The following is a 54,553-nucleotide window of genomic DNA, read 5'->3' as shown; positions in this document are numbered from 1 at the left end:
GCGAGCGCGAGGCCCTTCTTCTCTCCGTCGGTGAGCGCCTTGGCATCCGAGATGAACTGGTCGCGGGTGTATTCGGTGCCGGGCAGATCGAGGCCCGCGTCCTGGAACGCCTCGACGTTGTAGAAGAGCACGATCGGCTCGGCGTCGTAGGGGATGGCGCGGATCGTTCCGTCGACCGTCATGCCGCTGAGCATCGAGGCGTCGATGTTGTCGATGTCGAAGCCGCTCTTCTCGATCAGGTCGTCGAGCGGCATCAGCAGATCGCCGAGTTCCTGGGCTCGGGCGGCCTGGGTGGTGAGCAGGCACGGCGGGTTCGAGCCGCTCAATCGCGTCTTCACCTTGGTCCAGTAGTCCGAGAAGCTCGGGCCTTCGACCGTGATGTCGAGGTCGGGGTCCTCGGCCTGGGCGCCCGAGATGAAGTCGGCCCACTGAGCCTGGTCGCCTTCGCTGGCGGCCCACGTGTAGAGCACGAGCGGGCCGCCGGCGTCGCCGCCTCCGCTGCCGGATCCGCTGGCGCAGCCGGCGAGGGTGATCGCGGTGAGGCCCGCGACTCCGGTCAGGACGAGCCGCTTCGCGCGTCGGGATGAGAGTGCATTCATTCTGTCTGCCTCCTTCATTGGATGCTGATTCGATGCGATGGGTGAGGGGGTGTTGCTCGGGTGTTCTGGTACTGCTCGGGTGTTCGGGTACTGCTCGGGTCACTCGGAGAAGTCGATGGCGATGACGTCGATCAGGGCGCCGCTGGGCTGGGGGGCGACGATGCGCAGTTCGCCGAGGTCGTCACCCGCCGTGGATGCCTCGTGCACCTCGAAGCTCGCGTCGTGCTGCAGCTCGAGGTCGTCCGCGAGGCGATGCACGCGGGTGATCCTGCGCACCGGAAGCCCGCGCACGATGATCTCCTCGACGGGCAGTGCGGTCAGGTGCAGGTAGAGGCGTCCGGTGCGTGCGGTGGTCGGTCCGTGGAAGTCGATGCCCTCGGTGGGCTCGACGCCGATGACGGATTCGGCGTGCGCCTGCATCCATCCCGCGAACTCCCCCAGCCGCTCCTGCTCGACCGCCGGCAGCGTGCCGTCGGGGCCAGGACCCACGTTGAGCAGCAGGTTTCCGCCGCGGGCGACGACGTCGATGAGCGTGACGAGCAGCGACCTCGCGGACTTCTCGTTGTCTGGGCCCTTGCGCCACGCCCAGTGGTCGCCGATCGTGAGGCACAGCTCCCAGGGACCCGACGGCGGGCTGAGCGGGAAGCCCTGCTCGGGGGTGCGGTAGTCGCCCTGGCCGGGAAGGCGGTCGTTGATGACGACGTCCGGCTGCAGCTCTTTGATCAGGCGGCGCAGCCCCGGCGAGGTCCACTCGACGGCCGAGCGCTCCCAGTCGCCGTCGAACCACAGCAGGTCGATCTGACCGTAGTTCGAGAGCAGCTCGGTGAGCTGAGCGCGCACGTAGTCGAGGTAGCGCGACCACTCCTCCGGCGATGAGCGACGGTGGCGGTCAGTGGCGTCCGGGGTGTCCGCGAACTCCGCGAGGCCCGCGGCGGGCCAGTGCTCGAGCTTGTACGGCAGGTCCTCGTCACGGAACGCGGGGTAGTCCGGGTGGTTCCAATCGGGAAGGCTGTAGTAGATGCCCACCTTCAGACCCTCGGCCCGGACGGCCTCGACGAACTCGCGGGTGATGTCGCGCCCGAAGGGGCCGTGCTCGACGCCGAAGTCCGACTGCTCGGTGAAGAACATGTTGTATCCGGCATGGTGACGCGCGGTGAAGACGACGTAGGTGGCGCCGGCCTCCCGCACCCGGCGGGCGAGATCGGCGGCATCCCACTCGGTCGGGTCGAACGTGGGCGCCGTGGCCTGGTACTCGGCGACCGTCACGGCATCCTCGACCGCATCCACTCCGGGAATGATCGAGCGCCCGACCAGCGGCCAGGAGATCTCGATCCCCTGCTGCGACGCCTGATCCCAGTGCACGAAGATGCCGAAGCCCGCCCCGCTGAACCACTCCCCGCCGGGGATGCGTTCTGTGGGCCGTCGGAAGCCTGCGTCCGTCATCGAGTCTCTCCTTCGAGTTCAAGATTTCCTATAGGATACGTGATAGACGAAACCGTTCACAAGGGTGTGATGAAAGGTGCCGACCATGGCGATGTTCAAGACCGATCCCGTTCGTCCCGAGGCGTATCGACAGTTCCAGCGGCCTCTGCCCGAATGGTTCCGTGGCGCCGCGCTCGGGATCTTCGTGCACTGGGGCCCCTACTCCGTGCCCGCCTGGGCGGAGCCGACCGGCGAGCTCGGAGCGGTGCCGAGGGAGGAGTGGTACGCCCACAACCCCTACGCCGAGTGGTACGCGAACACGATGCGCATCGAAGGCTCCCCGGCTCAGATGCACCATGAGCGGGTGCACGGCGGCGCTCCCTACGACGACTTCCTCGACGCATGGAAGGCGGAGGACTTCGACGCCGAAGAGGTGCTCGCCGTGGTCGCCGCGACGGGCGCCGGCTACTTCATCCCCACCACCAAGCACCACGACGGCGTGACCCTGTGGGACGCCCCCGGGACGGACGGCCGCAACACCGTCGCACGTGGTCCGCGGCAGGACCTGATCGGAGCGTTCGCGGATGCCACGCGCGCGGCGGGACTGCGATTCGGCGTCTACTACTCGGGCGGACTCGACTGGCACTTCTCGGGGCTGCCTCCCATCGAGCACGATGACGACCCGGCTCCCGACGACCTCGCCTACGCCGAGTACGCCCACGATCATGTGATCGACCTGATCGACCGCTATCGCCCCGACATCCTCTGGGGCGACATCCGCTGGCCCGACGCAGGGATCGAGCCCGGCCCCAAGAGCCTCGCGCATGCGTTCCAGACGTTCTACGAGCGCGTGCCCGACGGGGTGGTCAACGACCGCTGGGGCGAATCGCACTGGGACTTCCGCACCAGCGAGTACGTGCACGGCACCGCGGTCGAGGTCGGCGAGGCCTGGGAGAACACGCGCGGCATCGGCCTGTCGTTCGGCCATAACCGCAACGAGACGAACGAGCATCTGCTCTCGGCGCACGAAGCCGTGCGCCTGCTCGTCGACGTCGTCTCGCGCGGCGGCAACCTGCTGCTGAACATCGGACTCGAGGCATCGGGCAGGATCCCCGAGCTGCAGCGGCAGACCCTCGAAGGGATCGGCGTCTGGAACCGGCATTACGGCCACGCCGTGCTCGGCGCGAGACCGGAAGGGCGGATGCCGGCATCCGACGAGCCCTGGATCCGCTGGACACGCACGGATGACGCGGTGCACGCCGTCGTCGATCAGACCGGTCCGGTGCGCCTGCCCGACCCCGATCGCATCCTCGACGAGGGCACGGCCCGCATCGGCGAGCGTGACATCGCGGCCGAACGCGTGGATGGTGGGATCCTGGTCGATGTGGAGGATGCCGTGACCCCCGTCGCGATCTCCTTCCGAACCCGGGACTGACGAGAGGCCTCTTCATGCGCATCGCCCTGCACTCCGAGATCCGCGATGGAGCGGTCGACGACTACCGCACCAACCATGCCCGCATCCCCGAAGCCCTCGCCGCGACGTTCGCGCGCATCGGCATCCACGACTGGACGATCTGGCGATCGGGACACCGCCTCTTCCACCTCGTCGACTGCGATGACTGGGATGCCGCCGTGGCTGCTCTCAAGGACGACCCGGCCGACCACGCCTGGCAGGCCGACATCGGCCGGTTCGTCGAGGTCTTCCGCGATGCCGATGGCGACGAGGGCACGGCGCCCCTCGAGCAGATCTGGGATCTGCGGGCTCAGGCCTCGTCCTGACCCCGAACCGTCATCTCGACAGGGTCGCCGAACGTTCGAATCGCGCAAGTGGTCGTGAATCGTGTCCGGACGCGGTCATTCAGGCGATTCGAACGTGCGCGGGCCGTGGCAGAGTAGCCCCGTGACACGGGCATGGGTGCGAGAGCTGGCCGGGTGGATGGCGGCCGCCGCCGTCTCGCTGATCACCGCAGCCACGGTGGCGGCGTCCGCCCGCGCCGAGCTGATGTTCCGCGACGGCGACTCACTGATCGTCGCGATGGTCGCCCGGTCTCTGCTCTCCGGAGAGCAGCTCGACTGGGCGATGTCGAGCGTGCTCTTCCTCCCCGAATCCGCCGGTTTCGCGGCTCTCGACGCCGCCCTCCCCCTCGGCGCGAACGGGCTCTTCGCGGTGAGCGCGGCCCTGAACCTGCTCGCCCTGTACGGGGCGATACGCCTGGTCGCGGGCCGGTCCCGCCCGGGTTCCGCTCCGGTGACCTGGTCGATCATCGCTCTCGCTGTCTTCGGCGCCCTGGCGATGACCGAGACGTCCGCGTCGCGCGACGCGCTCGAGCTGGCCTCATTGCAACTGACCACCACCTACTACTCCACGACGGTCGTCGCCGTGGTCCTCGCAGTCGGTGTCGTGCGGCGGATGCTCGATCGATCGCCCCGAAGCATCGGGCTCGCCGTCGCCCTCGGTGCCGTCGCCTTCGTCTCGACCCTCACCAACCCGCTCTTCGCCGTCTGGGCTACGGTGCCGCTGATACTCGTCTTCTCGGTGGCCGCGCTGCTCGACGCGGGCCGGCGGACCCGCATCCTCACCCCGTCGGTCGTCCTCGTCGGAGCGACCGGACTCGGCTTCCTCGCGCGTATTCCGTTCGCGGCATGGATCGCCAACACCGGAGCCGGATACGCGCAGCCCGAGCTCTGGCCGGAATCGATCGAGTACTACGGCGGGCTGCTCGCAGACCGTCTCTCAACCCCGCTCGGCATCCTCGCTCTGGTGATGACCCTGGCTCTCGTCGCGCTCGCAGTGGTCCGCACCGTCCGCGCCCCGGACGTCGGCTCGCGGCTGGTCGCCGCCGTGGCCTGGCTCATGCCGCTGCTGGTCGTCATCGGCGCCATCGCACTCGGCACCCACGCGGCGCGCTACCTCCAACCGGTCGTCTTCGCACCGCTGCTCATCCTCGTCGCCGCGCCCCGGGCGGTGACCTTGACTGTGCCCCTGCGCCGAGGGGCGGCCGTCACGGCCGGCGCGCTGCTCGTGGTCGGGGGCGCCCTCAGCATCCCCCGCCTCGCGGATGCCGTCCAGCAGCCCGACCCCGATCTCGCCTGCGTCACCGCCTGGGTCGACGCCTCCGGTCGCACCGGCGCAGGGCAGTTCTGGACCGTGCGGCTTCCGAAGCTGCACCTCGACGACCCGTCACAGCTGGTGCAGGTCGACCACCGGCTCAACGCCTACGCCTGGCTCGTGAATCGCACGGACTTCGCCGTCGGTGAGGTCTCGTTCCTCGTCGAGGATTCGCAGACGGTGCAGTGGGATCTCCCGGTGTCCGCCGTCCCTGACGAGGTCGTCGACTGCGGCCGGTACTCGATCCTCGACTTCGGCGACGCGACGCTGCCCCTCGGACCCGCACACAGCTGAGATCAGCGCGCGGGCGGTGCCGTCGTCGTTCCCTCGCGGAACCGACACGTGAGGTGCAGCGTGAGCCCGGGCTCGCCTCGCAGCATCCGGGCGACCTGCTCTCCCGCCGCGCGGCCCTTCTCGACGGCGGGCTGCACGCTGGTGGTGAGCACGAGGTCGCCGAGCCCGTCGGCGGCGATGCCGTCGAACCCCGCGACCGACAGATCTTCCGGAACGCGGAGCCCGAGCTCCTCCGCCGCGCGGATCACTCCGACGGCGATGAGGTCGCTCTGGGCGAGGATGGCGGTCGGTCGAGACTCGGCATCCGCCAGCAGCTGCCGTCCGGCGAGAAGCCCCTCATCGATCAGGCTGCCTCCGGCCGAGATCGCCGGAGCATCCGGGAAGATCTCGCGCATGCCGGCGAGGCGGTCGATCGTGACGTCGACGGTCGCGGAGTCGATGCGCTCCTGCGTGACCGGCCCCCGGTCGCGCGCGGTGTCGAGCGGCAGGGTGACGAGGGCGACGTCGCGGTGCCCCAGGTCGCGCAGGTGGCGGGCGACGTCGGCGGCCGCTGCGGCATTGTCGAGGGTGATCCTCGGGATCCCCTCTCCGGCATCCCCCTCGATCACGACGACCGGGAGACCGCGGCTGCGGACGATGTCGAGCGAGGCCTTGGTGCGACCGGAGCATCCGATGAGCACGACCGCATCGACGGGCGCGCTCGAGAGCGACGATCCGTCATCGCCCGGCTCATCGCGCATGAGCAGGATGCCGGCACTCAGATCGGCCATTCCATCGGTGAGGCCGTCCATCATCGCGGTGGTCACGGGGTCGAGGAACGCCGCCCGCAGGTGCCCTTCGAGCACGACAGCGACGATGCCGCTGCGTCCTCGTCGAAGAGATGCGGCACGGGGGTCGGGGCCGGCGTAGCCGAGCTCGGCAGCGACCGCGAGCACCCGCTCGCGCGTGGCCGGCGCGACGTTGGCCTTGCCGCTGAACACGACGGATGCGGTCGATGTCGCGACTCCCGCCGCGCGGGCGACATCGGCGATCGTCGCTCGGCGTGGGGTCTCATGACTCGTCATACTCCGAGGATAGCTCCCCCGGTTCCCTCGCATCGAATCGATTCGATATGCTGTGCATCATGGACACGGCTCTCTCCCGATCGCAGTACGTGCGCTGGCGCACGGCGATCTTCGCGATCTTCCTCGCCAGCGGTCTGTCGATCGCGACCTGGGCATCTCGTGTCCCCGACATCAAGCTCGCGCTCGAGGTCGACAAGGCTCAGGTCGGCATGCTGCTGCTCGGCGCGGGGATCGCGTCGATCATCGGAATCTCGACGAGCCCCGCGATCATGGCGCGCACCGGCGCACGCCTCGGCATGATGGTGTCGATCTTCACCTTCGCCTCGGGTGTCGCCCTGATCGGCATCGGAGCCAACGTGCTCGGCTCGTACGCCGTCGTGCTCATCGGCCTCGTGCTGTTCGGCCTGGGCAACGGATGCGTCGACGTCATGATGAACGTCGAGGCCACCGCGATCGAGCAGCACTCAGGAAAGACGATCCTCCCGCTGTTCCACGCCTTCTTCAGCTTCGGCACCGTCATCGGCGCAGGGCTCGGCGCACTCGCCGCACAGCTGCAGATCAACGTCTTCACCCACACGCTCGTCATCGCGGTGCTGATCGCGACAATCGGGGTCGTCAGCATCGCCAGCGTCCCCCGCCGCCAGGAGGCTCTCGATCCGAGCGCAGAGGCTGGCGAGAAGCCGCACTGGCGCGATCGGATGCATGTCGCGCTGTCGGCCTGGCGTGAGCCCCGCACATACGCGATCGGCGTGGTGATGCTCGGCATGTCGTTCGCCGAGGGCGGCGCCAACGACTGGCTCGCGCTGGGCGTCGCAGAGGATCACGGCGGCGGAACCGCGCTCGGCGCAGCCGCTCTCGCCACCTTCTCGGTCGCGATGACCGTCGTGCGCGTCTTCGGTGGGCCCCTCGTCGACCGTTTCGGCCGCGTGGCCGTGCTGCGCATCCTCGCGGTCGCGGCGGCATCCGGCATCCTGCTGTTCATCCTCGCACCCAGCCTCCCGCTCGTCTTCGTGGGTGCGGCGCTGTGGGGAATCGGCGCATCGCTCGGCTTCCCGCTCGGAATGTCGGCCGCGGCCGACGACCCCGCGAAAGCAGCCGCGCGCGTGAGCGCTGCCGCGACGATCGGCTACATCTCGTTCCTGGGCGGCCCGCCGGTGCTCGGCTTCATCAGCGAGCACATCGGCCTGCTGAACACGCTGTTCATCCTCGTCGGCCTCGTCGTGCTGTCTGGTCTGTTCTCGGGCGCAGCCCGGCCCCTGCGCCAGGACGAGATGTCGACGCCGCGCGTCGCCGCGACCTCGACCCGCGAGAACTCCTCCGTCCGCCCGACGAAGTAGGCTCGACGGGTGCGTCTCGTCATCGCCCGCTGCTCCGTGGATTACACCGGGCGGCTCAATGCTCATCTCCCGCTCGCCACACGTCTGCTCGTGCACAAGGGCGACGGGAGTCTGCTCGTGCACTCCGACGGCGGCAGCTACAAGCCGCTGAACTGGATGAGCCCGCCGTGCTCGCTCGCCTCCGAGGAACCCGGTGAAGAGGAGTCGATCGCGGGCGTCACCGAGGTCTGGCGCGTGACGCACAAGAAGACCGGCGACGCGCTGCGGGTGCAGATCTACGAGATCCTCCACGACACCACGCATGAGCTCGGCATCGACCCCGGCCTGCAGAAGGACGGCGTCGAGGCCGACCTGCAGCGACTTCTCGCCGAACAGGTCGAACGCATCTCCGACGGCGCGACACTGGTGCGCCGCGAGTACCCGACGGCGATCGGTCCGGTCGACCTCCTGGTGCGGGATGCCGACGGCGCGGCCATCGCGGTCGAGATCAAGCGCCGCGGCGACATCGACGGCGTCGAGCAGCTCACCCGCTACCTCGAGCTGCTGGGTCGTGACCCGCACCTCGCACCGGTGCAGGGCGTGTTCGCCGCACAGGAGATCAAACCGCAGGCTCGGGTGCTCGCCGAGGACCGCGGCATCCGCTGCCTCGTGCTCGACTACGACGACATGAAGGGCATCGAGTCCGGCATCCCCCGCCTCTTCTGAGGCGAGCTGCACAGATGTTCACCGCGGTCGGTCGCACCGTGCACTGCCCATAGGCTGGAAGACATGGCTTCCTCCCCTTACTCCTGCGTGCTCTGGGATGTCGACGGCACGATCGCCGACGCATCGGTCGGCATCCTCCGCCGTCTGAACGTCGCCCTCACCCACTTCGGGCACCCGGCGCCGACCCGCGAGGAGCTGGTGCACTGGATCGGGCCGCCGATGTTCGAGTCCTTCCAGGCGCAGGCGGGGATGACCCCCGAGCAGTCCGCCGAGGCCGTGAGCTTCTATCGCACTCTCGGCAAGGCCGATGGCTACACGACCGACGTCGTGGCCTACCCCGGCGTGCCCGAGATCATCCGCGATCTGCACGCCGCCGGTGTGCCTCAGGCGACCGCGAGCTCGAAGCCCGAGATCCAGGTCGACGCGATCATCGACTTCTTCGAGCTGCGCCCGTACTTCCTCACGACCGTCGGTGCGACGCCCGACGAATCGACCCTCGCGTCGAAGACCGACATCGTGGCCGAGGCCCTGCGCCGTCTGGCCGAGCGCGGCGCAGACGTGTCGCGCCCGGTGCTCATCGGAGACCGTCACCACGACGTCGAGGGCGGCAACGCGAACGGCGTGCCCGTGATCTTCGTCGAGTGGGGCTTCAGCGACACGCACGAAGGCGACGAGGCCGCGTTCCGCGCAGCATCCGCCGACGAGTTGCGCGCGCTTCTGTTGAGCTGACCGCTCAGGCCTGCCCCTCAGAAAGCACAGAACTCCCTGCCGGAGGTCGCAACGAGTTGCGGACCCCGGTCAGGGAGTTCTGTGATCGTCCGCTCAGAGCGGACGGATGTTCTCAGCCTGCAGGCCCTTGGGGCCCTGCGCCACGTCGAACTCGACTCGCTGGTTCTCTTCAAGAGAGCGGTAGCCGGATGACTCGATGGCGGAGTAGTGCGCGAAAACGTCAGCGCCGCCGTCGTCGGGGGAGATGAAGCCGAAGCCCTTCTCCGAGTTGAACCACTTAACCGTGCCCTGGGTGCTCATGTACTGCCTGTTCTGCTGGAAAGAAGCCGACGCAGGATGCCCCGACGTGCTCCACGCTAGTGGAGCACGCGCTGAGCGGAAGTCCCGAGGTCAGCCCGTAACCCAAATGTTGCACGAGCGGTAACCGTCGGTCACACAGGAGGCGCTCGTCTCGGCATCGAGAGGGGCCTGAAAAATGGTGTGGCCCTCACCGCGGGGGGAGCGATGAGGGCCGAAGACGACCGGAGGGTGCGTCAGATTCCAGCGTAACCCCTCCGCAACCCGTTTGTCCCCCATTTGGGGGACAAATCCGAAAAAAGTTGGAAAGTGCAGCGATCAGCGGCCCTCTCGAGCAGCCCGTTGGGGACAGAACCACTCGAGAGGGCCCAATCGCGTGCACGGATCGCCTTTGCCTCTGGGGAAGGCAGCCCGTCATCTGGGGTAGACGGAGACGATCAATCCCCTGTGCACGCACTCCCACACTAGGCGAGCACGCCCCGCGGCGCCATGGGGGTTGACCCCGGACGAGATCGGTGAGAATCTTCCGCCCGTTCGCGCCCGGCAACCGCGAGTAGCCTGATGACGTGACCATGCTGAACAAGGACATGACGCTGTGCATCTCGCTGTCCGCGCGTCCGAGCAACAACGGAACCCGCTTCCACAACTTCCTCTACGAGGAGTTGGGGCTGAACTGGATCTACAAGGCATTCGCCCCCACCGACCTCGACCAGGCGATCGCGGGCGTGCGCGGCCTCGGCATCCGCGGATGCGCCGTCTCGATGCCGTACAAAGAAGACGTCATCGCGCTCGTCGACCGGATGGATCCGTCGGCCACCGCGATCGACTCGGTCAACACGATCGTCAACGACGACGGCGTGCTCACGGCCTACAACACCGACTACAGCGCGATCGCCCAGCTGATCGAGCGCAATCGACTCGCCCCTTCTGCGTCTGTGCTGTTGCGCGGCTCCGGGGGAATGGCGAAGGCCACGGCCGCGGCTTTCCGTGACGCCGGGTTCTCGCGGGTCACGATCGCCGCGCGCAACAAGCAGCGCGGTCGCGGGCTCGCCGATCTCTACGGGTTCGACTGGACGGCGGATGCGGATGCCGTGACCGCCGACATCATCGTGAACATCACGCCGCTCGGAATGGCCGGAAGCGCAGACGAGCACACCGTGTCGTTCTCGGAGGCGCAGATCGCGGCGGCATCCGTCGTGTTCGACGTGGTGGCGCTCCCGGCCGAGACCCCGCTGATCGCCGCGGGACGCGCGGCCGGCAAGACGGTCATCACGGGAGCCGAGGTCGCGACCCTGCAGGCGCTCGAGCAGTTCGTGCTCTACACCGGCATCCGCCCGACCCCCGAGCAGGTCGCCGCTGCCGAGGAGTTCATGCGGGCGCAGTAGTCACCGCACCCGCACCTGTCGGGACCGGACCCCTCACGCGGCGACGGTCTGGAAGCTGCCGGTGGTGGCCGGCGCGGGCCTCCGTGCCGCGACCACCGCGATCACCATGACGACGAGGGCGGATGCCGTGATCGCGGCGCCGATCCAGATGGGTGAGGTGTAGCCGAGACCCGCGGCGATGCCGAGGCCGCCGGCCCAGGCGCCGAGCGCGTTGCCGATGTTGAACGCTCCGATGTTCGCGCCGGACGCGAGGGTCGGCGCTCCGCCGGCGTAGTGCATGATGCGGCTCTGCAGCCCCGGCACCGTGCCGAACCCAAACGCTCCCATCAGCACGAGAATGCCGATCGTGACGGGCTGCGACCACGCGAAGAAGCCGAACAGCACGAGTACGACGACGAGGGCGGCGATGAAGATCAGGAGCGTGCGGTCGATCGAGCGGTCGGCCAGACGTCCGCCGATCCAGTTGCCCGCCACGAGGCCCGCGCCGAACAGCACGAGCAGCCAGGGCACGGTCGTGTCGGCGAAGCCCGTGACACCCGTGAGCGTGTAGGCGATGTAGGTGAAGGCGCCGAACATGCCTCCGAACGCGAGGGCGGTGACGATGAGCGAGAGCCAGACCTGGCCGGAGCGGAAGGCGCGGAGCTCGCTCCGGAGGCTCACCTGCGGGCCGGTGGACTTCGGGGCGGTGACGAGCAGGGCGATGCCGGCGAAGGCGACCACGCCGATCGCGGAGATCACCCAGAACGTCGAGCGCCAGCCGAACTGCTGGCCGAGGAACGTGCCGAAGGGGACGCCGAAGACGTTCGCGGCGGTGAGGCCGGTGAACATGATGGCGATCGCCCGTGCCTTCTTCTCGGGGGCGACGAGCTCGGCCGCGACGACCGATCCGATGCCGAAGAACGCGCCGTGGCACAGGGCGGCGATGATGCGGCCGATCATGGCGACCGTGTAGTCGGGTGCGAGGGCCGTGAGGGCGTTGCCGGCGATGAACAGCACGATGAGTCCGAGCAGCACGGGCTTGCGCGGCAGTCGCGTCGTGGCGGCGGTGAGGCCGAGCGCGCCGACGACGACGGCCAGCGCATAGCCCGAGATGAGCCAGCCCGCCGTGGCCTCGGTGACTCCGAAGTCGGTGGCGACCTCAGGAAGAAGGCCCATGATCACGAACTCGGTGAGTCCGATCCCGAAGGCGCCGATGGCGAGTGCGATGAGTCCGAGTGGCATGGGTGTGCTCCGAAGTCCTCTGCTAAAGTAGTTGCAGACGCGGGATATTGCGTCACGAGGGATAATCATTGCACACGCAAGTATCCCGCGCAAGCAACTACTTCGGAGGTCACTGTGGGCATCTCAGACGACGCTGTCGAGATCCGGGCGCGCGGCTGGCGCACTCTCGCCGCTCTGCACGGCATCATCGAGGCCGATCTCGAGAAGGCGCTCGGAGCCTCGGTGGGTCTCTCTGTCGTCGAGTACACCGTGCTCGACGCGCTCAGCAGGCAGGACGGCTGGCACATGCGGATGCAACAGCTCGCCCGCGCGACGGCGCTGAGCCCGAGTGCGACGACGCGTCTCGTGACGCGTCTCGAGGACCGCGGGCTGCTGACCCGCATCCTCTGCGCCGACGACCGCCGAGGCATCTACACCGAGCTCACTCCGGCCGGCCTGGCGCTCTACGAGCAGGCGCACCCGATCCATGACGACACCCTCGAGCGCGCCCTCAGCGAGGCGGTGACGCAGCCCGAACTCGCGCCGGTCGTGCACGCACTGCAGGGTTCGACGGTCGATGCGTAGCCGCCGGGGATCCGGTCAGGATCCCGCCCGCGCCACGGTGACCTGGATGCTCTTCATCAGCGGCTGATCGCTCTGCGCGCTGAAGTCCTTGCGGCCGATCAGCACGTTCATCTCGGGCATGTAGCCGGCGGCGCTGCCGCGCGGAAGGTCGTACGGCACGGCGCGGAACGCCCTGAGCATCCGTGTCGATCCGTCCTTCGAGGTCGAGACGATGTCGACGAGGTCGCCCTCGACGAGCCCGCGGTCGCGCATGTCGTCCTCGTGCAGGAACACGAGCTCGCGGAGGTTCTTCACACCGCGGTAGCGGTCGTCGTTCGAGTAGATCGTGGTGTTCCACTGGTCGTGTGATCTCACGGTCTGCAGCACGAGTGTGTCGGCCGACTCGGGGATGACGTCGGGCAGCGGGGCGTGCGAGAACTCCGCGCGGCCCGACGGCGTCTCGAACACGCGCTCCCTGGCCGGCTGCGGGATGCGGAATCCGTGCCTGTCGCTCACGCGCTCGTTGAACCCCTCGAAGCCCGGCAGCACCTTCGCCATCACGTCACGGATCGTGTCGTAGTCGCCGACGTACCGGTCCCACGGGGTCTGCGTGTCAGGAAGCGTCGCCTTCGCCAGACCCGCAATGATCGCGGGTTCCGACTTCAGGTACGCGGATGCCGGTTGCTTGCGCCCCACCGAGAGGTGCACCATGCTCATCGCATCCTCGACCGTGACACCCTGCGGCCCCTGTGCCTGCTGGTCACGCTCGGTGCGCCCGAGGCAGGGCAGGATCAGGGCCTTCTCGCCGTGCACGAGGTGACTGCGGTTGAGCTTCGTGCTCACCTGCACCGTGAGTCGGCACTTCTCGAGACCCTGCGCGGTGAAAGGGGTGTCCGGGGCGGCGAGCACGAAGTTGCCGCCCATACCGACGAACACCTTGACCCGCTCGTCGTGCATCGCCTCGATCGTGCGCACGGTGTCGAGTCCAGGATGCCGCGGCGGATCGATGCGGCAGACCTCGGCGAGGCGATCGAGCCAGGCATCCGTCGGCCGGTGGTCGATGCCGCAGGTGCGGTTGCCCTGCACGTTGCTGTGCCCGCGGATCGGCGAGGGTCCGGCGCCCTTTCGGCCGATGTTGCCGCGCAGAAGTAGAAGGTTGACGATCTCGCGGACGGTGTCGACGCCGTGCTCGTGCTGGCTCACGCCGAGGCACCAGCTGATGATCGTGCGCTCCGACGCGAGGTACACCGCGGCCGCTGCGCGGATCTGCTCCTCGGTGAGTCCCGACTGGGTGACGAGATCGGGCCACGGCGTCGCCTCGACGAGCGCCCGATACGCATCGACGCCGTTCGTCAGCGACGAGAGGAACTCGGAGTCGAGCACGGAGGGGTCATCGGCCGCGGCCTCGAAGACGACCTTCGACATGCCGCGGATCAGCGCGAGGTCGCCACCGGGGCGCACCTGCAGGTTCATCGTGCTCGTGCCGGTCGCCTTGAAGCGTGCCATGTCGACGAAGTCGTGCGGCACGATCGTGCGGGTGGCCCCGGCCTCGACGAGCGGATTGACGTGCACCACCTGGGCACCGCGCTTCACGGCATCCGCCAACGCCGTGAGCATGCGCGGAGCGTTGGATGCCGCATTCACGCCCAGCACGAAGAGGGCGTCGCAGTCGTCCCAGTCGTGCATGTCTACCGTGCCCTTGCCCGTGGCGATCGAGGCCTTGAGTGCCCGGCCCGACGCCTCGTGACACATGTTCGAGCAGTCGGGCAGGTTGTTCGTGCCGTACTCCCGCACCATCAGCTGGTACAGGAATGTGGCCTCGTTGCTGAGCCGTCCGGACGTGTAGAAGGCGGCCTCGTCGGGGCTGTCGAGGCTCTGCAACTCGTCGCCGACCAGCGCGAACGCGTCGTCCCACGAGATCGGCACGTAGTGATCGGTGGCCGCGTCATAGGCCATCGGCTCTGTCAGGCGCCCCTGGTCTTCGAGATCGAAATCCGGCCAGGTGGCGAGCTCGGTCACCGTGTGCTCGGCGAAGAAACGACGGTCGACGCGCTTCCGCGTCATCTCCCACGTGACGTGCTTGATGCCGTTCTCGCAGATGTCGAGCTTCAGGTTGCCGAGGTCGTCGGGCCACGCGCAGCCCGGGCAGTCGTAGCCCGAGATCGGGTGGTTCATCTGGAGCATCGCGAGGGGCCCCGCGATCGGCTCGCGCTGATCCAGCACCACACGCCCCACCGACACCGCGGCTCCCCACCCCGCAGCGGGGTGACCGTACGGCTTGCGCGACCAGGCTCGATCGGTGCGCGGGCCGTATCCTCCCTGCCGCGGCTCGACCGGCATGAGACCGAATGCCGTGCCTGCGGTGCCCTGACTATCGAGCATGGCTCGCTCCCTCCGCAGCGGGTTCGGACGCGCCGATCCCCCCGCCGCCGACGCGCACCCGGTGCGCGTGCGTGTAGATGTTCATGGTTCGCCCGCGGACGAATCCGATGAGCGTCACCCCCGACTCGTCGGCGAGTTCAGCGGCCAGCGAGGAGGGAGCCGACACGGCGCTGAGCATCGGGATGCCGGCCATCGCCGCCTTCTGCACGAGCTCGAAGCTCGCGCGCCCCGACACCTGCAGGATCTGCCGCCGCAGGGGCAGCCGGTCGTTCAGCACCGCCCAGCCCACCACCTTGTCGACCGCGTTGTGTCGGCCCACGTCTTCGCGCAGCACGAGCATCTCGCCGGTGTCCGCGTCGAACAGCGCTGCCGCGTGCAGACCGCCGGTCTTGTCGAACGCCGCCTGCTCGGCACGCAGCCGGTCGGGGAACGATGCGATCTGCTCCGGGCCGACCTCGATGTCGTCGTCGACGACCGGATGCTGCGACACGGTGCGCACGGCGTCGATGCTCGCCTTGCCGCAGACCCCGCAGGAACTGGTCGTGTAGAAGCGCCGAGCGGCCTCGGGGTCGGGAAGCGGGACTCCCTGCGCGAGGCTGATGTCGAGCACGTTGTACGTGTTCTCCTGGCCGCCGGTGCCCGGACCGCCGCAGTGGATCGCGGAGTGGAAGTCGGATGTCCGCGCGATGATCCCCTCGGACACGAGGAACCCGGCCGCCAGCTCGACGTCGTGCCCCGGAGTCCGCATCGTGACCGCGAGCGGCGAGCCGCCGACCCTGATCTCGAGCGGCTCCTCGACGGCGAGCGTGTCGGCTCGCCGGACCGCACCCTCGCCGAGGGTGAGCTTCAGTACCGGTCGCCTCGTCGTGATCCGCCCCACACGAGCGAGCGTACTCCGCGGGGCTGCGATCGGGCGGGTGGCGGGATCGACCACTCGACGGGATCGGGCGGGTCACGAGATCGAACCGATCCGTGATCGCCGGCGCGATACCTGGGTAGCCTAGGCGCATGAGCGCGCCCCGCAACGCACGACGGACCCCCGCCGCCCTCGCCATGGCGGCGATCGTCGCCCTGGCATTGACCGCCTGCACCGGCGGTGGCGACGAGGGCACGACCACTGATGGAGCGCAGGGCTTCCCCGATGACGGCTGCACGCACATCGCGGTCGCGACGTCGTCGGAGAAGGTCAACATGCTCGACGAGCTGGCCAAGGCGTTCAAGGACTCGCCCGAGCACAAGGGGCTCGAGACCTGCGCGACGGTGCGTCCGACCAACGTCTCGTCCGGCAATGCGACGCGCTTCCTCACCTCCGGCGACGACTGGCCGAGCGATGACACGTCGCTCTGGCCCACCCTGTGGTCTCCGGCATCCACCGTCTGGACCGACCGCGTCGCGGCGGCCGCATCGCCCAGCCTCGTCGGCGAGCCGAAGTCGTTCACGCGCACGCCCGTGGTGTTCGGGATGCCCGAGCCCATGGCCACCGCCCTCGGCTGGCCGAACACCCCCATCAGCATCACCGACCTGGAGAACCTCTGCCAGGATCCCGACGGCTGGGGCAGTGTCGGCAAGGACATCTGGGGTGCGTTCAAGATCTCGAAGACGAACCCGAACACCTCGACCACGGGACTCTCGACGATCCTCATGCAGTCGTACGAGGCGACCGGCAAGGCCGAGGGACTCACCTCCGCCGACGTCGAGGCCTCAGCCGACTTCTCCCGGGTGTTCGAGGAGTGCGTCATCCACTACGGCGACACCACCGGCAACGTGCTCTCGACGCTCTACGACGAGACGCAGAACGGCTCGAACGGCTCGGCGTACGTCTCGGCCGTCGCGCTGGAAGAGACCTCGCTGCTCAACTACAACCAGGGCAACCCCGACTCGCACACCGTGCAGCCGGGCGAGACCCTGACCCCGCCGAAGACCAAGCTCGTCGCCGTCTACCCCGAGGGCGGATCGATGTGGTCGGACAACCCGATCACCGTTCTGGGCGCCGACTGGATCACCGCCGACCAGCGCACCGCCGGCGAGGCCTTCGCCGCGTTCGTGCAGACGACCGCGGCGCAGAAGATCCTTCCCGACTACGGCTTCCGCCCGCTCGACGAATCGGTGCCGCTGGGCGACCTGTTCACCGCGAAGTTCGGCGTCGACCCGGCGCAGCCCACCGTGACGCTTCCCAAGCCCGATGTCGACGTGATCTCGACCGCGATCGACCAGTGGACGCAGGTGCGCAAGCCCTCATCCGTGCTCGAGCTCATCGACATCTCAGGCTCCATGGACGACCCGATCGGCGACGGACGCTCTCGCCTCGACGGAGCGATCGAGGGCGCGCAGTCGACCCTGAACCACTTCCGCCCGACCGATGAGATCGGCGTCTGGGCGTTCACCACCGGCATCTCGTCCGACGAGGGCGAAGGCATCCAGGTGCTGCGTGACGTCGACGCCCTCGGGTCGGATGGCGAGAAGCTCGACTCCTCGCTCGACGACCTCCGGTACGCGCAGCGCAACGGCACCCCGCTCTACGACTCGATCCTGCTGGCCTACGAGGCGATGAGCGAACGAGCGGAGCCCGGGCGCATCAACGCGATCGTCGTCCTGTCGGACGGTGAGGACACCGATTCGAGCGTCTCGCTCGACTCGCTCATCGCGAAGATCGGCAAGAGCACCAAGGAGGGCGGTGACGACGCCCCCGTGCGTATATTCCCGATCGCGTATGGAGAGGGCGCCGACACCTCGGCGCTGCAGCGGATCGCGGACGTGACCGGAGGACAGCTGTTCGACGCCTCCGACGCGGAGCGCATCGACCTCGTGTTCGCATCCGTCATCAACAACTTCTGAGGATTCCGGTGCCGTCTCTCTCCGCGTCGAACAATCCCTGGATCGACGATGCCATTGCGGGCATATCCGGGCAGAACATCTATGTCGACCCCGACGTGTCCGGTGGACCGGCGCTGACGGACGCTCTCACGAGCGTCGCCCCGGGCGACGGCTCGATCGCAGTGGTGGTGCTGCCGGCGGATGCCGCGCGCGACACCCCGTACAACACCTACATCCTCGAGCAGCTCACCGCGGGCGCGAGTCAGCAGACCGTGATCGTCGCGATCGGCGATGACCTGCAGGCGGCATCGGCGACGATCGACGACGCGCTGCGCATCGCGAATGAGAACGAGTCCTCGGGCGGGAGCCTCAAGGATCAGCTCGTCGAGACGGTGCAGGAGATCTCGGCCGAGACACCGACCTCGTCGGGTGACGACACCCTCGTCGCCAACCCCGTGATCCCGTTCGTGATCGGCGGGGTCGTGCTCGTCGCGGCCGCGGTGACTGCTTTTGGCCTGATCGCTCGGCGGCGACGCCGTGCGGCGCCTGTGTCGACGGATCCGGTGCCCGCCGGCATCCGTCTGCGAGTGAACCGTCTGCGCGAACTCCGCGCCGACTACGCCGCGGTGCCGGGCAGCCCGGTGGCGGCCGAGACGGCGGCGGGGATCGACGCCCTCGCGTCGCACGTCGAGCAGCTGTTCATCCGTCTCGACGCCAAGGCCGGCGAGGATCAGAGCGTGCTGGCCGAAGCCGAGTACTCCGACAAGCTCGCTCGTCTGGTCGCCGCCCTCGACCGCGACTATCTGCTCGACCTGCTCACCCGACCCGACCTGTGGGATGCCCCCGACGAGCGCATCGCCGAGGTGCGCGAAGCTCTGTCGTCGGTGACCACCCAGATCGTCGACAACATCAAGCAGGTCAACGCCCGCAAGGGACTGCAGTTCCAGGTGTCGCTCGACTCGCTCATCGGTCGCAGCGAGCTGCGCGACTGGGAGCGCCAGTTCAAGCAGAGCTCCGGGGACTGACCGATGAAGACCATCGGAGTGCTCGGCGGCATGAGCTGGGAATCATCGCTCGAGTGGTACAGGCTCGCGAACGAGCGCGTCCGCCATCGGCTAGGCGGACACCACTCCGCACGCATCGTGCTGGACTCGGTGGACTTCGCCGAGATCGAGGCCATGCAGGCGCGCGGCGACTGGCACGCGGCCGGCACCCTGCTGGCTGATCGTGCACGTGCCCTGGAATCCGCAGGTGCCGAGCTGCTGGTGCTGTGCACGAACACGATGCACCTCGTCGCCGACCGGATCGAGGATGCCGTCGGCATCCCGTTCCTCCACATCGGCGACGTCGCCGCGCAGTCGGTCGCAGAGGCAGGGGTCCAGACCGTGGGCCTGCTCGGGACCGCGTTCACGATGGAGCAGAGCTTTTACCGCGATCGACTGACGTCCCACGGCATCCGCTCGATCGTGCCCGAAGCCGACGATCGCGCCGTCGTGCACTCGATCATCTACGACGAGCTCGTGCACGGGCAGATCGTCGAGGCCTCACGGCGACAGATGGTCGAGATCATCGTGCGACTGGTCGATCGTGGGGCGGACGGGGTCATCCTCGGATGCACCGAGCTCGAGTTGCTCGTCGGAGCCGAGGACTCACCGGCGCCGGTTTTCCCGACGACCGCGCTGCACGTGGAGGTCGCCGTGGACCGCGCTCTCGCCGACGATTGACCTGAGGTCACCCGCACGCGGCACTCGATCGCGCGTAGGCTCGCGTCATGAGCAGCGCCGTCGATGTCGTGCAGAGCTTCATGACCGCCTTCCAGCAGCAGGACCGCTCGGCGGCGGAGCATCTGATGGCCGAGGACTTCGACTTCACCAGCCCTCAGGACGACCACCTCGACAAGGCGGCGTGGCTGCGGATCTGCTTCCCGACGGCAGACCACTTCGACGCGCCGTCGACAACCCTGCAGCTGCTCGAGGTCGACGGCCTGGTGCTGCATCGCTACGAATACCACGTCGACGGGGTACGGTTCCGCAACGTCGAAGCGCTGCGGGTGGACGCAGGCCGCGTACGCGCGGTCGAGGTCTACTTCGGCGGCGCAGTCGACCGAGCGTGAGCCGCTTCCGAGTCATCAGTACTCGAGCGCTCGCGCTCCTGTTCGAGCCGAAGGGCACTGTGAACACCGCTGGTTCGGCGGCCTCTTGACCGCGATGCTGCGGGCTCAGCGCATCGGAACGGCGGCGTCGACCACACGACCGTCGACGAGGTGCAGCACCCCGTGCATGCGCGGGAGGTGCACGAGGTCGTGGGTGACGAGCAGCGTCGAGGTGTTCCGCTCGTCGGTGAGCCTCAGGATGAGGTCGATGATCGCGGCCCCACGTTCCTGATCGAGCGCGCTGGTGGGCTCGTCGACCAGCAGCACACTCGGATCGTTCATCAGGGCTCGAGCGATGTTCACTCGCTGACGCTGTCCGCCGGAGAGCTGGTGCGGCCTCTTGTGACCGTGCTCGGCGAGGCCCACCGCAGCGAGCAGTTCGTCCGCGTGGGCGGCCGCGCTGGCGCGATGGCGCCGGCTGTGCGGGGCCCCGAGCTCGTTCATGACGCTCAGCTGCTCGCGAGCGGTCAGCGAGGGGATGAGGTTGGGCTGCTGGAAGACGATCCCGATCCGATCCCGCCTGAGACGCGTGGCCTCGGCGGGGCTGAGTGCCGTGACGTCACTCCCGTCGATGAGGATCTCGCCGGAATCCGGACGCAGGAGGGTGCCGGCGACGGCGAGCAGACTCGACTTGCCCGAGCCGCTGGGTCCCGTGATGCCGGTGACGGTTCCGGGGTGGGCGGTGAGGGAGACGCCGTCCACGGCGGTCACCCGGGAGTCGCCGTCGGGGAAGGTCAGGGTGATGTCATTCAGGCGGATCATCGGTTGCTCCCGAGGGCGGTGAGGGGGTCGGCGGAGGTGACGGAGCGCAGGGCGAAAGCGGCGCCTGCGAGGCCGAGGGCGATCATGATGCCCCCAGGAAGGATGGTCGTGATCGGGCTCAGCAGGAACGGGAGGGCGGTGCCGGCGAGCAGGCCGAGCACCATGACCAGCCCCAGACCGACGCCGATGCCCACCAGCAGCACGACCAGCGCCTGGCCCAACGCGTCGCGGATCAGGGAGCGCGTGCTCGCGCCGAGCGCCTTGAGGACGGCGACGTCGCCCTTTCGCTGCATGGTCCAGACGGTGAAGAACGCCCCGATGACGAGTCCTGAGATGCCGAACAGCATGGCCACCATGAGCAGGAGCGAACCGATCTCGGAACGGAAGGCGCTCAGCGCCGTCAGCGATCCGAGGGTCGTCTCGGAGATCGTGTCGTCGGCCGCATCCGCGGCATCCCAGTCGGGGTCGCCGGAGACGGCGAGGACCGTGGCGTAGGCATCAGGGTTTCCCGTGGATGCCGAGTACGCCTGCCAGTCGTGCAGGGTCATCTGCACGACCGGCGTATGGCTGTACCAGGCGTCGCCGTCGATCGTCTCGACGTCGTAGGAGACGCCGGCGATCTCGATCTGCTCGCCGACCTTCACGGCGAGCGCATCCGCGGCGGGAACCGACAGGCGCAGCCGGCCGTCCCCGGAGGGCGCACTCGCGTCGAAGCCGGGTTCGACGCCGAACACAGCGATCGCGGCGCGGGTGTCGTCGGTCTCGGCGCGGGTCTGGCTGATGCCGAGGGGGCGCGCGTCGGTCACGCCATCCCTCGACGCCCAGTCCTTCGCCTGCTGCTCGGTGATCGTGGAGTCGGCGAAGCTCGCCGCGCCGTCGCCACCCGAGGGCGCGGAGAACACGATCCGATCAGCGGGCAGTGCGAGCACACCCGACACGTTCTGGATGGCGAGGCCACCCGTCAGGCCGCTGAGGAACCCGACGAGAAGGGTGATGAGGGCGACGACAGAGCCGATGAGGATGAATCGCCCCTTGGCGAAGCGAAGATCGCGTAACGCGACGAACATGATGAGCCTTTCCTGTCTCCGATGCGGCGACCATTCCACTTTCGCCGCCTGCGTCGTCGCGGTCATCGGCCACCGGGACGGGCTTTCGCACCCAGGAGGAGGACGCCTGGATCGTCCTTTCGGACGATGCGGCCGATCCGTGCGTCGGCGTAGAGTTCGATCCATGGCGCATACCGCTCTGACCCCGGTGTTCGTGGGTCTGCGGACGGGTCTTCACGTTCTCTTCTTCGCCCTGACGGGAGTCGTCATCGCCCGTGCGGTGCTCGACCCGTCGGATTCGAGCGCCGCCGCGATCGTCCTCGCCGTGGTCGTCGCCGCGACCTACGCGTCCGGACTGCTGCTCACCCGTCTCTCCCGTGGACGACGGGTGATGTCACTGATCTGGTTGGCCCTGCTCTCGGCAGAGTGGCTGGGGTTGCTCTGGCTGAGCGCCGATGCCGCCTACCTCGTCTTCCCTCTCTTCTTCCTGTTCCTCCACCTTCTCGGGCGATGGGCGGGATCCGCCGCGATCCTTGTGGCGACGATCGTCGCGGTCTGCGCGCTCGGCATCCACGGCGGGTGGAGCGTCGGCGGGGTCGTCGGCCCGTTCGTCGGCGCCGGCGTCGCCCTCCTGATCGGCCTCGGCTATCAGGCGCTGGCGAGAGAGGCGCAGCAGCGAGAAGCGCTGGTGCGCGAGCTGCTCGCGACCCGCGGACAGCTCGCCGCACGGGAGCACGAGTCCGGCGTCCTCGCAGAGCGCGCCCGCCTCGCCCGTGAGATCCACGACACGCTCGCGCAAGGACTCTCCAGCATCCAGATGCTGCTGCATGCCGCAGAGCGCGCCGACGACGCGCGCCCGGGGATCGAGCACATCCGACTCGCTCGCGAGACGGCCGCCGCGAACCTCGTCGAGGCGCGCCGGTTCATCCGCGAGCTGACGCCTCCCCAGCTCGACGACCAGACCCTCGGCGGGGCGCTGCGCCGACTGGCGCGAACGCAGTGGGCCACGCAGGGACTCGACGTGCAGGTGCGGGTGTCCGACACGATCGTCCTGCCCATGTATCTGCAGACGGCGCTGCTGCGCATCACTCAGGGCGCGATCGCCAATGTCATCCAGCACGCTCACGCCACGACGGCGACGGTCACGATCAGCCTCGACGGCGACCGCCTCCACTTCACCGTCGACGATGACGGCACCGGATTCGATGCAGAACTCCCTGCATCGGGGACCGTCGAGAAGTCCGATTCCTTCGGTCTGCGTGCCACCGCCGAGCGGGTGCAGCAGCTGGGCGGAAGGCTCGAGATCGACACGGCATCCGGCCGGGGAACGACACTGACCGTCGACCTCCCGCTCACGGAGTTCGCATGATCCGCCTCGTCATCGCCGACGACCACCCCATCGTCCGCGCCGGGCTCACAGCCCTGTTCAGCCTCGAGCCGGATCTCGAGGTGGTCGCAGAAGCGTCGACACCCGACGAGGCCGTCGCCTGCGCCGAGCGGGAGAATCCCGACGTCGTGCTGATGGACCTGCAGTTCGGTTCCCAGTCGCAGGCCACGGGCGTGGACGCGACGCGACGCATCCGTGCGCTCGAAGCTCCGCCCTACGTGCTCGTGCTCACGAACTACGACACGGATGCCGACATCCTCGGCGCCGTCGAGGCCGGCGCGAGCGGCTACCTGCTGAAAGACGCCCCACCGCATGAGCTGACCGCCGCCGTGCGCGCGGCGGCAGCCGGAGAGAGCGCGCTCGCGCCGGTGATCGCCTCCCGCCTGCTCGACCGCATGCGCGCGCCCCGCGTCAGCCTCAGCAGCCGTGAGATCGAGGTGCTCGAGCTCGTCGCCGCCGGGCGATCGAACAACGAGGTGGCAGAACAGCTCTTCGTCAGCGAGACGACTGTGAAGTCGCATCTCGCACACATCTTCTCGAAGCTCGACGTCAGCTCACGCACCGCCGCGGTCTCGGCGGCTCGCCGGAAGGGGATCCTGCGCTGACAGGTGGTGCGACCGCGAACCTCAGATGTCGTAGACGGCGCGTCGGTGCGCGACGCGGACGACCGTCACGAGCACCTGCTCATCGATGATCTCGTAGAGAACCCGATAGTCGCCGACTCGTAGCCTCCAGGCGTTGTCGTACCCGGCCAGCTTGCGGCATCCGTGCGGACGCGGGTCGCGCTCGAGATCGGCCACCCCGCCGAGTATCCGTCGGCGGATCTGCGGGTCGAGCTTGCGGATCTCTCTGGCAGCCGCCGTCGTGAACTCGACCCTAAAGCGCGTCACGCGACTTCTGCGCGCAGCTCATCCAGCGACACCCGCTGACCGTCATCAGCCGCTCGAGCGGCCGCGAACTCGGCGGCGTCGCGGGCGGCCTCGAGCTCTTCGAGCAGCTCGAGGTCATCGACGCTGATCACCACGGCCGTCAGCTTGCCATGGCGCGTGACGCCCACGCGCTCTGAGCCGTAGGCGACCCCGCCGAGTACATCGGCAAGGCTGTCACGCAGATCCTTCGAAGGTACGCTGCGGGTGATCGTGTTCATGTGTCAAGAATATCACTTATGTATATAATGCTGATATTGTACGTCGCTGACTCACGCCTGCGGCGCCTCTGCGACTCTCCGCGCCTTGCGCGCGCGGCCATCTTGACGAGGTCCACCGGAGAGAGGGTGCGGCCTCTTGTGTCCGTGCTCGGCAAGGCCGACTGCGCGCAGCAGTTCATCCGCGCGGATGGCCGCCCGAGGGGGCGCCGCGCAGCGACGCCCGACGCCACCCACACCATGAGAGGGCAAGAGGAATCAATGCCACCAGCCAGGACGCGGGCCCGCTGAGCGCAATAGTCAGGATCCCCCCTCCCAGGACAGTGAGTCCCGCGCACAGGGACTTCGCGACCAGTTCACCCAGGCCGGACATGACTGCGGGACGGGTGATCGACACACCCTGGAGCGACGCGCGGAGAAGGAACACGGACGCTACCACCGGATAGAGAACCGCAGACAACTGCAAGTACGTCGTCGCGGTCGCGGTCACCGCCGGGTCACTGCTCGACAGGAACGCCTGTGCGATCCGATCGGCCAGCAGGATGACGACGATGCTCTCGATCGCCGCGAGAGCAGTACACATCACGCTCGCCTGTCTGACGCCACGACGGACTCGGCCCATGTCCTCAGCCCCAGCGTTCTGAGCACAGTAGACCACCATGCAGATTCCGAACGCTGCGAGAGGCGCGAGAGCGAATCCCTCCACGCGCATCCCGATCGACACACCAGCGATCGCGGCTGCGCCGAGGGAGTTCGCGGCTGCCTGCAGTAAGACGTTTCCCACCCCGATGCCCGCGGACTGGAACGCCATCGCCGCACCCTGGCGACCCTGTGTCCCACCGGCTACCGGAGCAAGCGATGTCCGCACACGCAAGTGGGGATGGGATCGCAGGAGAATCAGGAAGCTCACCAGCGCTGTGCACAGACCCGCGCCCTGTGTCGCGAGCCCCGCACCCACCACCCCCAGGTGCGCACCTCCGACAAGCCACAATGCGAGAAGTGCGTTCACCATGCCACTGATGAGCATGAGCACCGTCGGAGACGTACTGTCACCCAACCCGCGGATGGTGTGGGTGCAGAAGTTCCCGAACGCGGTGAGTGGCAAACCGACGCAGAAGATGAGGTAGAAGGTCGTTGCATCCGAGCGAAGGTCCATTGGAACGCCGATGAGCGCCATCACGATCGGTGCTGTCGCCGCGAGGAGCGCCCCGAAGAGCACGGCACCCCCGACAGCGATGACAGACCCCGTCCAGAACCGACGACCTACCGCGATCGCATCGCCGGCGCCGTGCGCATGCGCGATGTGAATCGTGAGGCCGGCCGTGAATGCGAAGACTGTGCCGAAGAGCAGAGAGACGAGACCGAATGACGATCCCACCGCAGCAAGTCCGTGCTCGCCGACGAACCTGCCGAGTATCAACGCATCCACTGTGTAGTGCGATTGTTGAATCACGTTGCCGATCCAGATCGGGACGATGAAGCGAAGGATCGCCCTCCAGGGCGGGCCTTCCAACAGAGCCCGGGCGCGGGCACGCGCGCGCACCTCACTCATCGGTGAGAGCGAGGATGGACACGCGCACTCTGGACGCAAGGCGAGCGAAAGTCTCTCGGATCACTTTCGAGTCCGCGGACGTGTTCAGCTCGTTCGCGAGTCCACGAAGCGACCCGGGTGCGAGCGTGCGCGCAGCCTCCGTCGCGCACGCGACTGCGAACCCGTCGAGCGGCTGCGCCAATCGTGCCGCCAGAACAACTTGGTCGACGAGGACGGACGCGGCGCCCAGGAGCGCGGAGCGCAGCCGCACATCTTCGACGCCGTCGATGAGGGTCGCGGTTTCATCGCTGACCAGTGAACTCATCAGCGCGCCGACCTCCCCCCAGTGGTCGCGTTGTCCACGGATCACCCACCGTGCCTGCGGGTCACCCGGCGCCTCATAGGAGCTCGGGGTACCGATGGTCCAATGGACGGACGGTAGGGCGGTGAAATCTTCGTACGGCTTCTTCCGCCACCAAGAGGACGGAGCTACCCAGTCCGGAACGAACGTGGTCGCTCGGCGCAGACCCTGTCCGGTGTTGCCGACCAGGCTCGGCAGGTGGTCGTGCTCCACCAGGTTCGGGTTGCTGACGTAGTGACGAAGTTTGTTGTCGCGCGCGTACTGAAAAGCGGCGTGGTCGTCGGGTAGATCAACATCGCTGCGTCCGAGGGCGTCCGCGAACCTGTGGGCGTGATGTACGGGCAATACCATCGCGACCGTCGCCAGATACGTGTCGGGTTGACGCACCCAAGGGAGGCCCGCGAACGCAGCGACACGAACGGCGTGAGAGGTAAAGGAACCCCACTCCGAGAACAGGCTGAGGGCGGCTGTCGGTTGAGATCGCACCGCGTCACGCACCTGTGTGGTGAAGTGCGGGTGTAGACGGACATCATCTTGGATGACGAGGTGATGGGTCGCGGATTCGCACCAGGGACGCCAGGCGAGCGTCGCCACCCGCACCGAGCTAGGTGGGCCGGAGGGGTCGGGGTCGAAAACCACCCGCGTAGGCAGATCCGTCAGATCTGCGGCGAGAGCGTCAGCCTGAGCAGCTCTTATCGGGTGTGCCATCACCGACACACTGATCTTAGGAACCGGGGAAGCGATACGGCCGATCATCGCCCGTCGCCTCCCTCGAGTCGCAGAACCAGCCCGTCCACGAAAGCGCCCCTTTCGGCCGCTTTCGCACGCTTTCGTGCGTCAACCGCAGCGCGTTCAACGCCGAGCGTGCCCATGAGAGCATCCAGTACTTCAAATATGTCGGCGAGCTCGTCGACGTTCGGCGTGGCGTGGAACTCGGCAGTCTCCTCGAGGAGCTTCGCCATCAGGAAGCTAAGGAGTTCCTCGTGGCTGGTCACTGTACGCACGTGCACGCTGATCCCGCTCGCGCGCATGATCTCGGGCACCCGGTCACGCACGAGCTTCTCGAGGGTCATGTCAACATCTCGACGATCTCCCCGTCCTCGGCCAGCGGCGCTATGAGCGAATCGGTCATGGTTAGATCGTCGACAGAGTCGCGGACCTGGCTCCACGGCGGTCGTTCACCGGTGATATCCACCGCAGGGCCCCACCGGACGCCTGCGTCATCATCACCCGGGAGCACGACCGCCGCCCCCAGCCGCTCCGCTCGGAGACCGTTGGCGGTGCGCTCGGGGTTGATCCCAGGAAGGACAACCGAGCTGATTCCGTGCGCCAAGCATGCGGATGTGATTCCGTGACCTCCGTGGTGAATGGCAGTGCGAAGCTCCCCGCCGATGCTGGCGAGATCCCAGAGCGGCGCCACCGCGTAACGCGCACCGAGCTGTGAAGCGAGGCCCTTCGCGCTCCTATGGTCGCCTGTCGCGACAAAGATTGATCCCTCCCAGTCGTTGAATGCGGCCTCGAACTCGGCGGTCTCTTCTCCGACGGTCCGATAGAACAGCAATGAACGCCTCGGACCGGACACGCTCTCTGCGGCATCCGCGAGTATCCCCGTATGGACGACGTCAAGACCTGTCGAGACTGCGACCGGCTCCAGGCGAGGCGAGCTGGGGATGGCGATGCGTCCCCGACCGAACAGTTCTCGCACGTCACTGTCGAGCGGCAAGAGGTGATGTTCTTCCAGGATCGCGTTGATCGCCGGTAGCGGGTGCCGCCAGATCGGTGCGTCGGGTTCATCAGGGAACCGATACCCAGGTAGTTGGTTGTCCTGGCACACCGTGACAACTGGTACTCGATCGATCGAGCAAGCGATCACTGTGGAGAGGCGGTTGTCATTGATGACGACGCCTGGCCGATACGAGCTGATGTTCGCTCGGTCCCACTCCACTGACCTACGCAGAAAACCCTCATCCGCCCATTGCGTCCACGGGTCTGCCTCCTCGGCCCATTGCGGGTAGAGGAGTGGGTCGATGTCGCTGTTGATCCTGTCGATCATCGACAGGTGCACGGCGGCATCGTGGGAAACGAATGACGTCCGCCATGCGTGTGCGCGAAAGGCCCGGGCAATCCGAGCCAAACGAGTGATATGACCGTTCCCCCTTCCCCACGAGACGAAAGCGGCTGCCTGAGCTGTCACGACGCGACCGTGAGGTGATTGGCGAGCTGCTCGACATCACGGTGAGACCTCGCGGAGTCAGCTTGCGCACCCGGGAGGAACGGAAATTGCTCCCAGTCGGCGCGTTCTGGGTGATTCAGAGCTGTGGCGATCACAGTGCGAAGGTAGTGGGGCTCAAGATCGTGGCTGACAGGAAGGAATTGCTTCGGACGTCCGTTCCCGCCGATCACCACGTAGCCGTCGGTCTCAGCCCCGAGCTCGACCACCTCCGACCAGGAAACAACCGCCCGACGTTGTGTGAGCGGTATGAGCTCCTCGAGGGGCGGCACTGCGCACGGGATGAGGTGCACGTGCACGTGATGGCACAGACGCTCACCCGGCCTACTGCGGATACAGTGGCCGGTCCGACCGTGTTCGAACAGCGCGTAGTCACCGTACTTCTCGATCATCGCTTCGCCGAGCGCGCGCTCGATGTTATCCATCCTGGTCGCCAGGTCGATTGTGAGGTCTGCAGCCGACGGGTAGTGCTCGGTGGCAAAGATGAGCAAGTGCCCAGCCGCGAGCGGCGCCGGATCCGAACAGACTTTAAGGCCGCCACCTTCCCAGACAATGCGTGGGTTGTCTTGGCAGAACACACATTCCGGATCAGGGGCATACGTGCTCATGCGGCAATCTCCTTGGTCAGTTTCGTGCATGTGGCGCCGACGGCCTCAAGTGCCGCGTCTACGTCGCCCTCGGTGGCGGTCGCGCTGAGACTGATCCGAACCGTGCCTCCGCCTTCGATGGTGCCAAGCGTGTGGTGCGCGAGTGGTGCGCAGTGGAGCCCGGTACGCACGAGCACGTCGTGATCCTCTTCGAGCGCTTCACCGACTCGGGATGACGCAACCCCTTCAACAGTGAAAGAGAGCACCGGAACGGACTCGTGCGCGACGGCAGGATCGACCATCTGAATATGAGCGATGTCCCTGAGCCCGGCATCGAGCAGGGCGCGAAGCCGCGAGAGCCGAGCTTGACGTTCCCGTACGGCGGAGACCGACAGCTCTGCGACTGCGGCGCCCAGACCAGCAATGCCGGGACCGTTCGGGGTGCCTGCCTCCTGCGACCACGGAAGCCATCGAGGCGCGCTCTGATTCTCCGAGCGTCCCCCGGACCCTCCAACGAGGAACGGGTCCAGGTCGATACCGTCTGCGATGACCGCCCCGCCCACTCCTTGGGGGCCACCGAGGCCCTTGTGGCCGGCGAAAACCAGGACATCTGCCAGCCCGGCTTCCACAGGTATGTATCCTGCGGCCTGAGCGGCGTCGATGATGAGCAGGACTCCGTGCATGCGACACAAGGCCGACACCGCCTCGACGGGGAGGACACAACCGGTGACGTTTGATGCCCAAGTCATGACGACGCCGGAGACGCCGCCGCCCTCGAGCTCCGTCGCAAGCCACTCGAGATCGACTGGGGCGTGCACGCTCCCTGGGATCACCTCGTGGCGCAGGAGACCCTGCTCCACCTGAGCGAACAGAGGCCGGGTGACGGAGTTGTGCTCCCACGCCGACGTGAGAACTCGACCGCCACGGCGGCTGAGGTGGTGTATTGCGCTATTGAGCATCATCGTGGCGTTCAGTCCCAAGACAACCCGATCAGGGTCTTTTACGAGGAAAACACCTGCCAACGATTCGCGTGTACGCCAGATCTGCTCTTCGGCCCATCGTGACATTCGGTGTCCTGAGCGCCCTGGATTCGCCCCTGCGATCAAGTACTCGGACATTGCCTCTGCGACTGCAACAGGCTTCGGCATCGAAGTGGCAGCAGCGTCGAGATAGAGCAAAACGTACCCCCCTGGGTCATAACCATCGATGACGCCAAGATAGGAAGGATCCTAAACAAAAGCAATATACGATCCGGCCCTCGCCCCTCCGAGGTCGGAACCCGTCGGTTCAGGCGGCAGGCGCAGCGGTCGACGCACGCACGATCAGCTGTGAGCCGAGGGTCACGACGTCATCGATCGCGGTGCCGTTCATCGCCTGCAGCAGCAGGTCGACGGCGAGGGCTCCGCTGCGCTCGATCGGCATCCGCACCGTCGTGAGCGCCGGCGTGACCGCGCCCGCCAGGTCGATGTCGTCGATTCCGACGATGCTGATGTCGGCGGGGCATCGCTTGCCGAGCTCGAGCATTCCGGCCTCGAGACCCAGTGCCACGAGGTCGTTGTACGCCACGACGGCGGTCGCCCCACTCGCCGCGGCGAGCGCGGCAGCCGCGCGACCTCCCTGGATGGATGCGGCGTGGTGGCTGAGGCGGGTGAGACGGATGCCGTGGCTCTCGCACGCCCGTGCGACGGTGTCGGCTCGGCGGATGTCGGCCCAGGAACCGCGCGGTCCTGAGGCGTAGGCGATGTGGGTGTGGCCGAGCGCGGCGAGGTGCTCGATCGCCTGGCCCGGCCCGTTCTCGGTGTCCATGAGCACGCAGGGCGCGCCGTCGATCTGGCGGTTGACCACGACGCAAGGGGTGTCGCCCACGAGGGCGAGCACCTCGTCGTCGGGCAGTCGCGGCGAGCACAGCAGCATGCCGTCGAGCTTGCGGGCCTGCTCGATCTGCTCGCGCTCGCGGCGCAGGTCCTCGTCGGCGTCGAACAGCACGATTCGGTGGTGCCCATGCCATGCCTGGCCCTGGATCGCCTTCAGCAGCGTGGCATAGACGGGGTTCGACACATCGGGTACGACGACACCGAACGTGCGGGTCGCGGTGACGGACTGCGGGGCGGCGTAGCCCAACTCGGTCGCCGCTTCGAGGACACGGCCGAGGGTGCCCGGGGCGAGGCGGTCGGGCTCCCCGAACGCGCGCGACGCGGTGGCGATCGACACGCCTGCGTGCCGTGCCACATCCGTCAGTGTCGCCGCCATCTTCTGCTCCCACCCTCTCCGTCATCCTACGGTCCCTCGACGGGATGAAAGATGGCTTGACAAGTTTGTACAACTCATTCACACTGTTTGCAGGACGATCATCGCCGATCACCCATCAGGGTGCCCGGCCCAGAGCGAAGGAGCCGACGCGTGAGCATCGAGACACCGGTCCTGCGCCGCACCACCCCCGCGAGCGCCACCCCTGGAGCCACCCCCTCCGCAGCAGGCATCCTGCACCTCGGACTCGGCAGCTTCCACCGCGCGCACCAGGCCGTCTACACGGCCGCAGCTCTCCAGGCCGCGGGGGGCGACTGGGGCATCGTGGGCGTCGCATCGCGTTCTCGATCGATCGTCGACGCCATGCACGCGCAGGACTTCCTCTACTCGGTCGCGACTATCGCGCCCGACAGCACCTCGCTCTCGATCCCCGGCGTGCACACCGACGCCTTCGTCGGCGCCGAGCAGCCCGAACGAGTCGTCGCCCAGATCGCCGACCCCGGCATCCGCATCGTGACCCTCACCGTCACCGAGAACGGCTACAGCTACTCGCCGGCCACCCAGCACCTCGATCTCGACGACGACGCCGTGCGCGCCGATCTCCGTGGCGGCGCCCCGCGCTCGACCATCGGCCAGCTCGCCCGCGGTCTCCAGGCGCGCGCCGCAGCCGGTGGAGCACCGATCTCGATCCTCAGCTGCGACAACCTCTCGGCCAACGGCAAGCACACCGCGAAGCTCGTCCGCGAGTTCCTGCAGGAGCTCCCCGGCTCCGAGGGCGCGGACGCACTCGCCTTCCTCGACCGCGGCGTGACGTTCCCGTCGAGCATGGTCGACCGCATCGTGCCGTCGACCACTCCGGAACTCCGCACCCGGGTCAGCGCGCTGCTCGGCGCTCGGGATGACATCCCCGTGCCCGCCGAGCCGTTCACCATGTGGGCCATCGAGGACGCGTTCGCGGCCGGTCGTCCGGCATGGGAGGCCGGCGGCGCCGTCTTCACCAGCGAGGTCGCGCTCTACGAGCAGATGAAGGTTCGCCTGCTCAACGGCACGCACTCCCTCATCGCCTACCTCGGCGCCCTCACCGGCGTCGGCACGATCCCCGAGGCCATTCGCGTCGACGGTATCGCGACGGCGGCCCGTGCCGTGCTGAACGACGAGTACGAACCGTCGATCGAGGTGCCCACCGGCGTCGACATCCGCGCCTACGAGAGCGAGCTCTTCGAGCGCTGGGAGAACACGGCCCTCGGCCACCGCACCAGCCAGGTCGGCACCGACGGCTCGGTCAAGCTGCGCCAACGCATCCCCGAGCCTGCGCTCCTCGCCCTCGGCCGCGGCGACATGCCGCACCTGATCGCACTGACGGTCGCCGGCTACCTGTCGTGCATCGCACCGCTTCCCGGGTTCGATCCCGGCCTGCACGCCGCCGCGATGACCGACGCCTCCCGAGAGCGCCTGGCCGGATTCGCCGCCACCGCCCGAGGCGGTCGCGAGCTCGCGACGCGCGTGATCGCCGAGCTGCACCTGTTCGGCGCAGAGCTCGGGGCGGAGGTTGCTTTCATCGCACGAGTCGGAGACCTGATCGACATCATCCGTCGGCAGGGCGTCGACGCCGCGATCACCGATGCCGTCTCGGCATCACAGTCCCCCACATCATCACTCATCAGCGCAGAGGAGATGCAGCCATGAAGGCTCTCGCCATCCACGGCAAGGAAGACATCCGCTGGGAGGACCGCGAGGTTCCGACCCCCGGCGACGGCGAGGTGCGCCTCCGCGTCAACTACGTCGGGATCTGCGGATCCGACCTGCACTACTACTTCCACGGCGCCAACGGTGAGTACACGATCCGTGAGCCCCTGACCCCCGGTCACGAGCTCTCGGGCGTCGTCGACCTCGACCCGTCAGGTCGCCTGGCTCCCGGCACCCCGGTCACGGTTCACCCCGCGCGCTACGGCCCCGAGGTGCCCGGCCTCGAGGACCGCCCGCACCTGCGCCCCGGCGGCGACTACTTCGGCAGTGCCGCGGCGAACCCGCACCGCCAGGGCGGAGCATCCGAACTGCTGATCGTCGAAGACCACATGGTCCGCGTGCTGCCGGCATCCCTGCCGCTCGAGCGCGCGGCCCTCGCCGAGCCTCTGGCCGTCGCGATCCACGCCGTGAACCTCGCCGGCGACATCGCAGGCAAGCGCGTGCTCGTGATCGGCGCAGGGCCCATCGGCCTCCTCGTCGTGGCCGCCGCCGTCAACGCGGGGGCATCGGTCGTCGGTGCCAGCGATGTGCGCGAAGAGCCCCTCGAGCGGGCGAAGAACCTCGGCGCGACCGAGGTCTCGCTCGTCGGCCGCGACACGATCGACAACGAGTCGTACGACGTGGTCTTCGAGTGCTCCGGCGTCGGAGTCGCGCTCACGCAGGCCGTCCGCGCCGCCCGCCGTGCCGGCACGATCGTGCAGGTCGGGATGCTCCCCAATGCCGACATCGGAGTGAACCTCGCCCCGATGCTCGCCAAGGAGCTCACGATCCGCGGCGCCTTCCGCTTCTCCACCGAGATCGACGACGCGGTCGCGCTGCTCGCCGAGTCCGACGCCCTCGACTCCGTCATCTCCCACGTCCTCCCGGCATCCGACGCCGTCCAGGCCTTCGAGCTCGCTCGCGACTCGTCGGCCTCGGCGAAGGTCCTGCTGTCCCTCTAGCCGCATCCCCTCCGCGCCACCCCGCGCACCCCACCCTGTTCCTGGTCCGAAGGAGTACCTCCCATGTCAGAACCGCAGACGACGGCCACGGCCGCCGACCCCACCGCGAAGAGGTCCGTCAAAGACCTCGTTCGCGCCGCCATCTCGGGATGGCTCGGCACGGCCCTCGAGTTCATGGACTACCAGCTCTACTCGCTGGCCGCCGCGCTCGTCTTCGCCGACCTGTTCTTCTCGTCCGAGAACCCGGCAGTCGCCGTCGTCGCCGCGATGGCCACCTACGGCGTCGGCTACGTCGCCCGCCCGGTCGGTGCGTTCTTCTTCGCACGCCTCGGCGACAAGACCGGCCGCACGAAGGTGCTGTTCTACACGATCCTCCTGATGGGTCTCGCGACCACCCTCATCGGCTTCCTGCCGACGTACTCGCAGGTGGGCGTGCTCGCTCCGATCCTCCTCGTGCTGCTCCGCATCGCGCAGGGCTTCGGTGCGGGTGCCGAGATCTCGGGTGCGGGCGTCATGCTCGCCGAGTACGCGCCGGCCAAGCGCCGCGGCATCATCGCCTCGCTCGTCGCGCTCGGCACGAACTGCGGCACGCTGCTCGCCTCGGGCATCTGGGCGATCCTGCTCGTCGCGTACAGCGAAGACGAGGTCATCGCCTGGGCATGGCGCATCCCCTTCATCGCCAGCGCGGTCATCATGCTCTTCGCGATCTGGGTGCGGTTCAACCTCAAGGAGACCCCGGTCTTCGAGGAGCGCGACGACGTCGTCGACGGCAAGGCCCTCTCGCGCGAAGAGGTCGTGAAGCTCGCCACCGAGACCAACGACATCCGCACGCTCGAGGCCATGCAGCGCAAGCCCTGGAAGGCCTTCTCGATCGCCCTCCTGCTGCGCTTCGGCCAGGCCGGCAACTCCGGAATGATCCAGACGTACCTGATCAGCTACATCACCGTCGTGCTGCTGCTCGACCGCTCCATCGGCGTCAACGCCGTGATCGTCTCGTCGCTCGTCGCGTTCATCACCGTGCCGCTCTCGGGTTGGCTCGGTGACCGCTTCGGCCGCAAGCGCATGTACATGGTGTGGGCGATCATCGCGCTCATCGTCATCGTCCCGACCATGCTCATGATCAGCAGCAAGGACACCGTACAGGTGTTCGTGGGCTACGTCGTGCTGCACAACCTCGCGGTGATGAGCTTCGCCTCGCTGGAGAACCTGACTCTGCCCGAGCTCTTCGGCTCGCGCAACCGCTACACGTTCACGGCCATGGCACGCGAGATCGCCGCCATCGTCGCGACGGGCGCGGGCCCGGTCATCGCCGCCGCGTGGGTGTCGGCCGTCACCGGATCGTTCATCCCGATCATCATCATGCTGTTCGTGTTCACCCTGTGCGCGCTCGTCGCCTCGATCTGGATGCCGGAGGTCGCAGGCCGCGACCTCACGGACCCGCGCGACGCGATCTGATCGCCCCTCACATCACGACCCGGGGTGCGGANCCCCACACCCCTCACCCCGCACCTCCAGGAGAGAACGACATGACCATCGAGATCGTCGACGTCAACATCACCAGCCCCGGACGCAACTTCGTCACGCTCAAGATCACGACCTCCGACGGCATCGTCGGCCTGGGCGACGCCACGCTCAACGGACGCGAGCTCGCGGTCGCCTCGTACCTCTCCGACCACGTCGCCTCGATGCTCGTCGGCCGCGACGAGGACCGCATCGAAGACACCTGGCAGTACCTCTACCGCGGACCCTACTGGCGTCGCGGTCCCGTGACCATGGCCGCGATCGCCGCGGTCGACATGGCCCTGTGGGACATCAAGGCCAAGAAGGCCGGGATGCCGCTGTACCAGCTGCTCGGCGGCGCGAGCCGCGAGGGCGTCCGCGTCTACGCCCACGCCTCCGGCACCGACTACGCCGCGCTCAAGAACGCGATCACCGGCTATGAGGAGCTCGGCTACACCGCGGTGCGCGTGCAGACCGGCGTGCCCGGCCTCGGCCAGATCTACGGCGTCTCGTCGACCGGCCCCGGCGTGCGCTACGACTACGAACCCGCCAAGCGCTCGGGCGACCGTCCCAGCGAAGAGACCTGGGACACCCGCAACTACCTCAACCACATGCCCGGGATCTTCTCGAAGATCCGGGAGGACTTCGGCACCGACCTGCGCATCCTGCACGACGGGCACCACCGGATGTCGCCGATCGAGGCCGCGCGCTTCGCGAAGGACATCGAGCCCTACGACCTGTTCTGGCTCGAGGATTGCACCCCGGGTGAAGACCAGACCGCGCTGCGCCTGGTGCGCCAGCACTCGACGACGCCGCTCGCGATCGGCGAGGTGTTCAACTCGGTCTTCGACTACCAGACCCTCATCACCGAGCGTCTGATCGACTACGTGCGCTCGGCGGTCACCCACACCGGTGGCATCACGGCCATGAAGAAGCTGCTCGACTTCGCCGCGATCTACGGCATCAAGTCGGGCATCCACGGCCCGACCGACATCTCGCCCGTCGGCATGGCCGCGGCGCTGCACCTCGACCTCGCGATCCACAACTTCGGCATCCAGGAGTACATGCCCCACAACGAGCAGACGCTCGAGGTGTTCCAGACCTCGTTCACGTTCGACAAGGGCTTCCTGCACCCCGGCGACAAGCCCGGGCTCGGTGTCGATCTCGATGAGGATGCCGCGGCCGGCCACGAGTACACCAAGGCCTACCTGCCGGTGAACCGTCTGCTCGACGGGACCGTCCATGACTGGTGAGGTCAGCCGGGTCCCGCTGTCGCAGCGCACGGTCGACTCGCGTCTGATCGTCGTCGCTCGGGCGAAGCGCGCGGAGGACTACGACGCCGTGCTCGACGTGCTGGTGGATGCCGGCATCCGCAGCGTCGAGCTGACGCTGACCACGCCCGGCACGTTCGAGCACTTCCCGAACCTGGTCGCGCGGTTCGGCGACACGATCGACCTCGGCATCGGCACCGTCACCAACACCGATGATCTGGCACGGGCGATCGAAGTGGGCGCGGCCTACATCGTGACGCCGATCACGTCGACCGACTTCGTCACTCAGGCGACGGATGCCGGTGTGCCGATCGTCCCGGGCGGACTCACGCCGACCGAGCTGTTCGCCTCGTGGTCTGCGGGCGCCTCTGCGGTAAAGGTCTTCCCCGCGGGGCAGGTCGGGCCCTCGTATCTCAAGGATCTGCGCGGCCCGTTCCCCGAACTGGTCGCCGTGCCCTCCGGTGGCGTCGACCTCGCCGGCGCCGAAGCATGGCTGCGTGCCGGGGCGGTCGCCGTGAGCGTCGGCGGTCCGCTGCTCGGCGATGCCTTCGCCGGCGGCGATCTGCAGGCTCTGCGCGAGCGCGCTGCGTCCTTCGTCGAGGTCTGCGCGCGGGAATCCGCGTGACCTCGCCGTCTGTCGTCACACTCGGCGAGACCATGGCGCTCGTGCGCACGACCGAGATCGGCTCGCTGCGGCACGCGAACGCGATGGCCTTCGGCATCGGCGGCGCCGAGAGCAACGTCGCGATCGGTCTCGCGCGGCTCGGTGTGGCGGTGTCGTGGCTCGGACGCGTCGGCGACGACTCTCTCGGCGAGCGCGTGGCCCGTGAGATCCGCGGAGACGGCGTGCATGTGCATGCCGTGATCGACGCAGAGGCGCGCACCGGACTGATGGTCAAAGAGCGCCCGTCGGCATCCTCCACGGCCGTGCACTACTACCGTGCCGGGTCTGCGGGATCCCGCCTGCGCCCCGAAGACCTGCCCGACGGCTGGATCGAACGGGCATCGCTGCTGCACATCACCGGGATCACTCCCCTGCTCTCCGACACCGCTCGGGATGCCGTGCACGCGGCGATCGACCGCGCGCGAGCATCCGGTGCGATCGTGACCTTCGACATCAACTACCGCTCCGCACTCGCATCGCCCGAGGCTGCAGGCCCCGTGCTGCGTGAACTCGCCGAACGCTCGGACATCGTGTTCGGCGGCGAAGAGGAGTTCGCGATCCTGTACCCGGAGACCTCCGTCGCGGTGGCCGCGGCACGGCTGCGGGATGCCGGGTGCGCGACGACCGTCGTGAAGCTCGGCCCTGCCGGCGCCGCCGTGATCACGGCGGACACCCTCGTCGAAGCAGGTGGATTCACGATCGAGCCCGTCGACACGGTCGGCGCGGGAGATGCCTTCGTCAGCGGGTATCTCAGCGCGTTCCTCGAGGGACTCGACGTGGATGCGACCCTGCACCGCGCGAACGCCTGCGGCGCCATGGCCTGCCTCGTGCCCGGCGACTGGGAGGCGGCACCGACCCGACGCGAGCTCGAGCGCTTTGCAGACCGGGATTCCGATCCTGTACGTCGCTGATCCGGTGCGGATGCCGGCTCAGGACGCGTAGCCTCGAAGTATGTCGAAAGCCGCCGTATCCCCGTCCGCGGCTTCCGCCCTCCCGGATCCCGAGCCCGCCCGCACATCTCTGTACGCTTACGCTGCGCTGAACTCCCGCCCGGTCGCGCTCGTCTACCGCATGCTCGCTCTGGCGGTCATCCTCACCGGCGTGATCCGGCACTCCGACGTCCTGACCGGTGCTCCGAACTGGACGACGCTGCTGTTCTACACCATGGTGAGCAACCTGCTCTGTCTCGTCTGGATGATCCTGCTCATCGTCCGTACCGCTCGGGATCTCCGACAGACGGGACCGCGAGGCACGTCGACGCCGAGTGCGAGGGGCAGCGGCGCGGTGATGATGGCGATCACCGTCACGATGCTCATCTACCTCGTCGTCCTGGTGCCGACGAGGTTCGCCGACGGCGACTCCGACATCTTCTCGCTGACCGACAACCTCATCCACATCATCACTCCTCTGCTGGTGATCGTGGACTGGCTGGTCTTCGTGCCGAAGGGGTCGTTCCGGTGGATCGACCCGCTGCTGTGGACGCTCATCCCCTACGCATACCTGGTGTGGGCCTTCGTCTACGGGTCGCTCGGCGGTGAGTTCACTCCCGGTCAGAAGTACCCGTACCCGTTCATGGACGTCGACGCCCTCGGAGTCGGCGGCGTCGCCCAGTGGGTCGTGGCGCTGACGCTGGCGCTCGTCGTCGTCGGTCTGGTGTTCGTCGCGATCGACCGCGCACTCGGAGTTCTCTCCCGGCGCAGCGTGCGTCGCTGACTCAGTTGATGATCTCGCCGCGCTCGTCGTCACGGATGGCTGCGAGCCGTTCCCTCCACGTGGCGAGCGCATCGGGCGCCAGTCGCGTCCAGTCGTGCACCTCGCGGACCACTCGCAACGGAGCGCTGCTGCGGTAGGAGCGGGTCGGGTTGCCCGGAAACTTCTTGTCGGTGACGTTCGGATCGTTCTCGAACTCTCCGGTCACCTCGACCTCGTAGACCCGAGGCTCCCTGTCACCCGGCGCGAGCTCGGCAGCCAGACCGGCACCGTCCGCCACCGCCGTGAAGTAGATGTGGTTCATCACGATCTCGGGGCGGTAATTCGAGGGGAACCCCGCCGTCAGCAGATCGCCCGGTCGCAGGTCTGCCTTGGTGCCGTGGAAGAAGGGTCCGTCATCCAGCGCATCGCTCACCGCAGAAGCCTACGACTCGCGACGCCTCCCCGGAAGGATCGCGCGGTCCCTGTCAGTCGTGCGAGCGACGCGTGCCCACGCCCGGTTCGTCGTTGTGCACCGACTCGTCAGGAACGGATGACTCCGACGACGGGTCGACGCGCACCGCACCGGATCCGCCGGAGTCGGCGCCGGCCCCGCCCGCAGGCGTCTCGGTCACCTGCCCTGGGTCGTCACCGTCGCGCTCCTCGATCAGTGCCGCGACTCCCTCCGCTGAGGGCGAGGCCGCGTCAGGCGCGACCGAGTCATCACGGTCGCGTCCGGTGCCGCTCATTCGCTGCCGTCGCGGAGGTCGCGCGGCGCATCTCCGTCGACAGCAGCCGAGTCATCCTCGGCGTCGATGTCGCCCTGGCCGTCGTCGCCGAGTTCGGCCTCGAGAGCATCCTCGCCCTGAGTCTCCGGCTGCTCGGTGTCGGTGGGGAACGTGCCGTCGGTGAAGTCGTCGACCGGGGGAACGCCCGGCATGTTCGGCGGGAAGCTGTTGGCGAAAGCGTCGATGTTCGACATGGTGCCCTCCTCTGATTCGTCCGTACCCCCATGATCCGCGCGAACTGCGGCGAGCGCAGGGCGGTTGACAGCTCGGTTCAGGACGAGGAGGATTCACGCCCTGCGGCCGCCGTCGTCAGCTCGAGAGTCCGAAAGTGCCCAGACGAGCGACGTGGTGGCCTCGGAGACGCTGATCGCGCGGTGACCGGAATCGCGGTGACCGGATCTGTCACACTGCGCGCCTTCCTCTCGTCTTAGGAGGAGGGCGTGCAGCCGACTCGGGCGCACGCGACACGTCACCCCTCGAAAGGCTCCCCATGGACTACGCCGCAGCTGCCGCCGATCCCGCGTTCCTCGCCATCGTCGGCGGACACATCCTCGTGCTGTTCCTCGCCGTCCTCCTCACCGTGCTTCGCCGATACTCCGCGGGAGGGTTCTTCGCGTGGCTCGCGACGATCGCCTCGCTGCTCTTCGGTCTCTTCTGGTTCCTCGTGCTGGGCGGCGGACGCAAGAACTCGCAGGCGGACGAATCGGTGCAGTTCGCACTCGACCCGAACGGCGGCCTCTGGGTCACGGTCTACATCGTGGGCGCGCTCATCGTCTCGTACGCCATGACCTGGGTCTGCAAGCGCGGTCGTGAGCGCGCACTGGCGGCGAAGAGCGCGGCGACCACCGCTACCGGCACCGAGTAGCCCCGCGCGGGCATGGGCTCCTCGGTTTCCGACATTCACCATGCATATGTCCGCAGCGCATCGGACTGTCCACGTCGCATCCGAGTCTGCTGCGTCTAACCTGTGGGCATGAACCGTGCCCACCTCCGTCCACTGATGTGCGGGGCTCTCGCCCTCGGAACGATCGCGGTCCTCGCCGGGTGCGTGAACGCTCCGACCGTCGACGTGCTCGCCAGCGGTGAGTCCGCGCCTCTGCCCGAATCCGTCGGTCCCGACCAACTCGACACCGTGATCCCCGACACGGCTCGTCTGCTCGGTGAGGACTCCGAAGGGCACACCTATTACGTCGTCGAGGCGCGTGCGCAGGCCGGTATGGGCAGCATCTGCCTGGTGATCGACGGCGTCGACCACGGACCGATGATGGGATGCGGAGCGATGCCCATCGAGGTCGGCACCGACGGCATCCGCGCCCGGCTCAGCGTCGAGGTGACCCCCGAAGAGGACGGCGAGAAGATCGGCGAGTACCTGAGGGTGTTCCTCTGATCGGCGGCCGCTCTGCGCATCCGGGATCCGCTTCGCGCCGGGCAGCGGCTCAGCGTGAGAGCATCGATCTCACACCACGACCTGAGGGAGATCTCTGATGCTCGACACCGCAGACAGCGTGAGGCTCGGCTCGTCAGGACTCCGCATCTCGAAGGTGGTGCTCGGATGCATGAGCTTCGGCGCTCCCGACAGAGGCGCACACGGGTGGTCGCTCGATGAGGAGACCAGTCGACCTCTCATCAGGCAGGCGCTCGAGGCCGGGATCACCACGTTCGACACCGCCGACGTGTACTCCGACGGCACGAGCGAGGAGTTCGTGGGCCGCGCGCTCGGCGACTTCGCCCGCCGCGACGAGATCGTGATCGCGACCAAGGTGCACGGGCGCATGGGTCCGGGCGCGAACCAGGCCGGGCTCAGTCGCGCGCACATCCTGTCGGGCATCGATGCGAGCCTGCGGCGTCTGGGAACCGACCACGTCGACCTGTACCAGATCCACCGGTGGGATCCGCAGACGCCGATCGAGGAGACCATGGAGGCCCTGAACGACGTGGTGCGCTCGGGCAAGGCTCGCTACATCGGCGCCTCGTCGATGTGGGCGTGGCAGTTCGCGAAGGCCCAGCACACAGCCGTGCAGAACGGATGGACGCCATTCGTCTCGATGCAGGACCAGTACAACCTGCTGCAGCGCGAGGAGGAGCGGGAGATGCATCCGTTCTGCCTCGACGCGGGCGTGGGCGTGCTGCCGTGGTCGCCACTGGCCCGCGGAAAGCTCACGCGGGACTGGGATGAGAAGACCGCGCGGACGGCGACGGACGCCTTCGGCGCGACGCTCTACCGGCGCGAGGAGGAGTCGAATCGCGCCATCGTCGAGGCGGTCGCCCGCGTCGCCGAGGCGCGCGGCGTCTCCCGCGCGCAGGTCGCCCTCGCGTGGGTCGCTCAGCAGTCCGCGGTCACCGCTCCGATCGTCGGCGCGACCAGGGCGGGCCACATCGACGATGCGGTGGCCGCTGTCAGCATCCGTCTCGAGGACTCCGAGCTGGCGGCGCTCGAGGCCGCGTACACACCCCGGGATCCCGAAGGGTTCTGACCGGCGGCCGGACGGCGACTACTCGATCTGGCCGATCGGTTCGCGCTTCTCGGCCTGGAACTGATCCTCCGCGCGGCCCCGCGCCCAGTAAGCCGAGATCGACAGACGGTCGCGCGGCACCTCGCGCTGCTTCAGCAGTGCACGGACCTCTTTGATCGTGCCGCGCTCCCCGTGCGCGAAGACGCCGGGATGCCCGTCAGCCCAGGGGAGCTCGGTGAGCGTGGCGAGAAGCTCGTCATCGGTCTCGGTCCAGCGCACGCTCACACCCGACGGGGCCTCGGGGAGGATGCGGTCGGCCGAGTCGGCCACCGTGAGGACGACGTGCCCGACGGCATCCGGCTGCATCGCCTCGATCGCCGAGGAGATCGCGGGCAGCGCCGTGTGGTCGCCGATGAGAAGGTGCCACGGCAACTCGGGCTCGGGCAGGTAGCCGCCGCCGGCACCGCTGACGACGATCGTGTCGCCCGGTTGCGCCTGCCGGGCCCACGGACCCGCGACACCCTCGTCTCCATGGACCACGAAGTCGATCACGAGCCGGCGCTGCTCAGGATCCGCCGACCGGACCGTGTACGTGCGCCGAGTGGGCAGCTGCTCGGGGCTCTCCTCGCGCAACTGCGCCAGGTCGTAGGGCGGGGTGAGCCCATGACTCGGGTCGGCGAAGAGGATCTTGACGTACTTGTCGGTGTAGATGTTGTCGTTGAAATGCTCGTACCCGTCACCGCCCGCCGTGATGCGCACCAGATCCGGGCTGATCTGCTCCACCTGCTGCACGGTGAGGACTGCTTGGCTGGGGGTTCGACGAGGCTGTTCCGGCATTGCGTCTCCTGACGGTGAAGAAGGAAGTCCCCTCCAGTCTGCCCTCGCCGTGCAGCACAGACAGCGGTTCTCAGTCAATCCTTTGAGTCAGGATCGGCCCACTCGCTACTCTCTCGTCATGACTTCCGAAACGAACCCGGACATCGAGCGCGACGTGCATGCCCAGATTCGCGAGCTGCAGGCCGTGATCGAGAAGGTGGCTCACGAGTACAGCGGACACCCGGCCCAGGAGGTCAGAGACGCCGTGCAGCGCGAGGTCGACGCGCTCGGCAACGGAGCGACGATCGTCGACCCCGAACTGACCACGGGCGCAGAGGCCGTGGCCGAAGGCAAGAACCTCCGCCTCTCCGACGAAGGCAAGCTCGTCATCGAGCAGACACACGACTAGCCGGCCGGATCACCCCAGTATTCTGGCCGCATGAGAGAAACCGCGGCCGTCGTCCTCCGCGTTCTGCTGGCCGCGGCCTCGCTGGCCGGAGTCGTGACACAGCTCGTGATCGCGATTCAGACCGACTTCGGTCTCCTGAACTTCTTCAGCTATTTCACGACGCTCAGCAATCTGTTCGCGAGCATCGTGTTCATCGTGGGTGCGGTCAAGATCCTCCGTAGCAGCGAGAGCAGCCCACGATGGGAGGCGGTGCGCGGAGCATCCGTCGTCTACATGGCCTTCGTCGGCATCGTCTTCAACACCCTGCTCGTCGGCGCCGACCTCGGCGGCCTGCTGCCCTGGACCAACGTCGTGCACCACATGCTGATGCCGTTGGCCGTCGTGATCGACTGGGTGCTGATGCCGCCGAGACGACGACTCTCGACGCGCACGGCCTGGCTGTGGCTCATCGTGCCAGTGGTCTACACGGTGTACTCGGTCGTGCGTGGCGCGGTGACCGGCTTCTACTGCTACCCGTTCTTCAACCCCGCGGCCGTCGGCGGCTACGGCGGCGTAGCCGCCTACTGCGCAGGCCTGCTGGTCGCGTTCATCGTGCTCGCCCTGGTGATCCGGCTCGTCGGCAACGCCCTCTCGCTCCGGACCCCGCGGGCTGAACCGTTCGACGCGGACCGCACGCTCCGCTCGACGACGACTGAAGGAGAACCCTCATGACCACCTCCGCCACACTCCGCGCACTCAGCGGCGTCGCCGATCAGCCCGCGAACCTCGCGACCTCGACCGTCGTGCTCGTCGACTTCCAGAACACCTACACGCGCGGCGAGATGAAGCTCGAGGGGTGGGATGCTGCGCTCGATGCCGCCGCTGACCTGCTCGCCCAGGCCCGCGAGTCAGGCGCGACGGTCATACACGTGCAGCACGACGGCGGCGCGGGGTCGGCCTACGACATTCGCGAGGACATCGGGGCGATCCACGAGCGTGTCGCTCCGCGCGACGGCGAGGCCGTGGTCGTCAAGAGGGCACCGAACTCGTTCGTCGGCACCGAACTCGGCGACCTCGTCGACGAGGCGGGCCACGAGGACGTCGTGATCGCCGGGTTCATGACGCACATGTGCGTGACGTACACGACCGAGGGCGCGTTCCTCCGCGGCAACCGGCCCACCGTGGTCGCCGCCGCGACCGCCACCCGCAGCCTTCCGTCGGTCGCCGGTGACGTCCCGGCCGAGCAGCTGCATCGGGCTGCTCTCGCCGGCATCGCCGACCTCTACGCGACAGTCGTGCCCACCGTCACCGATCTCGGACGCTGACATCGGCATCGGATGTGGTCCCTCCGACCGCATCCGCTTCGATCAGGCCGTGCAGAGATCGGTGTCGGCGCTGCGATTGACGGCGTCGACCGGCCTCGACGGGGGCGGAGTCGCCCTCGGCTGCGAGGTGAGCTCGGCGTAATCGGCTCCGAGAAGAAGCTGCACTCCCTCGACATCTCCGGTCTGCACGGTCACGGCGAGGCCGAGCTCGGAGGCCAGAGCCTGTGCGGTCTGCTGCGCGTCAGGTGTGTCGGCCGCGGTGATGACGGTGAGGTCCGCCGCATCCGCGTTGGCGAGTCCCGACACGGTGTATCCGTATCCGGTGGCATCTTCCGACACTCGAGAGGCCAGTCCTGCGACGCCCGCTCCGTTGAGGATCCGGACGGGAGCGGTGCGCACCGTGGCATCCTCCTCGACCTCGTCGGTCTTCAGCACGACAGGCACGTCGTCGAGAAGCGCCCGGAAGATGACGTCGGCATCCGCCGTGGGCACGACACGGTTGCGGTCCTGCGGAGCCTCGGTGGTCGGCATCGTCAGGAAGGTGACGCTGCTCATGGGGACGTTCGCGACGCGGGCGGCGAGACCGGCCAGATCGGTCAGGGCGCCGAGCCCCGGGTCGACGGTCATAGACGAGGTCGCCGCGTCGAGGAAGGCGTAGAGACGATCCGGGCGCACGAGCACATCCGTCTTGGTGGCCTTCTGCACGATCGCCGACAGCACCATCTGCTGGTGCCCGAGGCGCGCGACGTCGCTCTCTTCGGCGAGCGCATGGCGTGTGCGTGCCAGCGCGAGAGCCTGAGTGCCGTCGATCGACTGCGCGCCGGCCGGAAGATCGAGCTGGGCGTGACCGTCGGTCAGGGCCTGCGGGAGGCACACGTCGATGCCTCCCATGGCGTCGACGATCCCGATGAAGCCTTCGAAGTCGATCTGCACGAAGTGGTCGATCGTGAGCCCGGTGAGCTGCTCGACCGCTGCGACAGAGCAGGCGGGCCCGTACTCGAGCGCGGAGTTCAGCATCCCGAATCCGCCGTCGAACGCCCCTCGTCCCGTGTCTTCGCAGGCGGGCAGGTCCGTCAGCGTGTCTCGCGGGAGCTGCACCGCGTCGATCCGCGTGTTGTCGCTCGAGATGTGCGCGACCACCATGGCATCGCTGCGCTGACTGCCGTCGTCGTCGCCGTAACCACCGGACGCGAGCGCCCGCGTGTCAGACCCGAGCAGCAGGATGTTCAGGTCGCCGGTCGCGAGCGGCTCGCTCGACGGGTCGGAGCGCAGGGGCGCGGTGGTGACGTTTCCCTGCAGCTGCGCGTAGGCGATCGCGCCGACGGCGATCAGTGCGACGACGACGAGCGCGCTGATCCAGCCGATCACTCGCCCGCGCCGACGGCGAGGTCGGCCTTCCGCTCCCCGTTCGGGGGTGGGGTCCGGAGTCGAGTCGGTCTGGGGGGATTCTGGCCGTCGCACTGGTTCACACCATCACGAGGAGAGCGTGATCTCAAAACGGCTGGCCGTATTCACAGAAGCTGTCCGGGGTATTCGAAGGCTCGTGCCCTTACCGGTATATTTCCTGTGCTCACTTGCCAAGGTGGAAAGTCGGGGGTAGGTTTCCACTATGGAAAGTGAACGGAATGACCCTCACGCCTCGCTGGCTCGCCTCGATGCCGTGGCGACGACGTACACGGATGCACCCCGCGGCGAAGGCTGGTACCACCTCGCTCTGGGGCTCGGAGCCGGAGCGTTCATCGCGTCTCAGGGTTTCCCGCAGCCCTGGGCATTGATCGTGGCGGTCGGCTTCGTCGTTCTCATTCCTCTCTTCATCGCGTGGTGGCGACGGACTCACGGCTGGTGGGTGTCGGGCTACACCGGCGGCGCGACGCTGTGGGTGACGGGCGTGATGCTGGTCGCTCTGGTCTCGACGGCACTGTGGTCGTATCTCGCCTCCGACATCCGGATCAGCATCGCCGCCGGCGCGATCGCGTGCATCGCCGTCACCGCTTCCGGATTCGTCTGGATGCGCGTCTGGCGTCGTCGACTCGAGACGCAGGGCACGGCGTGAGCGGACTCGATCCGGCCATCCACGCGGTCGCACGGCTGGAACTGTGCGGACTGCTCGCGCCCGTCGACGACGCGGAGTTCTCATTCCTGCGCGAGCGGCTGAACGTGTCGGACTCGGTGCTCTCCAAGCACGCCAAGGCGCTCGAACAGGCGGGCTATGTCCGTGTCGACAAGGTCACACGCAACGCGCGTCAGCGCACCCTGCTCTCCCTCACACCGGCCGGGCGACGAGCCTTCCGTGCGCACGTCGCGGAGCTTCGACGCCTCGCCTCCATCGCGGACGCATCCCTCGAGGTCGACGGATAGGGCGCGAAGCCGCGCTCACTCGCCCCGCCGACCGGGTCGGCTCCCGCGAATCCGGATGACCTTCCGGGCCTGGAACGCGAGCAGCAGCGCGGAGCCGACGACCATGACTCCGATGACCACCCACTGGAAGATCGAGTACGACGTCCCCCAGGCGACGGTCAGAACCAAGAGGCCCGACATGTACGCGAGAAGCAGTGCGCTGAGGGTCATCATCAGCAGTTCACGCCGATACCGCCGTCGCGCTCCGCGTCTCACCATGTCGTGAAGACTACGCGGGAAGCCTCACGAGGGGCTGCTCGCGACCCGCAGGTACTGTCGAGCCATGAGCTTTCACATCGAGCACTCGGCCGGCGGCCGCACCGACGGATACGACTCTCTCGGCGAAGCCGTGATCGCTGCTCTTCGCCTCACGCATGCCCCGGTACTCATCGTGAGTGACGGCGACTCGACCTCCCCTGGAGGGGCGCAGGTCGTCGCCGCCGTCCTGAAGAAGGGCGAGGTGCTCACAGCGACGCCCGAGCCCGAATGGTGGGGGCGACTGAAGGGGTCATCGCAGCAGAAGCTTCTCGCCGGGGGTCGACTCGATGCCGTCGTCGTCGAGGACCTCACCGATGCAGGCGGTGCGGTCGCCGCGACAGCGTGGGAGGGCGGCCCCGTCGACGAATGGGAGCTGACACCGGCATCCGACCACGATTGGGTGCGGTTCGAAGCCGCGCGACGACTGATTCGCGGCTGAGAAGCGAAGAGCCTCTCGCCACAACGCAGTCACACGACTCGCGACGTGCCGCGAGGGTCTGCCGCGAGGGTCTGCCGCGATCGGCTCACGGCGAAGATGGAACCGGCCGGCCGGTGCCGGACATCTCTCAGTATGAGGTCCACTGATCTGGTCGTGTTGCGGGAGCAATGCGTCGCTCTCATCGAGATCCATTACAAGAACCCCGAAGTCAGCGCCGTATGGCTCGCGCAGGCACTCTACGTGTCGAGACGGCAGCTGGACCGAGCCTTCAGTGGCGGGCGAGGAGTTGCGGAGGTCCTCGCCCGTCGTCGCCTGAGCCAGGTCGTCGTCATGGCCGCCCGACATCCTTCGATCTCCATGTCCGTCATCGCAGAACACTGCGGGTACGGAACATACGAGACGTTTCGGGCGCAGTGCCACCGCTACCTGCACCGCACCCCGCGAGAAGCCCGACGCGACCATCGCCGAATCCTCGCCGTCTCCCGCGCCGCGTAGACTCGTCTCAGGTCAGGACATCGACCGTGACGTGTGAGGTGAGATCGTGTCGGAACCCGGCGGGCCGAGCGACGGCGAGCTCCTCTACCGCCTCTCGCGCGGCGACGAACCGGCCTATCGCATGCTGCACGACCGGCACCAGATGCCCGTTTTTCGGCTGTCGCTCGTGCTGATGCACACCAGCTGGGACGCGGAAGAGGTCGCGGCGACCGCGTTCTTCGAACTGTGGCGACGGCGCGACAAGGTCCGTATCGTCGACGGATCCGTCCTGCCGTGGCTCTTGGCGACCACGTCGTTCGCAGCGAAGAACAGCCTGCGCTCGCGTCGTCGATATCAACGACTGCTGCACCGCATCCCCCACGACGGAGACGTTGCCGACCATGCCGACGAAGTCGCTCGCGCGATGGACTCACTGAAGATCTCGGAGAGCGTGCGCGAGGCTCTGCGCCAGTTGAATCCTCGCGAAGCGAGTGTCGTGGTCCTCTGCATCGTTCATGAGCTTCCGCTCGCCGAAGCAGCCGTCGTTCTGGGTGTCCCGGAAGGAACCGTCAAATCGCGGTTGTCTCGGGTGAAGGCGCGGCTTCGCGGCGACCTGTATGAGTATTCTCCGAGATCAGAGGAGGCGAACGCATGAGTGACCGGATGCCGCACCACCGGGAGGTGCAAGACCTCCTCATCGAGCAGATGCGCCGAGACCTCGCACGCCCCCGATGGTGGAAGACCATCTGGGGTCGCGTCGCCATCGCCGGCGGGATCCTCGCGGTGGCGGGAGCGGGCGTCGCCGCGGTCACCCTCCTCGACGAGCGTCCGGTCAGCGAGACCGGCGTCGTGCATTGTCTCGAAGGCCAGTATCGGAATCCCGACGGCACGCTGTCCGGTGCAGCGGCGAGTGTCGCCACACCAGACGGCGTCATCGCCATCGAGGATGCAGAGGCTCTGTGCACTCAGATGTGGGAAGGCGGTGCGTTCGCCGACAACGACGAACTCTCGGCCACCCCCACTCCGGGATCAGCGCCCTCCGAGTTCACGACCTGCGTCACCGACGAAGGCGAAGCAGCCGTCGTCCCGGGGAGGCTCGAATGCTCGGTCCTCAGACTGCACCCGTTCCAGGACTAGACGGGATCGCTCACCCCCAGGTCCCCGCCGGGCGGTAGACGATCGACGAGGTCTTCGCAGCCAGCGCCCCCAAGGTCGCACAGTAGGGCGTGCATGTCAGCTTGCTGCCGGTATAGCCGGTGCCGTCGTACTGTGTCGACCAGCAGTTGTTGAGGCCCTCGGCGGAGCGGACGTTGTTGTTCCAGCCGGACACGATGCTCGGGAACCCGAACGTCACGCCGTAGCACCCGCTCCCGGCGCCGTAATGGATGAGGGCGCTGCCGGACCGAGAAGCGCCGGTCCACGCCTTGCCGACGATGACCGTCGACGCGGCCGCGACTGCTGAGCGGGCAGCCACTCGCGAGGGTTGCAGCTGCTCGATGTCCCCGGGCGCACCCTCTTCGATGAACTGCTCGGCTTCCGCCACCGAGTCGAAACAGGAGATGACGGTGGGGATCTCATCAGGAAGGGGCGCACCGTCAGGGATGGCGATGCCTCCCACGGTGCATGCCATCGGCTCTTCTGACTGGGCGGCTGCGAGAGCCGATGTGGGGGTGGCGAAAGCAAGCACAGCGACGAGCGCTGCGGACGCGAACCAGGGACGTACGGACACGGGAAGCTCCTCCGATAGGGGTTGGATTCGCTTCGGTATGTCCAACCCGTGTTCGGGAGTTCCGGTGTGACCGGTGGTCGTTCGTGCGCTGCCCCGTGATCACGGGGCAGCGGGCGGGAAAGCTGGCGGGATTTCTGCAGTGCTGAGGGCGCAGCAAAGACGGAAGCTGAGTCAGCTCCTCGGGCGTTCGCGCCGGAGCCTGCGGGTGTCAATCACCGCAATGGCGTCGCGTCGATCGTCGCGGGGCAGGTCTTCGCCCCGTCCATTCCCTTCGAGGAGACTTCTGCTCAAACGCAGAAAGAGCCGGTCAGAATAATCTCTGAGCGGCTCTTTCAATCACGAACAGGTGGCCCTGAATTAACGAACAGGGCCCGCTGTGCGCGAGGGGGGACTTGAACCCCCACGTCCATAAGGACACTGGCACCTGAAGCCAGCGCGTCTACCATTCCGCCACTCGCGCGAGTCTGTCGGGCTCCGAAGAACTCAACTTCCCAAAGATATCACGCGTTCCGCCCCATGAAGAAACCGAGGCCGCGGCGGGCTCCACCCCCTGAGGAGGACTGCTGCCCGGACGGAGGAGGATCCACCCCGCTTCCTCCTCCCCAGGCGCAGATCTCCTCCCGAACGACGCCGCCAACGACGCAGGAGCAGCGCCAGAACGCCACCCGCACGACGCCGGAACAACACCCCACTCCTCCCCCACTCCCCCGGAATCTCGGGGCTTTGCCGCCCTGCGAGGGCGTTCACCCAGGACACCTGGCTACGATGTGTCTACCGGTCGGCATGCCAGAGGAGCCCAGTGGGACTACTTGACAGCTTTGAGAAGGGTCTCGAGCGCGCTGTGAACAGCGCCTTCGCGAAGACCTTCCGCAGCGGCATCCAGCCCGTGGAGATCGCTTCGGCCCTTCGGCGCGAGGCAGACACCAAGGCGGCTGTGGTGAGCCGCGACCGCATCATCGCGCCCAACAGCTTCGTCGTGCGCCTCAGCACCGACGATGCCGAGCGCATGCTCGGACTCGGCGGAGCTCTCACCGACGAACTGCATGCTCTTCTCACGAAGCACGCGAAGTCGCAGGGCTACAGCTTCTCGGGTCCGCTGTCGATCAGCCTCGAGAGCGACGACAAGATCGCGACCGGCACGATCAACGTCAGCTCGGGCACCGTCGAGGGCCGCGTCAACTGGCAGGCCGTGATCGACGTCGACGGACGCCGCCACTCCCTCACCCGCGCCCGCACGGTCATCGGCCGGGGCACGGATGCCGACATCACCATCTCGGATGCCGGATCCAGCCGCAAGCACGTCGAGGTCCTGTGGGACGGCGAGCGCGCCATGATGCGTGACCTCGGATCGACCAACGGCACCAAGGTGAACGGCCAGAAGGTGCGCGAAGCCGCCCTCCCCACCGACACCACGATCACCATCGGACGCACCGATCTGGTGTTCCGTATCGTTCCCGTCGCCTCCCCGTCACGCCCTCCGCGGCCGCGTGACGACGACGCGACCCGTGCGTTCGGAGCCCTCTCGTGAGCACTCCCAGTGAACTCGTCCTCCTGCTGCTGCGCGTCGGCTTCCTGCTGCTGCTGTGGTTCTTCGTGTTCGGCGTCGTCTACTCCCTTCGTGCCGATCTGTTCGGCATGAAGGTGCGAAAGCTCCCCGCCGAGGCGGCCGCGGCGACACCGGCACCGGCCGCCGCCCCGGGGGCATCCCGCCCCGCCTCCTCGAAGCCGAGCACGGGCCCGGCGACCGTCGCGACCGCCAAGCGACTCGTCATCACGTCCGGTCCCAAGGCCGGCCTCGAGCTGCCCCTGGGCAGCGACACCCTGACGATCGGCCGCTCGAGCGAATCCGCACTCGTCATCCGCGACGACTACACCTCCAGCCACCACGCCCGCCTTCTGCTGCGTGGCGACAGCTGGGCCATCCAGGACCTCGACTCGACCAACGGAACGTTCGTCGCCGGTCAGCGGGTGACGGGCGGCCCGGTCGGTCTCGCCCTCGGCACCCCGATCAAGGTGGGCGCCACGACCTTCGAGCTGCGAGCCTGACCCCGGCATGGTCTTCGAAGGCTCGAGCGCCGCGATCTCCCATACGGGCAAGGTCCGCTCCAACAACCAGGACTCCGGATACTCCGGGGCGAACCTGTTCGTCGTCGCCGACGGCATGGGCGGCCACGCGGGCGGCGACGTCGCCTCGAGCATCGCGATCCACCGCATGGAGCCGCTCGACCAGCCGTACACCTCGGTCGACGACGCGCAGGCCTCACTGCAGGCCGCCGCGACCACGGCCGCCGGCGACCTGATCCGCGCCGCGAAGGATCGCCCCGAGCTCGCCGGCCTCGGCACCACGCTGAGCGCGGTCATCATGGTCGACGACTACGCGGTCATCGGCCACATCGGCGACTCGCGCATCTACCTCTACCGCGACGACGCGGTGACGCAGATCACCGCGGACCACACCTTCGTGCAGCGGCTCGTCGACTCCGGGCGCATCACGCCGGAAGAGGCGCGGTACCACCCGCGTCGTTCGGTGCTCATGCGTGTGCTCAGCGACATGGATGCCGATCCAGAACTCGACATGTTCGTCATGCACACCCAGCCGGGCGACCGCTGGCTGCTGTGCTCCGACGGCCTCTCCGGAGTCGTCGACGAGGCGCACATCCTCAAGGCGATGCGCATGGGCATGGCCCCCGGCCGTACCGCTGACAACCTGCTGAAGCAGGCGCTCGACGGCGGTGCGCCCGACAACGTCACGATCGTCCTCGTCGAGGTCGGTGGACAGCACGCCATGCACTCGGGCACCGCGACGATCGTCGGCTCGGCGTCGAACCCCGCCAACGTCACCGTACCCCCCGTGCGCGCGCCCCGAGGCAACTGGCTGCATCCGGTGCGCCAGGCCGCGAACGAGCCCAGCCACTTCGAGCCGGCCCCCGAGTACCTCGAGGAGCTCATCGAAGAGGATCGCCGACGCGCCAAGCGCCGACGCTACGGATGGATCGCCGGGATGCTCGTCGTCATCGCGATGCTCGTGTTCGCGGCGTTCGCGGCGTACAGCTGGACCCAGACGCGCTACTTCGTCGGCGCCGATGAGGACAGCGTCGTGATCTTCCAGGGCGTTCAGCAGAACATCGGTCCGATCACGCTCTCGACTCCGCTGCGCGACACCGACATCCTGCTCGCCGACCTGCCGCCCTACCAGCGCGACTCCGTGGAGCGCACGATCACGGCGCGCTCGTTCTCCGACGCCGAGGCGATCGTCGCGAGGCTTCAGGCCGGCGCCGACCGCGTCATCGGCGAGACCCCGCTGCCCACTCCCGTGCCGACGCCGACGCCGACGGAGGACGCAGGATGACCACCGACGTCACTGCCGACACCAGCGTCATCAAGGCCCTCAAGCGCATGCGGATGCCGCAGACGCAGCGCAACCGCGAGTTCTGGCTGCTCCTGTTCGCCGTCGTGATCAGCGGCGCGGCCCTCACCCTCGTGCAGCTCGGCGCACTCGGTGTGATCGACCCGATGATCCTCGCGATCGGCGGCGGTCTCGCCGTTCTCGCCTTCGCCGTGCACTTCGTGCTGCGGGCGGTCGCCTCCGCAGCCGATCCGTTCCTGCTGCCCATCGCCACCCTGCTCACGGGCCTCGGCATCGCGATGATCTACCGCATCGACATCGCCAAATCCCTCACGGGCTGGAACGCGTACTCGACGAAGCAGCTCGCCTGGACCGCCATCTCACTGGCCGGTGCCATCACCTGCATCATCCTGCTGCGCAACTACCGCGTCCTGTTCCGCTACACCTACATCTTCGGCCTCTCCGGCATCCTGCTTCTCCTCCTGCCGTTCGTCCCCGGACTCCGCATTCCCGACGCGAACGCCGCGGTGTGGGTGTCGCTCGGCGGCATGTTCGCGTTCCAGCCGGGTGAGCTCGCGAAGATCTGCCTCGCGATCTTCTTCGCCGGCTACCTCGTGCGCACTCGAGAGAGCCTGACCTCGGTGGGCACAAGGTTCCTCGGAATCACGTGGCCGCGCATGCGCGAACTCGGCCCCGTGCTCGTGGTGTGGGCGATCTCGCTCGGCATCATCGTGATCCAGCGCGACCTCGGCACCGGAACCCTGATCTTCGGCATGTTCGTCGCGATGCTCTACGTCGCCACCGGCAAGACCAGCTGGGTGCTCATCGGCCTCGCGCTGGTCGCGGCGGGCGTGGCGGTCGCGACGCAGATCCTCAGCTACGTGCAGGGACGCTTCATCAACTGGCTGTTCCTCTTCGACCCCGACAAGGTTGACCCCGATGTCGCCGGCTTCCAGCCGATGCAGGGCCTGTTCGGCCTCG

General features: G+C 67.8%; 62 protein-coding genes and 1 tRNA gene (2 of these 63 running past the window's edge). 37 read left to right on the top strand and 26 right to left on the bottom strand.

Annotated elements, in window-relative coordinates:
• A protein-coding gene (locus ACTJKH_RS09565) for an ABC transporter substrate-binding protein (protein ID WP_245340704.1) crosses the window boundary here: on the bottom strand, positions 1-599 show its start. The gene continues 658 nt to the left of window position 1, outside the view; the window shows 599 of its 1,257 coding nt (coding positions 1-599); it begins with the start codon at positions 597-599; the stop codon falls past the left edge of the window.
• Between the two features lie 99 nt (positions 600-698).
• Positions 699-2,042 (bottom strand): alpha-L-fucosidase, encoded by a 1,344-nt coding sequence (locus tag ACTJKH_RS09560; protein ID WP_440736696.1) that lies wholly within the window; start codon positions 2,040-2,042, stop codon positions 699-701.
• Positions 2,043-2,127: 85 nt separating this feature from the next.
• Here ACTJKH_RS09560 and ACTJKH_RS09555 point away from each other — a divergent pair, with 85 nt between their 5' ends.
• The 3 genes from ACTJKH_RS09555 to ACTJKH_RS09545 all read left to right on the top strand — a co-directional run bounded on the left by ACTJKH_RS09555 (position 2,128) and on the right by ACTJKH_RS09545 (position 5,424).
• Positions 2,128-3,456 (top strand): alpha-L-fucosidase, encoded by a 1,329-nt coding sequence (locus ACTJKH_RS09555; RefSeq protein ID WP_440736695.1) that lies wholly within the window; start codon positions 2,128-2,130, stop codon positions 3,454-3,456.
• A 14-nt stretch (positions 3,457-3,470) separates the two neighbouring features.
• Positions 3,471-3,800: an L-rhamnose mutarotase gene (locus ACTJKH_RS09550; RefSeq protein WP_210096523.1), complete on the top strand. Its 330-nt coding sequence runs from the start codon at positions 3,471-3,473 to the stop codon at positions 3,798-3,800.
• A gap of 121 nt (positions 3,801-3,921) precedes the next feature.
• Positions 3,922-5,424: a hypothetical protein gene (locus ACTJKH_RS09545; protein WP_440736694.1), complete on the top strand. Its 1,503-nt coding sequence runs from the start codon at positions 3,922-3,924 to the stop codon at positions 5,422-5,424.
• Between the two features lie 2 nt (positions 5,425-5,426).
• Here ACTJKH_RS09545 and ACTJKH_RS09540 read toward each other — a convergent pair whose 3' ends face one another.
• Positions 5,427-6,488 (bottom strand): LacI family DNA-binding transcriptional regulator, encoded by a 1,062-nt coding sequence (locus tag ACTJKH_RS09540; RefSeq protein WP_440736693.1) that lies wholly within the window; start codon positions 6,486-6,488, stop codon positions 5,427-5,429.
• Positions 6,489-6,547: 59 nt separating this feature from the next.
• On the opposite strand from ACTJKH_RS09540, the gene ACTJKH_RS09535 reads away from it, so the two are divergent.
• From ACTJKH_RS09535 to ACTJKH_RS09525, 3 genes are all read left to right on the top strand, one after another.
• A complete protein-coding gene (locus ACTJKH_RS09535) occupies positions 6,548-7,825 on the top strand; it encodes an MFS transporter (protein WP_440736692.1) in 1,278 nt (425 codons plus the stop codon).
• 9 nt (positions 7,826-7,834) lie between these two features.
• Positions 7,835-8,530 (top strand): endonuclease NucS, encoded by a 696-nt coding sequence (gene nucS / locus ACTJKH_RS09530; protein WP_056310825.1) that lies wholly within the window; start codon positions 7,835-7,837, stop codon positions 8,528-8,530.
• Between the two features lie 63 nt (positions 8,531-8,593).
• Complete coding sequence (locus ACTJKH_RS09525; protein WP_440736691.1) at positions 8,594-9,259, top strand: HAD hydrolase-like protein; 666 nt, start codon at positions 8,594-8,596, stop codon at positions 9,257-9,259.
• A 93-nt stretch (positions 9,260-9,352) separates the two neighbouring features.
• Here ACTJKH_RS09525 and ACTJKH_RS09520 read toward each other — a convergent pair whose 3' ends face one another.
• Positions 9,353-9,559: a cold-shock protein gene (locus ACTJKH_RS09520; RefSeq protein ID WP_042540947.1), complete on the bottom strand. Its 207-nt coding sequence runs from the start codon at positions 9,557-9,559 to the stop codon at positions 9,353-9,355.
• Positions 9,560-10,122: 563 nt separating this feature from the next.
• On the opposite strand from ACTJKH_RS09520, the gene ACTJKH_RS09515 reads away from it, so the two are divergent.
• Positions 10,123-10,941, top strand: coding sequence for a shikimate 5-dehydrogenase (locus tag ACTJKH_RS09515; protein WP_440736690.1), 819 nt, complete (start codon positions 10,123-10,125; stop codon positions 10,939-10,941).
• Positions 10,942-10,974: 33 nt separating this feature from the next.
• Here the strand turns inward: ACTJKH_RS09515 and ACTJKH_RS09510 are convergent, their stop codons facing one another.
• Complete coding sequence (locus ACTJKH_RS09510; RefSeq protein ID WP_440736689.1) at positions 10,975-12,162, bottom strand: MFS transporter; 1,188 nt, start codon at positions 12,160-12,162, stop codon at positions 10,975-10,977.
• A gap of 114 nt (positions 12,163-12,276) precedes the next feature.
• On the opposite strand from ACTJKH_RS09510, the gene ACTJKH_RS09505 reads away from it, so the two are divergent.
• The gene (locus ACTJKH_RS09505) at positions 12,277-12,726 is read left to right on the top strand and encodes a MarR family winged helix-turn-helix transcriptional regulator (RefSeq protein ID WP_440736688.1); all 450 of its coding nucleotides are present in this window, start codon (positions 12,277-12,279) and stop codon (positions 12,724-12,726) included.
• 15 nt (positions 12,727-12,741) lie between these two features.
• Here ACTJKH_RS09505 and ACTJKH_RS09500 read toward each other — a convergent pair whose 3' ends face one another.
• A complete protein-coding gene (locus ACTJKH_RS09500) occupies positions 12,742-15,087 on the bottom strand; it encodes an FdhF/YdeP family oxidoreductase (protein ID WP_440736687.1) in 2,346 nt (781 codons plus the stop codon).
• Complete coding sequence (gene fdhD, locus ACTJKH_RS09495) at positions 15,077-15,967, bottom strand: formate dehydrogenase accessory sulfurtransferase FdhD (RefSeq protein WP_440736686.1); 891 nt, start codon at positions 15,965-15,967, stop codon at positions 15,077-15,079. The genes ACTJKH_RS09500 and fdhD overlap by 11 nt, the downstream gene beginning before the upstream one ends.
• 128 nt (positions 15,968-16,095) lie before the next feature.
• On the opposite strand from fdhD, the gene ACTJKH_RS09490 reads away from it, so the two are divergent.
• From ACTJKH_RS09490 to ACTJKH_RS09475, 4 genes are read left to right on the top strand one after another with little or no spacing between them, the layout of a single operon-like run.
• Positions 16,096-17,922 carry a substrate-binding and vWA domain-containing protein gene (locus ACTJKH_RS09490; protein WP_259161171.1) on the top strand — a complete coding sequence of 609 codons (1,827 nt, stop codon included), beginning with the start codon at positions 16,096-16,098 and terminating at the stop codon, positions 17,920-17,922.
• A gap of 8 nt (positions 17,923-17,930) precedes the next feature.
• Positions 17,931-18,926, top strand: a complete 996-nt coding sequence (locus ACTJKH_RS09485) for a hypothetical protein (protein WP_440736685.1) — start codon at positions 17,931-17,933, stop codon at positions 18,924-18,926.
• 3 nt (positions 18,927-18,929) lie between these two features.
• Positions 18,930-19,625 (top strand): aspartate/glutamate racemase family protein, encoded by a 696-nt coding sequence (locus tag ACTJKH_RS09480; protein ID WP_440736684.1) that lies wholly within the window; start codon positions 18,930-18,932, stop codon positions 19,623-19,625.
• 47 nt (positions 19,626-19,672) lie between these two features.
• On the top strand, positions 19,673-20,014 hold the full coding sequence (locus tag ACTJKH_RS09475) for a DUF4440 domain-containing protein (protein ID WP_440736683.1): 342 nt from the start codon (positions 19,673-19,675) through the stop codon (positions 20,012-20,014).
• 105 nt (positions 20,015-20,119) lie between these two features.
• On the opposite strand, the gene ACTJKH_RS09470 is transcribed toward ACTJKH_RS09475, so the two are convergent.
• Together ACTJKH_RS09470 and ACTJKH_RS09465 are read right to left on the bottom strand one after the other, a co-directional pair.
• Positions 20,120-20,815, bottom strand: coding sequence for an ABC transporter ATP-binding protein (locus ACTJKH_RS09470; RefSeq protein ID WP_440736682.1), 696 nt, complete (start codon positions 20,813-20,815; stop codon positions 20,120-20,122).
• Positions 20,812-21,882 carry an FtsX-like permease family protein gene (locus ACTJKH_RS09465; protein ID WP_440736681.1) on the bottom strand — a complete coding sequence of 357 codons (1,071 nt, stop codon included), beginning with the start codon at positions 21,880-21,882 and terminating at the stop codon, positions 20,812-20,814. Before ACTJKH_RS09465 ends, ACTJKH_RS09470 begins: the two co-directional genes overlap by 4 nt.
• Before the next feature lie 163 nt (positions 21,883-22,045).
• Here ACTJKH_RS09465 and ACTJKH_RS09460 point away from each other — a divergent pair, with 163 nt between their 5' ends.
• Both ACTJKH_RS09460 and ACTJKH_RS09455 read left to right on the top strand, forming a co-directional pair.
• The gene (locus ACTJKH_RS09460; protein WP_440736680.1) at positions 22,046-23,230 is read left to right on the top strand and encodes a sensor histidine kinase; all 1,185 of its coding nucleotides are present in this window, start codon (positions 22,046-22,048) and stop codon (positions 23,228-23,230) included.
• On the top strand, positions 23,227-23,853 hold the full coding sequence (locus ACTJKH_RS09455; RefSeq protein WP_440736679.1) for a response regulator transcription factor: 627 nt from the start codon (positions 23,227-23,229) through the stop codon (positions 23,851-23,853). Before ACTJKH_RS09460 ends, ACTJKH_RS09455 begins: the two co-directional genes overlap by 4 nt.
• 21 nt (positions 23,854-23,874) lie before the next feature.
• Here ACTJKH_RS09455 and ACTJKH_RS09450 read toward each other — a convergent pair whose 3' ends face one another.
• From ACTJKH_RS09450 to ACTJKH_RS09410, 9 genes are all read right to left on the bottom strand, one after another.
• The gene (locus tag ACTJKH_RS09450; RefSeq protein WP_440736678.1) at positions 23,875-24,138 is read right to left on the bottom strand and encodes a type II toxin-antitoxin system RelE family toxin; all 264 of its coding nucleotides are present in this window, start codon (positions 24,136-24,138) and stop codon (positions 23,875-23,877) included.
• A complete protein-coding gene (locus tag ACTJKH_RS09445) occupies positions 24,135-24,395 on the bottom strand; it encodes a type II toxin-antitoxin system prevent-host-death family antitoxin (RefSeq protein ID WP_210096507.1) in 261 nt (86 codons plus the stop codon). The genes ACTJKH_RS09450 and ACTJKH_RS09445 overlap by 4 nt, the downstream gene beginning before the upstream one ends.
• A 175-nt stretch (positions 24,396-24,570) precedes the next feature.
• The gene (locus ACTJKH_RS09440; RefSeq protein WP_440736677.1) at positions 24,571-25,944 is read right to left on the bottom strand and encodes an MATE family efflux transporter; all 1,374 of its coding nucleotides are present in this window, start codon (positions 25,942-25,944) and stop codon (positions 24,571-24,573) included.
• Positions 25,937-27,040: a hypothetical protein gene (locus ACTJKH_RS09435; protein ID WP_440736676.1), complete on the bottom strand. Its 1,104-nt coding sequence runs from the start codon at positions 27,038-27,040 to the stop codon at positions 25,937-25,939. The genes ACTJKH_RS09440 and ACTJKH_RS09435 overlap by 8 nt, the downstream gene beginning before the upstream one ends.
• A complete protein-coding gene (locus ACTJKH_RS09430) occupies positions 27,037-27,357 on the bottom strand; it encodes a phosphoribosyl-ATP pyrophosphohydrolase (protein ID WP_440736675.1) in 321 nt (106 codons plus the stop codon). The genes ACTJKH_RS09435 and ACTJKH_RS09430 overlap by 4 nt, the downstream gene beginning before the upstream one ends.
• Positions 27,354-28,349, bottom strand: coding sequence for a hypothetical protein (locus ACTJKH_RS09425; protein ID WP_440736674.1), 996 nt, complete (start codon positions 28,347-28,349; stop codon positions 27,354-27,356). Before ACTJKH_RS09425 ends, ACTJKH_RS09430 begins: the two co-directional genes overlap by 4 nt.
• 125 nt (positions 28,350-28,474) lie before the next feature.
• A complete protein-coding gene (locus ACTJKH_RS09420; protein ID WP_440736673.1) occupies positions 28,475-29,122 on the bottom strand; it encodes an HIT family protein in 648 nt (215 codons plus the stop codon).
• On the bottom strand, positions 29,119-30,279 hold the full coding sequence (locus tag ACTJKH_RS09415; RefSeq protein ID WP_440736672.1) for an aminotransferase class V-fold PLP-dependent enzyme: 1,161 nt from the start codon (positions 30,277-30,279) through the stop codon (positions 29,119-29,121). Before ACTJKH_RS09415 ends, ACTJKH_RS09420 begins: the two co-directional genes overlap by 4 nt.
• Positions 30,280-30,388: 109 nt before the next feature.
• Positions 30,389-31,351 (bottom strand): LacI family DNA-binding transcriptional regulator, encoded by a 963-nt coding sequence (locus ACTJKH_RS09410; RefSeq protein WP_440736671.1) that lies wholly within the window; start codon positions 31,349-31,351, stop codon positions 30,389-30,391.
• A 150-nt stretch (positions 31,352-31,501) separates the two neighbouring features.
• Between ACTJKH_RS09410 and ACTJKH_RS09405 the strand changes: the two genes are divergently transcribed.
• From ACTJKH_RS09405 to ACTJKH_RS09375, 7 genes are all read left to right on the top strand, one after another.
• On the top strand, positions 31,502-33,034 hold the full coding sequence (locus ACTJKH_RS09405) for a mannitol dehydrogenase family protein (RefSeq protein ID WP_440736670.1): 1,533 nt from the start codon (positions 31,502-31,504) through the stop codon (positions 33,032-33,034).
• The gene (locus ACTJKH_RS09400) at positions 33,031-34,035 is read left to right on the top strand and encodes an L-idonate 5-dehydrogenase (protein ID WP_440736669.1); all 1,005 of its coding nucleotides are present in this window, start codon (positions 33,031-33,033) and stop codon (positions 34,033-34,035) included. Before ACTJKH_RS09405 ends, ACTJKH_RS09400 begins: the two co-directional genes overlap by 4 nt.
• Positions 34,036-34,098: 63 nt before the next feature.
• The gene (locus ACTJKH_RS09395; protein WP_440736668.1) at positions 34,099-35,490 is read left to right on the top strand and encodes an MFS transporter; all 1,392 of its coding nucleotides are present in this window, start codon (positions 34,099-34,101) and stop codon (positions 35,488-35,490) included.
• Positions 35,491-35,561: 71 nt separating this feature from the next.
• Complete coding sequence (gene manD / locus ACTJKH_RS09390; protein ID WP_210096502.1) at positions 35,562-36,788, top strand: D-mannonate dehydratase ManD; 1,227 nt, start codon at positions 35,562-35,564, stop codon at positions 36,786-36,788.
• Positions 36,778-37,431, top strand: coding sequence for a bifunctional 4-hydroxy-2-oxoglutarate aldolase/2-dehydro-3-deoxy-phosphogluconate aldolase (locus ACTJKH_RS09385; protein ID WP_440736667.1), 654 nt, complete (start codon positions 36,778-36,780; stop codon positions 37,429-37,431). Before manD ends, ACTJKH_RS09385 begins: the two co-directional genes overlap by 11 nt.
• Complete coding sequence (locus tag ACTJKH_RS09380; RefSeq protein ID WP_440736666.1) at positions 37,428-38,381, top strand: sugar kinase; 954 nt, start codon at positions 37,428-37,430, stop codon at positions 38,379-38,381. The genes ACTJKH_RS09385 and ACTJKH_RS09380 overlap by 4 nt, the downstream gene beginning before the upstream one ends.
• Positions 38,382-38,421: 40 nt before the next feature.
• A complete protein-coding gene (locus tag ACTJKH_RS09375) occupies positions 38,422-39,183 on the top strand; it encodes a Pr6Pr family membrane protein (protein WP_440736665.1) in 762 nt (253 codons plus the stop codon).
• Position 39,184: 1 nt separating this feature from the next.
• On the opposite strand, the gene arr is transcribed toward ACTJKH_RS09375, so the two are convergent.
• Genes arr through ACTJKH_RS09360 form a run of 3 tightly spaced genes read right to left on the bottom strand, consistent with a single transcriptional unit; the run spans position 39,185 to position 40,141 of the window.
• Entirely contained in the window at positions 39,185-39,595 is a 411-nt protein-coding gene (arr, locus tag ACTJKH_RS09370; RefSeq protein ID WP_440736664.1) for an NAD(+)--rifampin ADP-ribosyltransferase, read from the bottom strand.
• Positions 39,596-39,647: 52 nt separating this feature from the next.
• A complete protein-coding gene (locus ACTJKH_RS09365) occupies positions 39,648-39,908 on the bottom strand; it encodes a hypothetical protein (RefSeq protein WP_440736663.1) in 261 nt (86 codons plus the stop codon).
• Positions 39,905-40,141 carry a hypothetical protein gene (locus ACTJKH_RS09360; protein ID WP_440736662.1) on the bottom strand — a complete coding sequence of 79 codons (237 nt, stop codon included), beginning with the start codon at positions 40,139-40,141 and terminating at the stop codon, positions 39,905-39,907. The genes ACTJKH_RS09365 and ACTJKH_RS09360 overlap by 4 nt, the downstream gene beginning before the upstream one ends.
• Before the next feature lie 296 nt (positions 40,142-40,437).
• Here ACTJKH_RS09360 and ACTJKH_RS09355 point away from each other — a divergent pair, with 296 nt between their 5' ends.
• The 3 genes from ACTJKH_RS09355 (at position 40,438) to ACTJKH_RS09345 (ending at position 42,421) form a co-directional block, all read left to right on the top strand.
• Positions 40,438-40,812, top strand: a complete 375-nt coding sequence (locus ACTJKH_RS09355) for a hypothetical protein (RefSeq protein ID WP_440736661.1) — start codon at positions 40,438-40,440, stop codon at positions 40,810-40,812.
• Between the two features lie 108 nt (positions 40,813-40,920).
• Positions 40,921-41,334 carry a hypothetical protein gene (locus ACTJKH_RS09350; protein ID WP_440736660.1) on the top strand — a complete coding sequence of 138 codons (414 nt, stop codon included), beginning with the start codon at positions 40,921-40,923 and terminating at the stop codon, positions 41,332-41,334.
• Between the two features lie 97 nt (positions 41,335-41,431).
• Entirely contained in the window at positions 41,432-42,421 is a 990-nt protein-coding gene (locus ACTJKH_RS09345; RefSeq protein ID WP_440736659.1) for an aldo/keto reductase, read from the top strand.
• A gap of 18 nt (positions 42,422-42,439) precedes the next feature.
• Here ACTJKH_RS09345 and ACTJKH_RS09340 read toward each other — a convergent pair whose 3' ends face one another.
• The gene (locus ACTJKH_RS09340; protein ID WP_440736658.1) at positions 42,440-43,237 is read right to left on the bottom strand and encodes a siderophore-interacting protein; all 798 of its coding nucleotides are present in this window, start codon (positions 43,235-43,237) and stop codon (positions 42,440-42,442) included.
• A gap of 118 nt (positions 43,238-43,355) precedes the next feature.
• Here ACTJKH_RS09340 and ACTJKH_RS09335 point away from each other — a divergent pair, with 118 nt between their 5' ends.
• From ACTJKH_RS09335 to ACTJKH_RS09325, 3 genes are read left to right on the top strand one after another with little or no spacing between them, the layout of a single operon-like run.
• On the top strand, positions 43,356-43,625 hold the full coding sequence (locus ACTJKH_RS09335; RefSeq protein ID WP_440736657.1) for a hypothetical protein: 270 nt from the start codon (positions 43,356-43,358) through the stop codon (positions 43,623-43,625).
• A 30-nt stretch (positions 43,626-43,655) separates the two neighbouring features.
• Positions 43,656-44,336 carry a Pr6Pr family membrane protein gene (locus tag ACTJKH_RS09330; protein WP_440736656.1) on the top strand — a complete coding sequence of 227 codons (681 nt, stop codon included), beginning with the start codon at positions 43,656-43,658 and terminating at the stop codon, positions 44,334-44,336.
• On the top strand, positions 44,333-44,929 hold the full coding sequence (locus tag ACTJKH_RS09325; protein WP_440736655.1) for a cysteine hydrolase family protein: 597 nt from the start codon (positions 44,333-44,335) through the stop codon (positions 44,927-44,929). The genes ACTJKH_RS09330 and ACTJKH_RS09325 overlap by 4 nt, the downstream gene beginning before the upstream one ends.
• Before the next feature lie 42 nt (positions 44,930-44,971).
• On the opposite strand, the gene ACTJKH_RS09320 is transcribed toward ACTJKH_RS09325, so the two are convergent.
• On the bottom strand, positions 44,972-46,297 hold the full coding sequence (locus tag ACTJKH_RS09320) for an LCP family protein (protein ID WP_440736654.1): 1,326 nt from the start codon (positions 46,295-46,297) through the stop codon (positions 44,972-44,974).
• A gap of 241 nt (positions 46,298-46,538) precedes the next feature.
• Between ACTJKH_RS09320 and ACTJKH_RS09315 the strand changes: the two genes are divergently transcribed.
• Both ACTJKH_RS09315 and ACTJKH_RS09310 read left to right on the top strand, forming a co-directional pair.
• Positions 46,539-46,982: a hypothetical protein gene (locus tag ACTJKH_RS09315; RefSeq protein ID WP_440736653.1), complete on the top strand. Its 444-nt coding sequence runs from the start codon at positions 46,539-46,541 to the stop codon at positions 46,980-46,982.
• Entirely contained in the window at positions 46,979-47,287 is a 309-nt protein-coding gene (locus ACTJKH_RS09310) for a winged helix-turn-helix domain-containing protein (RefSeq protein ID WP_440736652.1), read from the top strand. Before ACTJKH_RS09315 ends, ACTJKH_RS09310 begins: the two co-directional genes overlap by 4 nt.
• A gap of 15 nt (positions 47,288-47,302) precedes the next feature.
• Here the strand turns inward: ACTJKH_RS09310 and ACTJKH_RS09305 are convergent, their stop codons facing one another.
• Entirely contained in the window at positions 47,303-47,545 is a 243-nt protein-coding gene (locus ACTJKH_RS09305; RefSeq protein ID WP_440736651.1) for a hypothetical protein, read from the bottom strand.
• 64 nt (positions 47,546-47,609) lie between these two features.
• Between ACTJKH_RS09305 and ACTJKH_RS09300 the strand changes: the two genes are divergently transcribed.
• From ACTJKH_RS09300 to ACTJKH_RS09285, 4 genes are all read left to right on the top strand, one after another.
• Positions 47,610-48,023: a hypothetical protein gene (locus tag ACTJKH_RS09300; protein WP_440736650.1), complete on the top strand. Its 414-nt coding sequence runs from the start codon at positions 47,610-47,612 to the stop codon at positions 48,021-48,023.
• 96 nt (positions 48,024-48,119) lie between these two features.
• Positions 48,120-48,518, top strand: a complete 399-nt coding sequence (locus tag ACTJKH_RS09295) for a helix-turn-helix domain-containing protein (protein WP_440736649.1) — start codon at positions 48,120-48,122, stop codon at positions 48,516-48,518.
• A gap of 46 nt (positions 48,519-48,564) precedes the next feature.
• Positions 48,565-49,152: an RNA polymerase sigma factor gene (locus ACTJKH_RS09290; RefSeq protein ID WP_440736648.1), complete on the top strand. Its 588-nt coding sequence runs from the start codon at positions 48,565-48,567 to the stop codon at positions 49,150-49,152.
• Positions 49,149-49,634, top strand: a complete 486-nt coding sequence (locus ACTJKH_RS09285; protein ID WP_440736647.1) for a hypothetical protein — start codon at positions 49,149-49,151, stop codon at positions 49,632-49,634. The genes ACTJKH_RS09290 and ACTJKH_RS09285 overlap by 4 nt, the downstream gene beginning before the upstream one ends.
• 10 nt (positions 49,635-49,644) lie before the next feature.
• Here the strand turns inward: ACTJKH_RS09285 and ACTJKH_RS09280 are convergent, their stop codons facing one another.
• Both ACTJKH_RS09280 and ACTJKH_RS09275 read right to left on the bottom strand, forming a co-directional pair.
• Positions 49,645-50,226: a hypothetical protein gene (locus tag ACTJKH_RS09280; protein ID WP_440736646.1), complete on the bottom strand. Its 582-nt coding sequence runs from the start codon at positions 50,224-50,226 to the stop codon at positions 49,645-49,647.
• A 377-nt stretch (positions 50,227-50,603) separates the two neighbouring features.
• Positions 50,604-50,686 (bottom strand) — tRNA-Leu (locus ACTJKH_RS09275).
• A 339-nt stretch (positions 50,687-51,025) separates the two neighbouring features.
• Here ACTJKH_RS09275 and ACTJKH_RS09270 point away from each other — a divergent pair.
• The 4 genes in view from ACTJKH_RS09270 to ACTJKH_RS09255 are tightly spaced (at most 7 nt apart) and all read left to right on the top strand, a layout consistent with a single transcriptional unit that may run on beyond the window.
• Positions 51,026-51,754 carry an FhaA domain-containing protein gene (locus ACTJKH_RS09270; RefSeq protein ID WP_440736645.1) on the top strand — a complete coding sequence of 243 codons (729 nt, stop codon included), beginning with the start codon at positions 51,026-51,028 and terminating at the stop codon, positions 51,752-51,754.
• Positions 51,751-52,272 (top strand): FHA domain-containing protein FhaB/FipA, encoded by a 522-nt coding sequence (locus ACTJKH_RS09265; protein WP_440736644.1) that lies wholly within the window; start codon positions 51,751-51,753, stop codon positions 52,270-52,272. Before ACTJKH_RS09270 ends, ACTJKH_RS09265 begins: the two co-directional genes overlap by 4 nt.
• A 7-nt stretch (positions 52,273-52,279) precedes the next feature.
• Positions 52,280-53,575 (top strand): PP2C family protein-serine/threonine phosphatase, encoded by a 1,296-nt coding sequence (locus ACTJKH_RS09260; protein ID WP_259161207.1) that lies wholly within the window; start codon positions 52,280-52,282, stop codon positions 53,573-53,575.
• Positions 53,572-54,553, top strand: the 5' portion of a protein-coding gene (locus tag ACTJKH_RS09255; RefSeq protein ID WP_440736643.1) for an FtsW/RodA/SpoVE family cell cycle protein. The gene runs 404 nt beyond the window's last position; only the first 982 of its 1,386 coding nucleotides appear in the window; it begins with the start codon at positions 53,572-53,574; its stop codon lies beyond the right edge, outside the window. The genes ACTJKH_RS09260 and ACTJKH_RS09255 overlap by 4 nt, the downstream gene beginning before the upstream one ends.

This window comes from Microbacterium sp. 22215 (assembly GCF_052045655.1).
Classification (GTDB): Bacteria; Actinomycetota; Actinomycetes; order Actinomycetales; family Microbacteriaceae; genus Microbacterium; species Microbacterium phyllosphaerae.
Note: the sequence above shows the minus strand (reverse complement) of the source record. Positions and strands in the feature narration are given on the sequence as shown.

Coding starts and splice junctions, on each gene's coding strand:
- ACTJKH_RS09560 (WP_440736696.1), bottom strand. CDS start 2,042: ATGACGGACGCAGGCTTCCGACGGCCCACAGAACGCATCCCCGGCGGG.
- ACTJKH_RS09555 (WP_440736695.1), top strand. CDS start 2,128: ATGGCGATGTTCAAGACCGATCCCGTTCGTCCCGAGGCGTATCGACAG.
- ACTJKH_RS09550 (WP_210096523.1), top strand. CDS start 3,471: ATGCGCATCGCCCTGCACTCCGAGATCCGCGATGGAGCGGTCGACGAC.
- ACTJKH_RS09540 (WP_440736693.1), bottom strand. CDS start 6,488: ATGACGAGTCATGAGACCCCACGCCGAGCGACGATCGCCGATGTCGCC.
- ACTJKH_RS09535 (WP_440736692.1), top strand. CDS start 6,548: ATGGACACGGCTCTCTCCCGATCGCAGTACGTGCGCTGGCGCACGGCG.
- ACTJKH_RS09525 (WP_440736691.1), top strand. CDS start 8,594: ATGGCTTCCTCCCCTTACTCCTGCGTGCTCTGGGATGTCGACGGCACG.
- ACTJKH_RS09520 (WP_042540947.1), bottom strand. CDS start 9,559: ATGAGCACCCAGGGCACGGTTAAGTGGTTCAACTCGGAGAAGGGCTTC.
- ACTJKH_RS09510 (WP_440736689.1), bottom strand. CDS start 12,162: ATGCCACTCGGACTCATCGCACTCGCCATCGGCGCCTTCGGGATCGGA.
- ACTJKH_RS09500 (WP_440736687.1), bottom strand. CDS start 15,087: ATGCTCGATAGTCAGGGCACCGCAGGCACGGCATTCGGTCTCATGCCG.
- ACTJKH_RS09490 (WP_259161171.1), top strand. CDS start 16,096: ATGAGCGCGCCCCGCAACGCACGACGGACCCCCGCCGCCCTCGCCATG.
- ACTJKH_RS09480 (WP_440736684.1), top strand. CDS start 18,930: ATGAAGACCATCGGAGTGCTCGGCGGCATGAGCTGGGAATCATCGCTC.
- ACTJKH_RS09475 (WP_440736683.1), top strand. CDS start 19,673: ATGAGCAGCGCCGTCGATGTCGTGCAGAGCTTCATGACCGCCTTCCAG.
- ACTJKH_RS09470 (WP_440736682.1), bottom strand. CDS start 20,815: ATGATCCGCCTGAATGACATCACCCTGACCTTCCCCGACGGCGACTCC.
- ACTJKH_RS09465 (WP_440736681.1), bottom strand. CDS start 21,882: ATGTTCGTCGCGTTACGCGATCTTCGCTTCGCCAAGGGGCGATTCATC.
- ACTJKH_RS09460 (WP_440736680.1), top strand. CDS start 22,046: ATGGCGCATACCGCTCTGACCCCGGTGTTCGTGGGTCTGCGGACGGGT.
- ACTJKH_RS09455 (WP_440736679.1), top strand. CDS start 23,227: ATGATCCGCCTCGTCATCGCCGACGACCACCCCATCGTCCGCGCCGGG.
- ACTJKH_RS09445 (WP_210096507.1), bottom strand. CDS start 24,395: ATGAACACGATCACCCGCAGCGTACCTTCGAAGGATCTGCGTGACAGC.
- ACTJKH_RS09440 (WP_440736677.1), bottom strand. CDS start 25,944: ATGAGTGAGGTGCGCGCGCGTGCCCGCGCCCGGGCTCTGTTGGAAGGC.
- ACTJKH_RS09435 (WP_440736676.1), bottom strand. CDS start 27,040: ATGATCGGCCGTATCGCTTCCCCGGTTCCTAAGATCAGTGTGTCGGTG.
- ACTJKH_RS09430 (WP_440736675.1), bottom strand. CDS start 27,357: ATGACCCTCGAGAAGCTCGTGCGTGACCGGGTGCCCGAGATCATGCGC.
- ACTJKH_RS09420 (WP_440736673.1), bottom strand. CDS start 29,122: ATGAGCACGTATGCCCCTGATCCGGAATGTGTGTTCTGCCAAGACAAC.
- ACTJKH_RS09410 (WP_440736671.1), bottom strand. CDS start 31,351: ATGGCGGCGACACTGACGGATGTGGCACGGCACGCAGGCGTGTCGATC.
- ACTJKH_RS09400 (WP_440736669.1), top strand. CDS start 33,031: ATGAAGGCTCTCGCCATCCACGGCAAGGAAGACATCCGCTGGGAGGAC.
- ACTJKH_RS09395 (WP_440736668.1), top strand. CDS start 34,099: ATGTCAGAACCGCAGACGACGGCCACGGCCGCCGACCCCACCGCGAAG.
- manD (WP_210096502.1), top strand. CDS start 35,562: ATGACCATCGAGATCGTCGACGTCAACATCACCAGCCCCGGACGCAAC.
- ACTJKH_RS09385 (WP_440736667.1), top strand. CDS start 36,778: ATGACTGGTGAGGTCAGCCGGGTCCCGCTGTCGCAGCGCACGGTCGAC.
- ACTJKH_RS09375 (WP_440736665.1), top strand. CDS start 38,422: ATGTCGAAAGCCGCCGTATCCCCGTCCGCGGCTTCCGCCCTCCCGGAT.
- ACTJKH_RS09365 (WP_440736663.1), bottom strand. CDS start 39,908: ATGAGCGGCACCGGACGCGACCGTGATGACTCGGTCGCGCCTGACGCG.
- ACTJKH_RS09360 (WP_440736662.1), bottom strand. CDS start 40,141: ATGTCGAACATCGACGCTTTCGCCAACAGCTTCCCGCCGAACATGCCG.
- ACTJKH_RS09355 (WP_440736661.1), top strand. CDS start 40,438: ATGGACTACGCCGCAGCTGCCGCCGATCCCGCGTTCCTCGCCATCGTC.
- ACTJKH_RS09350 (WP_440736660.1), top strand. CDS start 40,921: ATGAACCGTGCCCACCTCCGTCCACTGATGTGCGGGGCTCTCGCCCTC.
- ACTJKH_RS09345 (WP_440736659.1), top strand. CDS start 41,432: ATGCTCGACACCGCAGACAGCGTGAGGCTCGGCTCGTCAGGACTCCGC.
- ACTJKH_RS09340 (WP_440736658.1), bottom strand. CDS start 43,237: ATGCCGGAACAGCCTCGTCGAACCCCCAGCCAAGCAGTCCTCACCGTG.
- ACTJKH_RS09335 (WP_440736657.1), top strand. CDS start 43,356: ATGACTTCCGAAACGAACCCGGACATCGAGCGCGACGTGCATGCCCAG.
- ACTJKH_RS09330 (WP_440736656.1), top strand. CDS start 43,656: ATGAGAGAAACCGCGGCCGTCGTCCTCCGCGTTCTGCTGGCCGCGGCC.
- ACTJKH_RS09325 (WP_440736655.1), top strand. CDS start 44,333: ATGACCACCTCCGCCACACTCCGCGCACTCAGCGGCGTCGCCGATCAG.
- ACTJKH_RS09315 (WP_440736653.1), top strand. CDS start 46,539: ATGGAAAGTGAACGGAATGACCCTCACGCCTCGCTGGCTCGCCTCGAT.
- ACTJKH_RS09305 (WP_440736651.1), bottom strand. CDS start 47,545: ATGGTGAGACGCGGAGCGCGACGGCGGTATCGGCGTGAACTGCTGATG.
- ACTJKH_RS09300 (WP_440736650.1), top strand. CDS start 47,610: ATGAGCTTTCACATCGAGCACTCGGCCGGCGGCCGCACCGACGGATAC.
- ACTJKH_RS09295 (WP_440736649.1), top strand. CDS start 48,120: ATGGAACCGGCCGGCCGGTGCCGGACATCTCTCAGTATGAGGTCCACT.
- ACTJKH_RS09285 (WP_440736647.1), top strand. CDS start 49,149: ATGAGTGACCGGATGCCGCACCACCGGGAGGTGCAAGACCTCCTCATC.
- ACTJKH_RS09260 (WP_259161207.1), top strand. CDS start 52,280: ATGGTCTTCGAAGGCTCGAGCGCCGCGATCTCCCATACGGGCAAGGTC.